This is a genomic window from Actinacidiphila rubida, assembly GCF_900110255.1.
Taxonomy (GTDB): domain Bacteria; phylum Actinomycetota; class Actinomycetes; order Streptomycetales; family Streptomycetaceae; genus Actinacidiphila; species Actinacidiphila rubida.
Window position 1 is genome coordinate 1 of record NZ_FODD01000015.1, and the last position, 56727, is coordinate 56727.

A 56727-nucleotide genomic window follows, 5' to 3' on the forward strand; every position below is an offset into this window, starting at 1 on the left:
CAGCCAGTCCATCGGTGCGGACCTGACCTACGCCTGGCCGACCAACGAGATCGCCGTCATGGGCGCGGAGGGCGCGGCGAACGTGATCTTCCGCCGTCAGATCGCCGAGGCCGACGACCCCGAGGCCATGCGCGCCAGCATGGTCAAGGAGTACAAGGCCGAACTGATGCACCCGTACTACGCGGCCGAACGCGGCCTGGTCGACGACGTCATCGACCCCGCCGAGACCCGCGAGGTGCTCATCAGCTCACTGGCGATGCTGCGGACCAAGCACGCCGACCTGCCGTCCCGCAAGCACGGCAACCCGCCCCAGTAACTCTCCCTGGAGACCACCTTGACCACATCCGCCGAGAGCATCGTGCGCGTCGAGCGGGGTCACGCCGACCCCGAGGAACTCGCCGCACTGACCGCGATCCTGCTCGCCCGCGCCGCCGCGGGGGAGCCCGAGCCGGCCACGCCGGCCCGGTCCACCGCGGGCTGGCGCCGCCTGGAGCGCAGCCGGGGCTTCCGCGCCCCGCACTCCTGGCAGGGCTGAGCCCGAACGCCACGAAGGCCCCGCACCGTCCGGTGCGGGGCCTTCGCGCTGCCGCTGTGTTCCGCTGTGTTCCGGGGCGGCCCGCCATCGGCGGGCCGCCCCGGAACACCGTCTAGCGCAACCGGGCCATCAGCGCGTGCTCGACGAGGGTGATGAGCGCGCTCTTCGCCTCCGCACGGTGCCGGGCGTCGGTGACGATGATCGGCGCCTCGGGGCCGATCTGCAGGGCCTCGCGGACCTCCTCGGGGGCGTACGGCTGGTGGCCGTCGAAGCCGTTGAGGGCGATCACGAACGGCAGGCCGCTGTTCTCGAAGTAGTCCACGGCGGGGAAGCAGTCCGCCAGCCGGCGGGTGTCGACCAGCACGATCGCGCCGATCGCGCCGCGCACCAGGTCGTCCCACATGAACCAGAACCGGTCCTGGCCGGGTGTGCCGAACAGGTAGAGGATCAGGTCCTCGTCCAGCGTGATACGGCCGAAGTCCATGGCCACCGTGGTGGTGGTCTTGTCCTTGACGTGGCTGAGGTCGTCGATCCCCGCCGAGGCGGCGGTCATCACGGCTTCCGTGCGCAGCGGATTGATCTCCGACACGGCACCGACGAACGTGGTCTTGCCCACGCCGAATCCGCCCGCCACCACGATCTTCGCGGAGGTGGTGGCGCGGGTCGGACCGCTAGAGCTTCCGAAGTCCACTGAGCACCCTTTCAAGCAATGTCACGTCTGGCTGGCCGCCGGCCGCCGCGTCGCCACCCGGCTGGTGGATGGCGACGAGACCCGCCTCGGCGAGGTCGGCCACGAGGATCCGCACCACACCGAGCGGGATGGTCAGCAGCGCGGAGATCTCCGCGATCGACTTGACCTCCCGGCACAGCAGGCAGATCCGCTGGTGCTCGGGCAGCTGCCCGCGCAGCCGATCGGGCTCGGCGGTGGTGCTGACCAGCGCTTCGATGGCCAGCTGGTAGCGCGGCCGGGTCCGGCCGCCGGTCATGGCGTACGGGCGCACCAGGCCCGAGGGGGTACGTGAGCGGCCGCCCGCACCGGAGCCGCCCTGCGCCCCCGCCTGCCCGCCGCGCGCGGTCTGCGGCGGCGGTGCCTGCGGTGGCGCGAACGGCTGGACGCGCGGCTGGCGGTACCCCGGCTCCGGACTGGGCGCCGAGGGGAAGTTGTACGGGTTCAGAGGCGGCTGATGCTGACCGCCGTACGGATCTCCGCCGGGGGACGTGCTCACGAGTCCTCCTCCTGGTTCGCTGCGGCGCCGGCCGGACCCGCTGAAGCGTCCGGGCCGGCGCCTTCGCCCGTGCGTTAGTTGAGCAGGCTGCCCTGCAGTTCGGCCCGCAGATCGGGCGTGAGTACGGAGCCCGCTCGGTCGACGAGCAGGGCCATTTCGTAGCCGACGAGGCCGATGTCGCACTCGGGGTGGGCGAGTACGGCCAGGGAGGAGCCGTCGGAGACGGACATGATGAAGAGGAAGCCGCGTTCCATCTCCACGACGGTCTGGTTGACGGTGCCGCCCTCGAAGATGCGGGATGCTCCGGACGTGAGGGAGGTCAGGCCGGAGGCGACGGCTGCGAGCTGGTCTGCGCGGTCGCGGGGGAATCCGTCGGACATCGCGAGCAGCAGGCCGTCGGCGGAGACCACCACCGTGTGGGACACCCCGGGGGTGTTGTCCACGAAGTTGGTGATCAACCAGTTCAGGTTCTGTGCCGCCTGGCTCATCGGACTCAACTAGCGCTCCTGGTTCTGGGGGCCGCCGAATCGGCTGTCGGTGGCCTGTCCGTTCGTGTCAGTTCCAGCAGTGCGCCCTTGCTGGACGCCACGTCGCAGATTACTCAACCTGCCGCGGACATCCTCCGGTGCGCGGGAGACCTGTGGGCCACCCTGCGGGGTCTGCGTCGCGGTGCCCGGGACCAGGTTGGCCTGGGGGACCCGCCGTGGCAGGCCGGAGGGGGTGACTCCGCCTGCCTTGGGCTCACGGGACTGCTCGGCCCGCTGCCAGTGCTCGTCGTTGGTGGACCGCCAGCCGTCGTCGCCCTGGGAGGGGTCCGCCGGCTGATCGGTGGGCTGGTGCTGAGGCTCCGGGGTCTCCTGAGCGGCCTGTGACTGTGGTGAGTTGGACGGCCGGCGGTCGCGGCGCGGCAGGCCGGCGTCCGTCAGCGAAGGCGAGACTACGCTCTCCTCCGGCTGCTCGGGGAGCGGCGGGGCGGATTCCGTTACCTGGGCTTCGGCTCCGGGCCAGTCGTCGTGGGCGGACCCGTAATCGGAGAACTCCGCCTGGTGAGGGGCCTGTTCGTAACCCTGCGGGTCGTAGCCGCCGTTCGAACCGTCGTTCCGATAGGACGGGGTCCCCTCGTACGGCTGCTCGAAGAAACCGTTCTGCTCCCGGCCGTCGACCGGGTAGCCCGGCGCGGCGTAGCCCTCCTGCGCCGCGTACGCACCCTGCTCGGCGTAGCCGTTCTGCTCCGGGTAGCCGTTCTGGCCGGCGTACCCGGGCTGCTGGTCGTAGCCCGCCTGCTGGTCGTACGCGGCCGGCTGCTCGTAGCCCTGCTGCTGCGGGAAGGACCCGTCGAACCCGGCCCCCCCGACACCGCCGGCACCGTACGCGTCGTCCGTCAGGCCGCCCTCGGCGCCCGGCTGCGGCTCGTCGCGGCGGTCCGCGGCGGCCGCCTCCAGCTGCGCCCGGCGCTCCTCGCGGAGCAGCGAGCGGCCCACCGGGTCCAGCGAACCGTCCTGGGAGGCGCCGCCCTGCTCGTAACGGGAGTCGTCGAAGCCCAGCTCGGCGGCGGAGCGGTGGTCGAGGCGGCCGAACTCCTGCTGGGCCGCCTGCTCGTGCTCCGGCACGATCCGCGAGACCGTGAAGTCCTGGTCGTCGCCCGTGTACTCCTCGCCGCCGCCGCCGTGCGTGATCGGCTCGGGCAGCATCACGAGCGAGGTGGTGCCGGCCTGCTCGCCGGACGGCCGCAACTGCACCCGGATGCCGTGCCGCTGGGACAGCCGGCCGACCACGAACAGACCCATCCGCTTGGCGATCTCGACGTCCACCGTCGGCGGGTTGGCGAGCTTGCGGTTGATGTCCGCGAAGTCCTCGGCGGTGAGGCCGATGCCGCGGTCGTGGATCTCGACCATGACCCGGCCGTCGGGCAGCCGCGTCGCGGTGACCCGCACCTTGGTCTGCGGCGAGGAGAACGTCGTGGCGTTCTCCAGCAGCTCGGCGAGCAGGTGCACCAGGTCGGTGACCGCGCTGCCGTGGATGTCGGTCTCCGGGATGCCGACCAGCTCGATGCGGGCGTACGCCTCCACCTCGGAGGCGGCCGCGCGCAGCACGTCCACCAGCGGCACCGGCTGGTTCCACTGGCGGCCGGGCTCCTCGCCGGCCAGGACCAGCAGGTTCTCGCCGTTGCGGCGCATACGCGTCGCGAGGTGGTCCATCTTGAAGAGGTTCTCCAGCTGGTCCGGGTCGCCCTCGTTGTTCTCGAGGTCGGTGATCAGCGTCAACTGCCGCTGGATCAGGCCCTGGTTGCGCTGGGAGAGGTTGGTGAAGATCGCGTTGACGTTGCCCCGCAGCAGGGCCTGCTCGGCCGCCAGCCGGACCGCCTCGCGGTGCACCTGGTCGAAGGCGCGGGCGACCTCGCCGATCTCGTCCTGCGTGTTGATCGGGATCGGCGCGACCTGGGTGTCGACCCGGCCCGGGTCGGTCCGCGACAGCTGGTCGACCAGGCTGGGCAGCCGGGTCTCGGCGATGTCGAAGGCCGCCGAGCGCAGCCGCCGCATGCTGCGGGTCATCGTGCGGGCCATCATGGCGGCCACGATGAAGGCGAGGATCAGCGCGATCACCACGATCGCGGAGTTGATCAGGGCGTCCTGCTTGGCGTGCGAGGCGATGCCGGCGGCGTCGGTGGCGGCCTCGTCGGCCAGCGCGACCTCGACCGAGCGGTAGGCGTCGAACGAGAGCGTGGAGGCCGCCATGTAGGACTCGGGCGTGATGCCCTCGGCCTTCAGCGCCTTGGTGGTCAGCAGCGGGTTGGCGATGTCGGCGACCATCTTGGTGAGGTCCGGCGGGACCACGAACGGCACGTGGGCGTCGGCGGCCTTCTGCTGCGCGTCGGTGATCCCGGTCTGGCCCTTCTTCTCCGCCAGGTCCTGCGCGGCCTTCAGCCGGGCCTGGTCGGCCGCCGTGCCGCCGCCCTCGTACTCCTCGACCGCGATGCCCTGCAGGTACTGGTACGAGCCCAGGGCCGTCTTCTGCAGCGCCAGCTCCTGCGGCGAGGCGGGCTTGCCGACCAGGATGTGCATGCCGATCGACCGGGTCAGCGACTCGGCGGCCTTGGACAGCGACCCGGCGTACAGCGTGCGGCCGTAGGCGGCGCCGTTGCTGGTGCCGAAGCCCAGCTCGTTGGCCAGCTCCATCAGCGGGTGCTGGATCCTGACGTACCACTCCTCGGTCTGCACGCCCGAGAGCTGCCGTGTGAAGGCGGCCTTGCGCAGCGAGGCGAGCTGCGGCTCGACCGTGCGGAAGTTGGTCATCCGGCGCTTGAGGTCGGCCTCGTCCGGGATGTGCAGGGCGGCCGCGTCGAAGGCCCGGGCGGCGGCGTCGGTGGCCGCGTAGGCCGCGCTGACCGACGCGTCGTTGCGCTTGCCGGCGAGCAGCGGAACCACCGAGACGTCCCGCTCGTCCTCGATCGCGTTGCTGTAGGTCGCCGCGGCCCGCACCAGGTTGGCGGTCCGCACGGCGTCGTCGGCCTGCTGCCAGGTGTCGACCGAGCTCTTCACCCGGAAACCGCCGAAGACGAGGGCGACGAGCACGGGGATGAGGAGGATCGCGTTGAGGCGGGTGGCCACCCGCCAGTTGCGCATGCTGAACCGGCCGCCCGGATCGGGCAGTGCGGGAGCCTCGGCGGCGGCCGGCGACGAAGGAGAGCTCCCCGGTCGCTCCGGCGGCGTGAAGTTCCCCCGCGGGCCCTGTGGGGTACCCGCTTCTACTCGCCTGGTGTTCCTCACTGGACCAACAACCTCTCGGCGACGGCGCAACGACGACGGCCGTTCCTACTCTCGGGTTCTGCGAATTCCAGCACGTCATCGGGGTACGCGCCAAACGTCCGGCAGGGAGAATCCGGCGGCGGAACGGCGGGGATAAAACCGGCATAAGCCCATGGCGGGGGCAATCCGCGTGACCGACGTCGACGTGGTGACACTGATCGAGTGCGGGCTGTGTTCACCGCGTGCCGAAACTCACCCGAAACGTTATGAAGACGGGGACCCGCGTGTCGCACGACACCGCGGGCCCCCGTTGTCCTGACGTTGCGCTGAGCCGGTCTCAGTTGTTCATCCGTCAACCAGCTTCTGTCACAGCCTACTTCAGCCGGGCCAGCAGCGCGTGCTCGACGAGGGTGATGAGCGCGCTCTTCGCCTCCGCCCGGTGCCGGGCGTCGGTGACGATGATCGGCGCCTCGGGGCCGATCTGCAGGGCCTCGCGCACCTCCTCCGGCCGGTACGGCTGGTGGCCGTCGAAGCCGTTGAGGGCGATCACGAACGGCAGGCCGCTGTTCTCGAAGTAGTCCACGGCCGGGAAGCAGTCCGCCAGCCGGCGGGTGTCCACCAGCACCACGGCGCCGATCGCGCCGCGCACCAGGTCGTCCCACATGAACCAGAACCGGTCCTGGCCGGGCGTGCCGAACAGGTAGAGGATCAGGTCGTCGTCGAGCGTGATGCGGCCGAAGTCCATGGCCACCGTGGTGGTGGTCTTGTCCTTGACGTGGCTGAGGTCGTCGATCCCCGCCGAGGCGGCGGTCATCACGGCCTCGGTCCGCAGCGGGTTGATCTCCGACACGGCACCGACGAACGTGGTCTTGCCCACACCGAAGCCGCCCGCGACCACGATCTTCGCCGAGGTCGTGGACCGCATCTGCGGCGCACCGTACGCCTGCTGCGGTTGCGGCCTAGAGCTTCCGAAGTCCACTGAGCACCCTCTCAAGCAGTGTCACGTCAGGCTGGCCGCCTGCCTCGCCGCTGCCTGGCTGGTGGATCGCCACCATGCCGGCCTCGGCCAGGTCGGCCACGAGGATCCGGGCCACGCCGAGCGGAATGGCCAGCAGGGCGGAGATCTCCGCCACCGACTTGATCTCTCGCGTCAGGTGGCAGATCCGCTGGTGTTCCGGGAGGAGTCCCGCGTACTGGGCCGGGTCCGCAGTCGTGCTGACCAGGGCCTCGATGGCGAGCTGGTAGCGGGGCCGGGTACGTCCACCGGTCATGGCGTAGGGCCGCACCAGCGGCTGGTCGCCTTCCACCCCGTACGGCGCGTGGTGGGACGCGCCGTACGGGCCCGGCGAGGCGGGTGGCGGGGTCATGAGGGTCCTCCGTGTCCGGGCAGTGCTATCGCTGGTGCGGAATTACGGGAACGTGCGGGTGACTCGGGCAGGTGCCGGGTCGGTCAGTGCATGAGGCTGCCCTGGAGCTCCGCGCGGAGGTCCGGGGTGAGTACGGCGCCTGCCCGGTCGACGAGCAGGGCCATTTCGTAGCCGACGAGGCCGATGTCGCACTCGGGGTGGGCGAGTACGGCGAGGCAGGAGCCGTCGGAGACGGACATGATGAAGAGGAAGCCGCGTTCCATCTCCACGACGGTCTGGTTGACGGTGCCGCCCTCGAAGATGCGGGATGCTCCGGACGTGAGGGAGGTCAGGCCGGAGGCGACGGCTGCGAGCTGGTCTGCGCGGTCGCGGGGGAATCCGTCGGACATCGCGAGCAGCAGGCCGTCGGCGGAGACCACCACCGTGTGGGACACCCCGGGGGTGTTGTCCACGAAGTTGGTGATCAACCAGTTCAGGTTCTGTGCCGCCTGGCTCATCGCACTCAACTAGCGCTCCTGGTGGTTCGTGCCGAAGCCACGGCCGTCGGTGCCGCCGCCGGCCTGCCGGCCTTGCTGGATACCCCTGCGGAGGTTGGTCAGACGTCCGCGCACGTCGTCGGGGGAACGCGAGATCTGCGGTCCGTCCGTCGCCGTCTGCTGTTGCTGCGCCCCGCCGGCCACCAGGTTCGCCCTGGGGACGCGGCGCGGCAGTCCGGACGGCGTGACCCCGCCGGCCGAGGGTTCCCTGATCTGCTCCGCCCGCTGGCGCAGTGCGTCGTTGGGTGAGCTGCGCCAGTTCGGCGTCTCCCGCGGCAGCGGCTGTGCCACCGGCGCGTTCGGCGCCTGCACGGACGGCTGCGGGCCCGTCGTACGGCCCGGGGTGCCGGGCGCGGGACGGTCGTTGTGCACCGGGCGCTGCGGAGGCGCGGTGCGGCCGACCGGGCGCGACGGCGGGGCCTGCTGGCCACGCGCGCCCGGAGCGCCCGGGGTTCCGGGCTCGACGTGGATCTGCTGCATCCGCTCGGCCTGGCCGGTGCGGAACCAGTCCGACTCGATCGAGGAGAAGATCGGCGTCGGCTCGTCCCCGCGGGTCGGGGCCGGCGGCAGCGCCATCGGCTCGGCGGCCGGCGGCAGTTGCTGCTCCTGGCGCGACGCGGGCGCGTGGCGCTGCGGCGCCGGCTGCTGCATCGGGGCCTGGGGCTGTACGGGGGCCTGCGGCTGGGGCGGCGCCGGGTACGCGCCGGTGCCCTGGCCGCCGAGGTCGGGCAGGCGGTGCGAGCCGGTGCCGTACTGGTCCTGGTTCCCGAGGTCGGGAAGCCGCTGGGTGCCGTTGGCGTACGGGTCCTGGGGGCTCTCCTGGCCGTTCGGGGTCCAGCCCGGGGTGCCCTGCGGGCCGCGGTGGCCGCGGTGCGGCAGACCACCGGGACGGCCGCCCTGCTGCGCCGGGAACTGCCCGGTCTCCTCGGCCCTGATCGCCGGGATCTGCGCGGTGTCGCCGGGACCGCCCTGACCGTACGGGCCGGGCTGGCCGTTGTGGCCGCCCTGCCCCGGGCCCTGCTGTACCGGGAACTGCCCGGTGCCGTACGGGTCCTGGGGGCCGTTGCCGTGCATGCCCTGGCCGCCCTGCGCCCAGCCGCCGCCCTGCGGGCCCTGCGGGCCCTGCGGTCCACGCGGGCCGCCGCCCTGCGGCGGGTACTGGCCGTGCTGGCCGGTCGGCGCGAAGTCGTCGTCACGGACCGGCGGGAACTGCGCGGTGTCGCCGGGACCGCCCTGCGGGCCCTGCGGGACCGGGTACTGGCCGGTGTCGCCCGGGCCGCCCTGGCCCTGGCGCGGCGACGGGCCCGGCCGGCCGCCGAAGACGTCGGAGCGGAAGCCGCCGGGGCCGGTGCTCTGCGGCTGCGGGGGCGGGAAGCCGCCGCCCTGCGGGCCGCCGGGACGGCCGCCCATGCCGTTCGCCGCGGGCTGTCCGGGGTGGCCGGGCTGTCCGGGCTGTCCAGGGTGGTTCGGCTGCTGGTGGCCGCCCTGCGGGCCCTGCTGGGCGCCGAACAGGTCGCCGGGGCCGCCGGGACGGCCGTGGGCCGGGAAGTCGGTGCGCTGGCCGTGGCCGGTCTCGTCGAAGGCGTCGAACGCCCCCGCGTCGACCTCCTCGTGGCCGCGCGGGGTGTCCTGGCCGCGGTCGTCGGGGAAGCCGCCCTGCGCGTTGTCCTGCGCCGCCCAGCGCGGTCCGCCGCCCTGCTGTCCGTTGCCGGGACCGGCCGGGGCACCGGGACCGCCGGCGCCCGCGCCGATGGCCGGACGCTGCGCGCCGCGGCCCACCTGCTCGCGCTGCGGAGCCTGGCCCACCCGCGGGGTGTTGCCGAAGGCACCGGCGAGGCCGGTGGCGGCCTGGCCCGCCGGAGCGGCGGCCGGACGGGCGCCCGGGGCGCCCTTCTGGTTGGCGCCGCCCTGCGTGACGTCGACCGGGAGCATGACCAGCGCGGTGGTGCCGCCGGAGTCCGACGGGCGGAGCTGGATGCGGATGCCGTGTCGCAGGGACAGGCGGCCGACCACGAACAGGCCCATGCGGCGGGAGACGGAGACGTCCACCGTCGGCGGGGCCGCCAGGCGCTCGTTGATGTCGGCCAGGTCCTCGGGGGACAGGCCGATGCCGGTGTCGTGGATCTCGATCAGCACGCGGCCGTCGGGCAGCGAGTGACCGGTGACCCGCACCTTCGTCTGCGGCGAGGAGAACGAGGTGGCGTTCTCCAGCAGCTCGGCGAGGAGGTGGACGAGGTCGTTGACGATGCGGCCGGTGACCTCGGCCGTGGGCACGGAGGTCAGCTCGATCCGCTCGTACTGCTCCACCTCGGACGCGGCGGCGCGGAGCACGTCGACCAGCGGGACCGGGCGGGTCCACCGGCGGCCCGGCTCCTCACCGGCGAGGACCAGCAGGTTCTCGCCGTTGCGGCGCATGCGGGTCGCGAGGTGGTCGAGCTTGAACAGCGAGGACAGCTGGTCCGGGTCGGCCTCGCGGGACTCCAGTTCGGAGATCAGCGACAGCTGGCGCTGGATGAGGCCCTGGCTGCGGCGCGAGAGGTTGGTGAACATCGCGTTGACGTTGCCTCGCAGCAGCGCCTGCTCGGAGGCCAGCCGGACCGCCTCGCTGTGGACCTCGTCGAACGCGCGGGCCACCTGGCCGATCTCGTCGCGGCTGTTGATGCCGATCGACTCGACCGAGGTGTCGACGTCCTGCGGGTCGGACTCGGACAGCTGCTTGACCAGCTCGGGCAGCCGCTTCTGGGCGACGTCCTGGGCGGTCTGCTGCAGCCGGCGCAGCGAGCGCACCATCGAGCGGGCGACGACGAAGGCGCCGACGACGGCCACGCCGAGGACGAGCAGGATGATCGCGCCGGAGATCAGCGCGGACTGCTTGGCCTCGTTCTGCAGCTGGAGCGCCTTCTGCTGCATCTCGTTCAGCAGCGAGCGCTCGATCTGGTTCATGGCCTGGATCTTGGTCTTGGCCGCGTCGTCCCAGTCCGGGTACGACATCCGGACCTTCTCGATACCGGCCTGCGAGCGGAAGATCCGGTCCAGCACCGCGTTGTGCTCGGTGATGGTGTCGTTGCCGCCGTAGATCGGGGCGAGCAGCTCCTGGCTCTGCTGGTCGCCGTAGATCCCCTGGAAGCGGTCGAGCTCGGTGTTCTCGTCCGAGTGCGACCAGTAGACGGTCTGGTAGTCGTTCGAGCTGAGCGTGCCGCCCGTGGCGAACGCGGCGCTGATGACCGCGCGCTGGATCGACTCGTACTCCTTGGCCGACGAGAACGCGGCCAGGGCGCGGGTCGCCTGGATCATCTCGTGGTTGTTGGTCGCCTGCGCCATGTCCTGCGACAGCGACAGCAGCGAGGTGATCAGGCCGTCGTACTGGGAGACGGTCTGGGCGATGCCCGACTTCTCGGTGTACGCCTGGGTGCGGATCTGCTTGAGGTCGCTGAGCTGCGTGCCGATCGACACCAGGTTGGCCCGGACACCGCGGTAGACGGAGTCGGTGGCCTGGACGTCGTCGGTCGCGTTCTTGTAGAGCGACAGCTCCCGGTCGGTCGTCTCACGGGAGGCGGCGATCGCGTCGTTGTTGGTCTGGCCCGACGCCAGCGGGCCGGCCGAGCTGTCCCGCTCCTCCTGGAGCGCGGCGGCCAGGTCGGTCGCGTGCTCGGTGATGTCGGTCAGCGTCTTCATGCGCTCGAGCTGGTTGATGTTGTCCAGCGAGCTCTTGATGCTCAGACCGCCGAGCGCGCCGGCGGTGACCACCGGCAGGGCGAGCAGGGAGACGAGTCTGGTGCTGATGCGCCAGTTGCGCATGGCTATTCGGGGGCCGGGCTTCCCGTCCAGGCCGGTGATCCGGCCCGCCGCCTCCATGCCGCTGGGCGTGCTCGTACGTCCGGGGGCCGCAGCGGTCCCCGGCGTGGCGGTTCCGGAGTCGGCCGCAGCTTGCGTGGAACCGCTCGCGGTCCCACCGGGCTGCTGCTCCGGGTCACCCGCAGCGCCGCTGTCCCTCTTGAAACGTCCCTGCACTAGCGTCGCAACCTCTGGACCAGGCGTCCCCCGCAGTCACGCGGAAGGGACGGTGTCGAGTCATGGGGGCCGTCAGGCCGCCCCGGGTCACGAGATGGCCTGCTCGCCCTTCACCGCCGCTCGTTACCCCTACGCGCCCCCTGCGCGCCGGCTCGTCGTGATGCGGCGGTCCGGGGAATTCCAGCACAGTGCTGGATCTCCCAACAAGGCCCGTAGCCGACCTGTTGGAATGCGTCACTCGACGCATCGGGCCATGCACGCTGTGTCGATCATCGATTCGGTGATACCGGCTGATTCCGGACACCGCCCCTGGTGCTGGGCTGGGCCTTCCCGGTGCGCGGCTCCTGCCGGACGTGGGGGCAACCTCCCGTGGTGCCCGGAATCCCCGGTTTGCCCCTGGCGGGAATTTGCCGGAAATGGCCGATCCGTGACTCACTTCGTGAGCAAAATCACAACCCGTCAGGCGACTGGCCCCGTTCGCGCGGGGGAATGCGCGGCCTAGCCTGGTGCTTTACAGAAACGGCGGTCTGTCAACCGGTCCGCCGCCCGGTCCGCCCGGTCCTTCCGGTCCGGCGGACCTGCCGCACCCAGTCTGCCCACCCGCAGCCTGTCCACCGCACGCGCCGCGCACGGCGCCCGACACCCGAGGTCCCGACGGCCAGATGAAGACCACGATGATGTTCCGCCAGATCGCCAACCCCCGGCGCACCACCCTCGCGCACCTCAAGGACGTGAGCGAGCTGGGCACGGTCACGGAGCGGGCGGAGATCACGGCCGGCCTCGGTGACGTTGCGGGCGAGCTGCCGGCCAGCACCGCCAACCCCCGCCGTACCGTACTCACCGAGCTGCCCAAGGCTCCTGTGGCCCCCTGAACCCACCTGTGACCTGCGGCGATGCGCGGGTCGGCGGTGCTGCGGCAGCCAGCTAGGCTGAACCCATGCGCATCGCCAGGTTCTCCATCGACGGCAACGTCGCCTTCGGGGCGGTGGAGGGCGAGCCCTCCACGCCCGGCAGTACCGAGGGGCTCGTCGTCGACGTCATCAAGGGCGTGCCCTTCGCGGACTTCGAACTGTCCGGTACGAAGGTGCCGCTGGACAAGGTGCGGCTGCTGCCGCCGGTCCTGCCCAGCAAGGTCGTCGCCATCGGCCGCAACTACGCGGCCCACGCGGCGGAACTCGGCCACGAGGTGCCGACCGCGCCCTGGGCCTTCTTCAAGCCCTCGACCTCGGTGATCGGCCCGGGCGACCCGATCGTCTACCCGCCGTTCTCCCAGGAGGTCCACCACGAGGCCGAACTGGCCGTGGTCATCGGCCGGTTGTGCCGCGAGGTGCCGCGCGAGCGGGTCAAGGACGTGATCCTGGGCTTCACCTGCGCCAACGACGTCACCGCGCGCGACACCCAGCAGACCGAGAAGCAGTGGGCCAGGGCCAAGGGCTTCGACTCCTCCTGCCCGCTGGGCCCCTGGATCGAGACCGGTCTGGACCTGGCCGCCGCGTCCGACCTCGCCGTCACCGCGACCGTCAACGGCGAGCTGCGGCAGGCCGGCCGCACCAACCAGATGATCAACTCCATCGAGGACCTGATCGTCAACATCACCGAGGCCATGACGCTGCTGCCCGGTGACGTGCTGCTCACCGGCACCCCGGCCGGCGTCGGCCCGCTCCACCCCGGTGACGAGGTCGCCGTCACCATCGAAGGCATCGGCACTCTCACCAACAAGGTGATCTCGCGTGGCTAGCGCTCCCCTGAACCCCGGCACCTCCGGCGTCCGCGTCCGGTTCTGCCCCTCGCCGACCGGCAACCCCCACGTGGGCCTGGTCCGCACCGCCCTCTTCAACTGGGCCTTCGCCCGGCACCACCAGGGCACCCTGGTGTTCCGCATCGAGGACACCGACGCGGCCCGCGACTCCGAGGAGTCCTACCTCCAGCTGCTGGACTCGCTGCGCTGGCTCGGCCTGGACTGGGACGAGGGCCCCGAGGTCGGCGGCCCGCACGCGCCCTACCGCCAGTCCGAGCGGATGGACATCTACGCCGACGTGGCCCGCCGCCTGAAGGAGGCCGGCCACGCCTACGACTGCTACTGCACCAACGAGGAGCTGGAGGAGCGCCGGGCCGAGGCCCGCGCGGCCGGCCGCCCCTCGGGCTACGACGGCCGGTGCCGCGCGCTGACCGCCGAGCAGGTGGCCGCCTACCAGGCCGAGGGCCGCCCCTCGATCGTGCGCTTCCGGATGCCCGACCGGACCATCACCTTCACCGACCTGGTCCGCGGCGAGCTGACCTTCACCCCGGAGAACGTGCCGGACTTCGGCATCGTCCGGGCCAGCGGCGCGCCGCTGTACACGCTCGTCAACCCGGTCGACGACGCGCTGATGGGCATCACCCACGTGCTGCGCGGCGAGGACCTGCTGTCCTCCACCCCGCGGCAGATCGCCCTCTACGAGGCGCTGACGGAACTCGGTGTGGCCCAGGCCGTCCCGGAGTTCGGGCACCTGCCGTACGTGATGGGCGAGGGCAACAAGAAGCTGTCCAAGCGCGACCCGGAGTCCTCGCTCAACCTGTACCGCGAGCGCGGCTTCCTGCCCGAGGGCCTGCTCAACTACCTCTCGCTGCTGGGCTGGTCGTACTCGGCCGACCAGGACGTGTTCACCGTCGCGGAGATGGTCGAGCGGTTCGACATCGACGGCGTCAACGCCAACCCGGCCCGCTTCGACCTGAAGAAGGCCGAGGCGATCAACGCCGACCACATCCGGCGGCTGGACCCCAAGGCGTTCGCCGACGCCTGCGAGCCGTGGCTGCGCGCGCCCTACGCGCCGTGGGCGCCCGAGGCGTTCGACGAGGCCGCCTGGCAGGCCATCGCCCCGTACGCGCAGACCCGGCTCACCGTCCTCTCCGACATCACCGACAACGTCGACTTCCTGTTCCTGGCCGAGCCGGTGCACGACGAGGCCTCGTGGGCCAAGGCGATGAAGGAGGGCTCCGCGGACCTGCTGCGCACCGCGCGCGCCCGCCTGGAGGCGGCCGACTGGACGGCGCCCGAGGCGCTCAAGGACGCGGTGCTGGCCGCCGGCGAGGCCCACGGCCTCAAGCTCGGCAAGGCGCAGGCGCCGGTCCGCGTCGCCGTCACCGGACGCACCGTCGGCCTGCCGCTGTTCGAGTCCCTCCAGGTCCTCGGCCGCGACCGCGTCCTGGCCCGGATCGACGCGGCCCTGGCCCGCCTGGCGGATTAGAGCCTGCCCGAACGTGTCCCGCAGGGCCTAGCCTGGGCCGCATGGCGATCCGGGCGGTGCTCTGGGACATCGACGACACGCTGTTCGACTACGGAACTGCCGACCGCATCGGCATGCGGAACCATCTGGACCACGAGGGCCTGCCCGACGGCTGCACCAGCGTCGAGCAGGCTCTCGGGCTGTGGGAGGAGCTGACCGAGCGGCACTGGGCCCGCTTCGCGGCGGGCGCGTGCGACTTCCAGGGCCAGCGCAGGGACCGCGTCAGGGACTTCCTGCGCGCCGCGCTGAGCGACGAGGAGGCCGACGCCTGGTTCGGGCGCCACGTGGTCCACTACGAGGCCGCCTGGTCCCTGTTCCCGGACGCCGTGCCGGCGCTGGACGCGCTGGCGGGGGAGTACCGGCACGCGGTGCTCTCCAACTCCGCGTTCGTCCACCAGGACCGCAAGCTGCGGACGCTGGGCGTGCGCGACCGGTTCGAGGTGCTGCTGTGCGCGGCGGAACTCGGTGTCTCCAAGCCCGAGGCGGCCGCCTTCCACGCCGCCTGCGCGTCCCTGGGACTGCCGCCGGAGGAGGTCGCCTACGTCGGCAACGAGCCGGACATCGACGCCCGCGGGGCCGCGGACGCGGGGCTGTTCGGCATCTGGCTGGACCGCCGCGGCAGCGGCGGGCGGCCCGACCTGACGCGCATCGCGGAGCTGTCGGAACTGCCCGCGGTCCTGCGTGGGGATACTCGTTTTGGAGCGGTGCCCCGCGTCGGGTAATGTTCTTCCTGCGCCGCCGGAGAGGGCAAAGCCCGGGCCGGAGCGCACACCGAACAAAGCCCCCCACGGGGGGTTGAGTTTTGGTGGGGTATGGTGTAATTGGCAGCACGACTGATTCTGGTTCAGTTAGTCTAGGTTCGAGTCCTGGTACCCCAGCAGCACTTCTCAGTGCACGCCCCCGTTGTGTAGCGGCCTAGCACGCTGCCCTCTCAAGGCAGTAGCGCCGGTTCGAATCCGGTCGGGGGTACTGATCCTTTCATTCCGTCCCCGTCGGGTCGCACCCGGCCTGGACGACGCGAGGATCGCCAAGGGCCCCCGTTGTGTAGCGGCCTAGCACGCCGCCCTCTCAAGGCGGTAGCGCCGGTTCGAATCCGGTCGGGGGTACAGAAGCCGAAGCCCGTCGCTCATCGAGCGGCGGGCTTTGCCGTCCTCACTCCAGACCGAACCGGCGGGCGGACTCCTCCTCCTGGGCGAGTCGCCGCAGACTCAGCAGGACCGGTTCGAAGAGCACCGCGCCGGCGACCGCGGCCTCGACCTTCTCGCCCGGTGTCGGCCACTCCTCCAGCCGGTCCAGATCGAGCACGGCGAGGCGGCCGAGCTCCTGCGCGTAGGGCAGCAGGGTGTCCGCGTCCACCGGATAGCCCAGGTGCTTCAGCCGGACCATGGTGGCCGTCAGGACCCGGTGGTTGGGGGAGAGGGTGCCCAGCTCGCGGGCGGTGCTCCAGCCGAGGCGCTCCAGCAGCCGGTCCACCTCGGCGCGGACCACGGCCGTCTCCGGGTCGCTCTCGTCGGGCTCGGGCTCGTGCGGCATCTCCCACAGGGCGGCGCCCAGCCGGATGGTCTGGCCGAGCGACTCGTCGTCGACGTGGGCGAGCACCTGGCGGGCGGTGGCGACCGGGACCCGGCCGATCTGGATCAGGGCCCTGATCAGCCGCAGGCGGCGCAGGTGCGCGTCGTCGTAGTCGGCCTGCGTGGCGCTCACGCGGTGTCCCGGCGCGAGCAGGCCCTCGCGCAGGTAGTACTTGATCGTGGCCGTGGAGACCCCGCTGCGCTCGCTCAGTTCTGCCAGCCGCATACCGCTTGCACCACCCTTTGGAGAGTGGCACTATCCAAGCACGACGCAATGGATAGCGACGCTATCCAAGATGGGGGGAACCGTGAGGGGTACCAAGCCCGCGCGCGAGCGCACGACCGCCGGCGCCGAAGGTGACGTGGTGGTCTTCCTGATCGGGATGCGGGTCAACCGCCTGACGGCACCGCACCGGTGGCTGCCGGTCTTCACCGCGATGCCGCGGATGCTGCGCGAACTGTCCCGTGACAAGGGCTCGGGACTGCTGGCCCACGTGCTGCTCACCGGCTCGCCGCGCACCTACTACGTCGTGCAGTACTGGGAGTCCGAGGAGAAGCTCTACGCCTACGCGTCCGACAGCGGCAAGCTGCACCGCCCGGCCTGGGCGGCGTTCAACCGGCATGCGAGGAAGGGCGGTTCGGCTGTCGGGATCTGGCACGAGACCTATGTCGTGCCCGCCGGGTCCTACGAGTCGATCTACTTCGGCATGCCGCCGTTCGGACTCGCCGAGGCGCACGGCGCGGTGCCGCTCGGGGCGCACGGGGACACCGGGCGCGAGCGGTTCGCCCGCGGAGTGCCGCGGCCGGCGCGCGACGCGGCGGAAGGGGCCCCGGCGGCGGGGGAGAAGGAGCAGGCTCCTGCGGAAGGGCCGTCGCGGAGCGCGGAGTAGCGCCGCACGCGGGCGGCGCCCGCCCGACCGGACAGGGGCCGGCCCGGAGCGCACCGGGCCGGCCGCGGCCTCAGCCGTTGCGGCGCAGCGCCTCGCTCAGCCGGCCGGCCGCGTCGATCACGGCCTGCGCGTGCATCCGGCCCGGGTGCCGGGTCAGCCGCTCGATCGGTCCGGATACCGAGACGGCCGCCACCACGCGGTTGGACGGGCCGCGGACCGGCGCCGACACCGAGGCCACGCCCGGCTCGCGCTCGCCGATCGACTGGGACCAGCCGCGGCGCCGCACGCCGGACAGCGCGGTCGCGGTGAACCGCGCCCCCTGCAGCCCGCGGTGCAGCCGCTCCGGCTCCTCCCAGGCCATCAGCACCTGGGCGGCCGAGCCGGCCTTCATCGGCAGCGTGGACCCCACCGGCACGGTGTCCCGCAGTCCGGACAGCCGCTCCGCGGCGGCCACGCAGATGCGCATGTCGCCCTGGCGCCGGTAGAGCTGCGCGCTCTCCCCGGTGATGTCCCGCAGGTGGGTCAGCACCGGTCCCGCGGTGGCCAGCAGCCGGTCCTCGCCGGCCGCCGCGGCCAGCTCCGCCAGGCGCGGGCCCAGGATGAAGCGCCCCTGCATGTCGCGGGCGACCATGCGATGGTGTTCGAGGGCCACCGCCAGGCGGTGTGCAGTGGGGCGGGCGAGACCCGTGGCGCCCACGAGCCCGGCCAGGGTGGCCGGGCCGGACTCCAGCGCGCTGAGCACCAGAGCCGCCTTGTCGAGAACGCCGACGCCGCTAGTGTTGTCCATGCAACGATACTCGCGTCTCAGAGTATGAAACGCAAGTTCAATTTTCCCGAGAACGCGTCAGGCTGGGTCTTCAGCGCAGCACCATGCGCCGCACACACACCGAGCAGCCCGCGAGGGCGCGGGCCGGAGGGACAGCGATGGGTAGGACACTCGCGGAGAAAGTCTGGGACGACCATGTCGTCCGCCGCGCCGAAGGCGAGCCCGATCTGCTCTTCATCGATCTTCACCTGCTCCATGAGGTGACCAGCCCCCAGGCGTTCGACGGGCTGCGGATGAACGGGCGGGTGGTCCGCCGCACCGACCTCACCATCGCCACCGAGGACCACAACACCCCGACCCTCGACATCGACAAGCCCATCGCCGACCCGGTCTCGCGCACCCAGCTGGAGACCCTGCGCAAGAACTGCGCGGAGTTCGGGGTCCGGCTGCACCCGCTGGGCGACATCGAGCAGGGCGTCGTCCACGTCGTGGGACCGCAGCTGGGACTGACCCAGCCCGGCACCACCGTGGTCTGCGGCGACTCGCACACCTCCACCCACGGCGCGTTCGGCGCGCTGGCGTTCGGCATCGGCACCTCGCAGGTCGAGCACGTGCTGGCCACCCAGACGCTGCCGATGGCCCCGTTCCGGACCATGGCGGTCACCGTCGACGGCGAACTGCCCGACGGCGTCACGGCCAAGGACCTGATCCTCGCCGTCATCGCCCGCATCGGCACCGGTGGCGGCCAGGGCTACGTCATCGAGTACCGCGGCACCGCCATCGAGAAGCTGTCGATGGAAGCGCGGATGACCGTGTGCAACATGTCGATCGAGGCGGGCGCGCGGGCCGGCATGATCGCCCCCGACCGCACCACGTTCGACTACCTGGAGGGCCGCGTCCACGCGCCCACGGGCGAGGACTGGGACGCCGCCGTCGCGTACTGGAAGACGCTGCGCACCGACGAGGACGCCGTGTTCGACCACGAGGTGCGCATCGACGCCGCGGAGCTGGCGCCGTTCGTCACCTGGGGCACCAACCCCGGCCAGGGAGCGCCGCTGAGCGCGTCCGTGCCGGACCCCGCCTCCTTCGCGGACCCCAGTGACCGGCTGGCCGCGGAGAAGGCGCTGGAGTACATGGGCCTGAGCGCCGGGCAGCCGCTGCGCGAGGTCGCGGTGGACACGGTGTTCGTCGGCTCCTGCACCAACGGCCGGATCGAGGACCTGCGTGCCGCCGCGTCCGTCGTCGAGGGCCGCAAGGTCGCCGACGGCGTCCGGATGCTGGTCGTGCCCGGCTCGGTACGCGTCGCGCTGCAGGCCGTGGAGGAGGGCCTGGACCAGGTGTTCACCGCGGCCGGCGCCGAATGGCGGCACGCGGGTTGCTCGATGTGCCTGGGTATGAACCCGGACCAACTCGCCCCCGGCGAGCGCTCCGCGTCGACCTCGAACCGCAACTTCGAAGGACGGCAGGGCAAGGGCGGCCGCACCCACCTGGTGTCGCCCCAGGTGGCCGCCGCAACCGCCGTGGCCGGCCGGCTCGCGTCGCCCGCCGACCTGTCCGACGTCCCTGCTCCCGCGGAGGTCTGAGCACCATGGAAGCCTTCACCACGCACACCGGCCGGGCCGTCCCGCTGCGCCGCGGCAACGTCGACACCGACCAGATCATCCCCGCGCACTGGCTGAAGAAGGTCACCCGCAACGGGTTCGAGGACGGGCTGTTCGAGGCCTGGCGCAAGGACCCGTCGTTCGTCCTCAACGCCCCGGAGTACAAGGGCGCCACGGTCCTGGTCGCCGGGCCCGACTTCGGCACCGGCTCGTCCCGCGAGCACGCCGTGTGGGCGCTGCAGAACTACGGCTTCAAGGCCGTGATCTCGTCCCGGTACGCCGACATCTTCCGCGGCAACTCGCTGAAGAACGGGCTCCTGACGGTGGTCCTGCCGCAGGAGACCGTCGAGGCGCTGTGGAAGCTCGTCGAGGCCGATCCCACGACCGAGGTCACCGTCGACCTGGTGGCCCGCGAGGTCCGCGCCGAAGGCGTCACGGCGCCCTTCGAACTCGACGACAACGCCCGCTGGCGGCTGCTGGAAGGGCTGGACGACATCAGCCTGACCCTCGGCAACGAGGCGGACATCGCCGCCTACGAGGCCCGCCGGCCGTCCTACAAGCCCAGCACCGTGCAGGTCTGACCGCCCTCCGCGGTCACTCTCCGAAGCGCCCCTCGCCGTCCGTGCCTCCGTGCACGGTCCCGGCGGGGGGCGCTTCGGCGTTCCGCGGACGCCCCAACCAGAGGACCGGCCAACCGGCAACCAGAGGAGCAAGGGAGCACCCGGTTGGCCCTGTCGCTCCCGACAACTCGCCGCGGATGGCACAATCGACGCATGGGACGTGACGGCCAACTCCACCTCTACGGGGTGGTGGCCGCGCGTCTGAAGCAGGCGCACACACGCGTTGCGAATCCCGAAGTCCCTGATGAGACCAGGCGGGAGTTGAGTCGGCGGTTGCTCGCGGTGACCGCCGTGGCGAAGCACGATCTCGCCGACGCGGCACGGCGTCTGGACGCGTTGACGGCTGAGTTGGACGAGCTCGGAATCCCTGATCGCTGATCGTCGAGAGCCCCGAGTTCGTTGCGGCACAAGGGTGATTCGCCCGTTTCGTATTTGATTTGCGGTATATATCCGCCTAGCGTGCGAAATCAGCCCGCACTCATTCGCCGGGCAAGTTTCCGAAGGGGAAGACGTGAACAAGGCGCAGCTCGTAGAAGCGATTGCGGACAAGGTCGGCGGCCGCCAGGCCGCCGGCGACGCGGTTGACGCGGTTCTCGACGCGATCGTCCGCGCGGTGGTCGGCGGCGACCGGGTCTCGGTCACCGGGTTCGGCTCGTTCGAGAAGGTCGATCGTCCCGCCCGCTACGCCCGCAACCCCCAGACCGGGGAGCGGGTCAGGGTCAAGAAGACCTCCGTGCCGCGGTTCCGCGCGGGCCAGGGCTTCAAGGACCTGGTCAGCGGCGCGAAGAAGCTTCCGCGCGGCGGCGAGGTCTCCGTCAAGAAGGCCCCCAAGGGCAGCCTGAGCGGCGGCCCCTCGACCACCGCCCGGACCACCACCAAGAAGGCCGCGGCGAAGAAGGCCACCGCCAAGACCGCCGCCGCGAAGAAGACCACCGCCAAGAAGACCACGGCGAAGAAGACCACCGCCGCGAAGAAGACCACGGCGAAGAAGACCACGGCGAAGAAGGCGACGGCGAAGAAGGCCGCCGCCAAGAAGGCCCCGGCCAAGAAGGCCACCGCCAAGAAGGCCCCGGCCAAGCGCGCCACCCGCAAGCGCGCCGCCGCCAGGTGATAGCCGGACACCGAACCACCGGCACCCCGTGCACGGGCCGGGCCCCCAGATCTGGGAGCCCGGCCCGTTGTTCTGCCGCCGCACCTCGCGCCGCCGCGCGGTCCGCCGCCGCTCCTCCCGCCGTCCTGCCGCCCGGGGAGGGCGCGTCCCGGACAGGCCCTAGGCTTGGGGCATGCAGGCGACCGCGTACACCTTCGATCCCGCGACCAGGGCCGGCAGCGTGCTGCTGGACGACGGGACGCCGCTGCCGTTCGACGCCGAGGCGTTCGACGCGGGCGGGTTGCTGCTGCTGCGCGTCGGACAGCGGGTGCGCATCCGCACCGAAGGCGCCGGCGAGACCCGCCGGGTCGTCTTCGTGACGTTGCAGACCTACCCCGACACCTACTCGGGCCCCGGCGCCTGACCGGCCGCCGCGTACGCGGCGCAGGTCGCCGCCGTCCGCGGCCCGACGCCCAGCGCGAGCGCCGCCCGCAGGTCGTCAGGGGTGTCCACGTCCCGCCGCACCGACGGCACGCCGGACAGCGTGATCTCACAGGCCCCCGACGCCAGATGACGGGCCCGCGAGGCACCGCCGAAACCCGGCGCCAGCTCGGTGCCCGGCCCGGCCGCCAGCAACGTCGTGCCGACACCCGCGGCGTCGGCCAGGAACGCCCGCTCCGGCGCCTCCGCGGCCGCCGCCAGCACCAGGGACAGCTCGGCGGGCCGCAACGCCGGCAGATCGCCGTTCAGCGCCGCGACGCCCGCCGCACCGCGCTCCCGCACCCGCTGCGCCCCGTACCGCAGCGCCGCGTTCAGACCGGCCGCCGGGACGTCCGCGACCACGAACGCCCCGAGCTCCGCGAGCCGCGCGCCGGCCGTCGTGTCGTCGGTGACCACCGTGACGTCCGCCACCAGCGGGCAGGCCAGCGCCGCCGCCACCGTGTCCAGGGCGAACGCCAGGGCCAGCGCGGGCCGGGCCGCGCCCGCCGCGTCGGCGAGCCTGCTCTTGGCCAGGGCCAGCGGCTTCAACGGCACCACCAGCGACCAGCCGCCGCCCCGCGCCGCCGCCGCGTCCACCCGCTGATCACGTGGTTCACGCTGTTCCGCTCGAATCCGCTGCACGCCCTGCACGCGACTATTGTCACCGTGCTGTGCCCGAACGGTGCCAGAGGTGCCCCCCACCCCGCCGACTCCTGGCGTTAGTCTCTGGTAGCCGCGATGCTGAGCGGCAGACCGGGCGCCGCACGCAGGGAGCGCCGGCGCAGACGAAGAGGAGTCCGGGTGTCCCGCCGCAGAATCGGTTTCTGGTACCGCCTGGCGGCCATGGTCGCGAAGCCGCCGCTCATCGTCCTGTTCAAGCGGGACTGGCGGGGAATCGAGAACATTCCGGCCGAGGGCGGATTCCTCACCGCGGTGAACCACAACTCGTACCTCGACCCGCTGGTGTACGCGCATTTCCAGTACAACACCGGCCGGGTCCCGCGCTTCCTCGCCAAGGCGTCGCTGTTCAGCCCGGCCGTCGTCGGCGCCTTCATGCGCGGCACCGGGCAGATCCCGGTGTTCCGCGCCACCGCGGACGCCGCCGCCGCGTACCGCGCGGCCGTCGAGGCGGTCAACAAGGGCGAGTGCGTGGCCTTCTACCCGGAGGGCACCCTCACCCGCGACCCCGAACTGTGGCCGATGGTCTCCAAGACCGGCATCGCGCGCGTGGCCCTGCTCACCAAGGCGCCCGTCATCCCGATCGCGCAGTGGGGCGCCAACGACGTGCTGCCGCCGTACGCGAAGAAGCCGGACCTGCTGCCGCGCAAGACCCACCGGGTGCTGGCCGGACCGGCGGTCGACCTCAGCGCGTACTACGGCAAGGAGCCGACCTCCGAGGTGCTGCGCGAGGTCACCGAGAAGATCATGGAAGCCGTCAAGGACCTGCTCGCCGAACTGCGCGGCGAACCCGCCCCGGCCGGTTTGTACGACACGCGCCTGGGCAGGCACGCCACGGCGTCGGAAACCGGAGCGGGCAGGCGGCCCGCCGCCGGCGCCAAGAGCGACGCGGACCCGGTCGCCGAAACCGGCGTGGAGACGGGCGCGGAGAGCGGCGCCGGTGCCGAGACCGGCGCGGACCTGCCCGGTCAGGCCGGCACCGAGACCCCGGCGGGCGAGACGCGGGAGGGCGCATGACGGCACGCTGCGCGGTCTACGGCACCGGCTCCTGGGGCACCGCCTTCGCGATGGTGCTCGCCGACGCCGGGTGCGAGGTGGCGCTGTGGGGCCGGCGCCAGGAGGTCGTCGACGCCGTCAACACCACGCGCACCAACCCCGACTACTTCCCCGGCCTCGAACTGCCCCCGGCCGTCACGGCGACGACCGACCCCGCGCAGGCCGCGGCCGGCGCGGAGTTCGTGATCCTCGCCGTCCCCTCGCAGTCGCTGCGCGCCAACCTCGCCGACTGGGCGCCGCTGCTGCGCTCCGACGCGGTGCTCGTCAGCCTCATGAAGGGCGTCGAACTCGGCACGGCCAAGCGCATGAGCGAGGTCATCGAGGACGTCACCAAGGCGGGCCCGGATCGCATCGCGGTGCTGTCCGGCCCCAACCTCGCCCCGGAGATCGCCGGCCGCCAGCCGGCCGCCGCCGTCGTCGCCTGCCAGGACGAGGACGTCGCCCGCCGCCTCCAGGCCGCCTGCCACACCGCCTACTTCCGCCCCTACACCAACACCGACGTGGTCGGGACGGAACTCGGCGGCGCGGTGAAGAACGTCATCGCGCTCGCCGTCGGCATCGCCGGCGGCATGGGACTCGGCGACAACACCAAGGCGTCGCTGATCACCCGCGGCCTGGCCGAGACCACCCGGCTCGGGATGGCGATGGGCGCCGACGCGCACACCTTCGCGGGCCTGGCCGGCATGGGCGACCTGGTCGCCACCTGCTCCTCGCCGCTGTCCCGCAACAACACCTTCGGGCACAACCTCGGCCGCGGCATGAGCCTGGCCGAGACGATCGCCGTCACCAGCCAGACCGCCGAGGGCGTCAAGTCCTGCGAGTCGGTGGCCGATCTGGCGCGCAGGCACGGCGTCGACATGCCGATCACCGAGACCGTGGTCGACATCGTCCACAACGGGAAACCCCCCGTCGTGGCCGTCAAGGAGTTGATGTCACGTTCCGCGAAGGCGGAACGGTAAGGTCACCGTGACATGAGCAACCTGCCTTCTCCCCAGAGCCCCGGGCACAGCCCTGAGCAGCGTCCCGACCAGCACGAGGACCAGAGCCAGGACCGCGCCCAGGACACCCCGGGCCTCGCCCGCAAGCCCCGCGTCGCCGTGGTGTTCGGCGGCCGCAGCTCCGAGCACGGCGTCTCCGTCGTGACCGCGGCGAGCGTGCTGCGCGCCATCGACCGCGACAAGTACGACGTGCTGCCGATCGGCATCACCACCGAGGGCCGGTGGGCGCTGACCGCCGACGCCCCCGACCGGATGGCGATCGCCGAGCGCCGCATGCCCACCGTCGAGCAGGTCGCCGACCACGAGGGCGCGGTGGCCCTGCCGGTCGACCCGGCGAACCGCGAGGTCGTCTACACCGAGGTTGGCGCGGTGCCCAAGGCACTGGGCGAGGTCGACGTCGTCTTCCCCATGCTGCACGGCCCCTACGGCGAGGACGGCACGCTCCAGGGCCTGCTGGAGCTCTCCGGTGTCCCGTACGTCGGCGCGGGCGTGCTCGCCTCCGCCGTCGGCATGGACAAGGAGTACATGAAGCGGATCTTCACCTCGTTCGGTCTCGCCGTCGGCCCGTACACGGTGATCAGGCCGCGCGAGTGGGAGCAGGACCCGGCCGCCGCCCGCGACCGCGTGCTGGCCTTCGCCGCGCAGCACGGCTGGCCGCTGTTCGTGAAGCCCGCCCGGGGCGGCTCGTCCTTCGGCATCACCAAGGCCGAGGGCCCCGCCGGACTCGACGAGGCGATCGCCGAGGCCCGGCGGCACGACCCGAAGGTCATCGTCGAGGCGATGCTGCACGGCCGCGAGATCGAGTGCGGAGTGCTGGAGTTCGAGGACGGCCCGCGCGCCTCGGTGCCCGCCGAGATCCCGCCGACCACCAGCCACGACTTCTACGACTTCGAGGCCAAGTACATCGACTCGGCCGACGGCCTGGTGCCGGCGCCGCTCACGCCCGAGGAGACCGCGCGGGTGCAGGCGCTCGCCGTCGCCGCCTTCGAGGCCGCGTCGTGCGAGGGACTGGTCCGCGCCGACTTCTTCCTGCTCGACACCGGCGAGTTCGTGATCAACGAGATCAACACCATGCCGGGCTTCACGCCCATCTCGATGTACCCGCGGATGTGGCAGGAGTCCGGGATCGGCTACCCCGAACTCGTCGACCGGCTCATCCAGGCGGCGCTGCGCCGCCCGACCGGCCTGCGCTGACCCCCGGCGGGCTCAGACCCCTTCGGGAATGGTCCGCTTGACGGCGCCGGCGAGATCGGTCAGCGGACCGAGATCGCCGGCGTACCGCTTCGGCAGCGTCACCTCGACGTACGCCTTGCGCAGCGTCGTGGTGAGCCGGAAGGTGCCGCCGTTCTGCGGCTCGATCAGCCAGCCGACGCCGTCCACCTCGACGGCGTCGGCACTCGCGTCGTTGTCGGCCGCCGGCCGCGGCACCCCGCAGCGCAGCACGATCGACGGATCGCCCCACCCGGCGGTCAGGTCGGAGTCCGGCTTGAGATCATGCCGGGGGAGCCCGTTGACCTTCTGCGGCAGCCGCGCGTGCAGCGCGGCGCAGTAGCCGGCCACCTGGGCGCCAGGAACCGGCACGGCGACCGTCTCGTCCGTATCGGAGGTGGCCGCGTATACCGCCGCCGCTGACAGGCACGCGACGGCGGACACGGCGATCAGCGCAGCCCGGCGACGAATCCTCACCGGGCGAGCATAGTGGGGGACTAGATATGCACGACCGGGCAGGTCAGGGTTCGGGTGATGCCGTCCACCTGCTGCACTCTGGCCACCACCATGCGGCCGAGGTCGTCGACCGTGTCGGCCTGGGCGCGCACGATGACGTCATAGGGACCGGTGACGTCCTCGGCCTGAATGACTCCGTCGATCTTGGAGATCACCTCCGCTACTGCCGAGGCCTTGCCGACCTCGGTCTGGATCAGGATGTACGCCTGTACCACGGAACCTCCAGGGCGGCTTCGAGGATCATGTGGGAAGGGGGACGCCACGGTATCGCGTTGCCGCGCGCAGCGGGGAGACCCGCGCGGTACCTGCCCCCTGGTATTGACGGGAAACACCGACGGCGAAAGCCGCGGCCGGAGCAGACACCGAAGGGGACGACGCTATGAAGGGGACTGTGGGCGAGCTGGGGGAGTTCGGGCTCATCAGGGAACTGACCTCCCGCCTCACCTCGACCCCGGCCGTGAAGATCGGCCCCGGTGACGACGCCGCCGTGGTCGCCGCGCCGGACCGGCGCGTCGTGGCCACCACCGACATCCTGCTGGAGAACCGGCACTTCAGGCGCGACTGGTCCACCGCCTACGACGTCGGCCGCAAGTCGGCCGCCCAGAACCTCGCCGACGTCGCGGCGATGGGCGCGGTGCCCACCGCGGTCCTGGTCGCGCTCGTGGTGCCCGCCGACCTGCCCGCCACATGGCCGCTCGAGCTGATGGACGGCATCCGCGACGAGTGCCAGGTGGCCGGTGCCGCGGTCGTCGGCGGCGACGTGGTGCGCGGTGACACCATCACCGTCGCCATCACCGCGCTGGGTGACCTGCGCAGCCGGGCCGCCGTCACCCGTTCGGGAGCGCGCCCCGGCAACCTCGTCGCCGTCACCGGCTGGCTGGGCTGGTCGGCCGCCGGGTTCGCGGTGCTCTCCCGCGGCTTCCGCTCGCCGCGGGCCTTCGTCGAGGCGCACCGCAGGCCGGAGCCGCCGTACCACGCGGGCCCCGCGGCAGCCGAGCTCGGCGCCACCGCGATGACCGACGTCAGCGACGGGCTGGTCGCCGACCTCGGCCACATCGCCGCGGCCAGCGGCGCCGACATCGACCTGCGGTCCGCCGACATCGACGTGCCCGCCCAGATGTCCGACATCGGCCAGGCCGTCGGCGTCGACCCGCTGCACTGGGTGCTCACCGGCGGCGAGGACCACGCGATAGTCGCCACCTTCCCCCGCGACGTGAAGCTCCCCGCCCGCTGGCGGATCATCGGCGAGGTCCGCACCCCCGCGGGCCGCATCCCTCAGGTCACCGTGGACGGCGCGCCATGGGACAAGGCCGGCGGCTGGGACCACTTCGGCGACGACGCGTGAACCCGTGCGTGGGCCCGGCCCCGGTCGTGGCCCCGGCCCGCGTCCTGACCGTGGCCGGCTCCGACTCCGGGGGCGGCGCCGGCATCCAGGCCGACCTCAAGACGATGCTCGCGCTGGGCGTGCACGGGATGAGCGTCCTCACCGCCGTCACCGCGCAGAACTCGCTGGGCGTCAGCGGCGCCTGGGAAATCCCGGAGGAGGCGGTGCGCGCCCAGTTCCGGGCCGTCGTGGACGACATCGGGGTGCAGGCGGTGAAGACCGGCATGCTCTCCTCGGCGCGGCTGGCCGCCGTCGTCGCCGACCTGCTGGCAGGTACGGCCGCACCCGTCGTCGTCGACCCGGTCGGCGTCTCCAAGCACGGCGACCCGCTGCTCGCCGCCGAGGCCGTCGCCGTGGTCCGCGAGCGCCTGCTGCCCGTGGCGACCGTGGCGACGCCCAACCTCGACGAGGTGGAACTGCTCACCGGCGTGACCGTCGTGGACGAGGACGGCATGCGGGCCGCCGCCGCGGCGGTGCTCGCGCACGGGCCCGCGTGGGCGCTGATCAAGGGCGGCCATCTCGGCGCCGGCTCCGACGCCGTCGACCTGCTGACCGACGGCTCGCGGGAGCACTGGTACCGGGCGCCGCGGCACCCCAACGGGCACACCCACGGCACCGGCTGCACCCTGGCCAGCGCGGTCGCGTCCTATCTGGCGCTCGGCCACGACGTGCCGGACGCGGTGGGACGCGCCAAGGCCTACGTCACCGGGGCGATCGCCGCCGGCTTCCCGCTGGGCGCGGGCATCGGCCCGGTCGACCACGGGTGGCGCCTCCGCGGCGGGGCCTCCGCCTGAGCGGCGTGCCGCGCCGGCCCCGCCGCGGCACGCTGAAAAGCCGGCCCACCCAGAGGTGGACCGGCTTTCGGTAGCCGCAAGGCTGCGCCGCTACGACGTACGCGTGCGTACGCGCTCGACTAGCGCGAGACCTTGCCGGCCTTGATGCACGAGGTGCAGACATTGAGCCGCTTCGGCGTCTTCCCGACGACCGCACGCACGCGCTGGATGTTGGGGTTCCAACGACGCGGGGTACGGCGGTGCGAGTGGGAGATGCTGTTGCCGAAGCCCGGCCCCTTGCCGCAGACGTCGCAGTTGGCAGCCACGGGTCACTCCAAAGACTTCAGATGCATTTACGATGAAATGCCCGAGAGAGCCCCGGGCAACCGGAGCAGCATACAACCTCTGCTCCCGTACAACGAAACTACCATGGTCCGGGACCTGCCCCGGACCGCCCGCCCTGCGCGAGTGACCGGGCTCACGACTACCCTCACGGGCAGCCGCCCCCGTTCGCCGTGTCCCAGGAGGACCTGTTGCCGCCCTCGCTCGACGCTTCCGCGGTGCGCGCATGGTGCCGGCTCTCCCTGCGGGCGCTCGGCCGGGCCCGCGAGGAGATCGACGCGATCAACGTCTACCCGGTGGCCGACGGCGACACCGGGACCAACCTCTACCTCACCGTGGAGTCCGCCGCGCAGGCCGTGGACGCGGCCTTCGACGGCCACGCGGCCACCACCGACGCGGACGGCACCCGCCCCACCCTCGGCGAGGCGTTCCTCGCGATGTCCCACGGCGCGCTCATCGGCGCCCGCGGCAACTCCGGCACGATCCTCGCGCAGCTGCTGCGCGGCATGAACGCGGCGATCGCACCGCCCGGCAGCGAGGCGCTCGCCGCCGTCCACGACGACCACGCGGCGGCCGCCATGGTGCGGCTGGCGCTGCGCGCGGCCGCGGACTCCGGCTACGAGGCGGTGTCCCGCCCGGTCGAGGGCACCATGCTGACGGTCGCCACGCGCGCGGCGGACGCGGCGCGCGACGCCGCGGGCGGCCTCGCCGAGGTCGTCCGCGCCGCCCACGGCGGGGCGCTGGCCGCGCTCGCCGACACCCCCGGGCAGCTCGGCGTGCTGGAGCGGGCGGGCGTGGTCGACGCGGGCGGCCTCGGCCTGGTCGCCGTCCTCGGGGCGCTGTGCGAGGCGGTCACCGGCGAGGCGCCCCTCACCCCGCCGCCGGGCGCCGCCGCCGGAGCCGGCACGTCCTTCCGCCACGGCGGCCCACCCGTGTCCGGACCCGGCGCCGCGGCCGTCGCGGAGGCGGCCACGGCCGCCGCCGAGGACGCCTGCGCGCACGCCGGACCCGGGCACGGCCCGGACGGCGCCGGTCCCGGTCCCGGTCCCGGCGGTCCCGGTTTCGAGGTGATCTTCCTGCTGGAGGCCGCGGGCGACGAACCCGTGGGCCGGCTCCGCACCCGGCTCGACGCGCTCGGCGACTCGCTCGTGGTCGTCGGCGGCGACGGGCTGTGGCACGTCCACGTGCACGTCGACGACGTCGGCGCCGCCATCGAGGCCGCGATCGAGGCGGGCCGCCCCTACCGCATCCGCGTCACGCACTTCGGCGGGCCGCTGCGCGAACCGGGCCGCGAACGGCTGGCCCGGGCGGTCGTCGCGGTCGTCCAGGGCGACGGCCTGGCCGGCCTCTACGCCGAGGCCGGCGCCACCGTCGTGGCCGTGCGGCCCGGTGAGCAGCCCGCCAGCGGCGAGATCGCGGCGGCCGTCCGCCGGGCGCACGCCCGCGAGGTCGTGCTGCTGCCCAACGACACCGAGCTGCGCCATGCCGCGGCGGCCGCGGCGGAGCAGGCCAGGACCGACGGGGTGCGGGTGGCGCTGATCCCCACCCGCTCGGCGGTCCAGGGCCTGGCCGCGCTCGCGGTCCACGAGCCGACCCGCCGCTTCGACGAGGACGTGGTGGCGATGACGGCCGCGGCCGGCGCCACGCGCTACGCCGAGCTGGCGGTCGCCGAGCACCGCTCGTGGACCATGGCCGGCGTCTGCCAGGCCGGCGACGTGCTCGGCCTGATCGACGGGGACGTCGCCGTGATCGGCGCGGACCTCGCGGCCACGGCGGAGGTCGTCCTCGACCGCATGCTCGCGGCCGGCGGGGAGCTCGTCACGCTCGTCCTCGGCACCCACGCGCCGGCCGGGCTGGCCGAACGCATAGAGGCGCATGTCCGCGACGGGCACCTGGCGGTGGACACCGTGACGTATGCCGGTGGGCACCACGGGGTGCCGCTCCTCATCGGCGTCGAGTAGGCGTTCTGCCCTGCCGGGCGGGGTGCGGGTTGCCCTGCCGGGCGGGGTGCGGGCTGCCCCTGGGGGTGCGCCGCCGTCGGACGGTTCGCTGTGGTGGCTCGCGCAGTTCCCCGCGCCCCTGCGGGGCTTGCGCGGTTCCTCGCGCCCCGGCGGGGCGTGGTGTCGTGCCTCTGGGGGGAATGTCGGTGGGGTGGGGGAAGATGAGGGGGATGAGCGCGAACCCACTTGACGACCGGCTCCGCGATCTCGTCGGGGATCGCACGGCGAAGGTGCTCGGCGAGCACCTCGACCTGCACACCACGGGCGACCTGCTGCACCACTACCCGCGGCGGTACGCCGAGCGGGGCGAGCTGACGCGCCTGGCCGACCTGCCCGTCGACGAGTACGTCACCGTCGTCGCGCAGATCGCCAAGGCGGACAAGCGCACGTACGGCGGCGGCAAGGGCGTCCGGCTGGAAGTGGTCGTGACCGACGGCAGCGGCTCGCTGACCCTCGTCTTCTTCAGCAAGGCCGCCCACGCCCACGCGCACCGGCTGATCCCGGGCCGCCGCGGGATGTTCTCCGGCAAGGTGTCCGTCTTCAACCGGGTCCGCCAACTCGCGCACCCCGACTACCAGTTGCTGGACGCCGACGACGGCGATGCCGAGGAGGCGGCGGACGCGTTCGCCAACCGGCTGATCCCGCTCTACCCGGCGTGCAAGCAGATCACGTCCTGGCGCATCGCCCAGGCCGTCGACACCGCGCTGAACTCCCTTGCCGCCACGGGCTGGACGGGCGTCGGGGAGCCGCTGCCGGACCAGTTGCGCGCCGACCGCGGCCTGGCCCCGCTCCCCGAGGCGCTGGAGAAGATCCACCGGCCGCGGTCCAAGCAGGACATCGCCGAGGCGCGGCACCGGCTCAAGTGGGACGAGGCGTTCGTGCTCCAGGTCGCCCTGGCCCGCCGCCGCGCCGCCGACGCCGCCCTGCCCGCGGTGCCCCGCTGCCCGGCCGCGGACGGCCTGCTGACCGCGTTCGACGCCAAGCTGCCGTTCACCCTCACCGACGGCCAGCAGGCCGTCTCCGCCGAGATCTTCGCCGACCTGGCCGCCGAGCACCCCATGCACCGCCTGCTGCAGGGCGAGGTCGGCTCCGGCAAGACGATGGTGGCGCTCCGGGCGATGCTCGGCGTCGTCGACGCGGGCGGCCAGGCCGCCATGCTCGCGCCCACCGAGGTGCTCGCCCAGCAGCACCACCGCTCCATCACGGAGATGATGGGCGAGCTCGCCGAGGGCGGCATGCTCGGCGGCTCCGACGTCGGCACCAAGGTGGTGCTGCTCACCGGCTCGATGGGCGCCGCCGCCCGCCGCGCGGCCCTGCTCGACCTGGTGACGGGCGAGGCCGGCATCGTCGTCGGCACCCACGCGCTGATCGAGGACAAGGTGCAGTTCGACGACCTGGGACTGGTCGTCGTCGACGAGCAGCACCGCTTCGGCGTCGAGCAGCGCGACGCCCTGCGCGGCAAGGGCAAGCAGCCCCCGCACCTGCTGGTGATGACCGCGACGCCGATCCCGCGCACGGTCGCCATGACCGTCTTCGGCGACCTCGACACGTCCGTGCTCGACCAGCTGCCCGCCGGACGCTCGCCGATCGCCAGCCACGTGGTGCCCGCCGCCGAGAAGCCGCACTTCCTGGAGCGCGCCTGGGAGCGGGTCCGCGAGGAGGTCGAGGGCGGGCACCAGGCGTACGTGGTGTGCCCGCGGATCGGCGACGCCGAGGACACGGCGGAGGCCGCCGGCGGCAGCCGCAAGAAGAGCGCCGCGGCCGAGCAGGCTCCGCCGGACGACGAGCGGCGGCCGCCGCTGGCGGTCCTCGACGTCGCCGCGCAGCTCGCCTCCGGCCCGCTGCGCGGCCTGCGCGTCGAGGTCCTGCACGGCAGGATGGCGCCGGACGCCAAGGACGAGGTGATGCGCGCCTTCGCGGCCGGTGAGGTGCACGTGCTCGTGGCCACCACCGTCATCGAGGTCGGCGTCAACGTGCCCAACGCCACCGCGATGGTGATCATGGACGCCGACCGGTTCGGCGTGTCCCAGCTGCACCAGCTGCGCGGCCGGGTCGGCCGCGGCTCCGCGCCGGGCCTGTGCCTGCTGGTCTCCGAGGCACCCGAGGCGAGCCCGGCGCGCTCCCGGCTGGACGCCGTCGCCGGCACCCTCGACGGCTTCGCGCTCTCCGAGATCGACCTCCAGCAGCGCCGCGAGGGCGACGTGCTCGGCCAGGCCCAGTCCGGCGCCCGCTCGTCGTTGCGCGTGCTGGCCGTCATGGACGACCGGGACGTCATCGAGGCCGCCCGGCAGGAGGCCACCGACCTGGTCGCCGCCGACCCGGAGCTGACCGCGCACGCCGACCTGCGCAGCGCCCTGCAGAGCCTGCTGGACGCCGACCGCGAGGAGTTCCTGGACAAGGGCTGACGGGCCACAGGGAGCCGGTCGGAGCCCGGCGGTGGCAGGCGGTAGTGTCGGAGCCGTGAGCAGTTCATGACCCGCGTGATCGCCGGCGCCGCCGGAGGGCGGCGGCTGGCCGTACCCCCGGGCACCGGGACCCGGCCGACCTCGGACCGGGCCAGGGAGGGGCTGTTCTCCACGCTGGAGTCGCTGCGCGGCACCCTCGACGGCGCCCGCGTCGCCGACCTGTACGCCGGATCCGGCGCGGTCGGCCTGGAGGCCCTGTCCCGCGGCGCCGCCCACGTGCTGCTCGTGGAGGCCGACGCCCGCGCGGTGGCCGTCGTCCGGGAGAACGCCGCCGCCATCGGGCTGCGCGGCGCCGAGGTGCGGGCCGGCCGGGCCGAGAAGACCGCCGCGGGCCCGCCCCCCGCGGAGCCGTACGACGTGCTGTTCCTCGACCCGCCCTACGACGTGCCCGACGACGAGCTGCGCGAGATCCTGCTCACACTCCGGGCCAACCTCTGGCTCAGCGAGGACGTGCTGGTCACCGTGGAGCGCAGGACCCGGGGCGGCGAGTTCGCCTGGCCCTCCGGATTCGAGGGCCTGCGGTCCCGCCGGTACGGCGAGGCGACTCTTTGGTACGGTCGCGCCGCCCAAGTTACCGCCGGGTCATGAGCCGGCCCGACCGGATGAGCCCCCCATGACCCGCACCCCCCACGCCCGTACGCAGAGCGAGGAGACCGTCTTGCGCCGCGCCGTCTGTCCGGGGTCGTTCGACCCCATCACGAACGGACACCTCGACATCATCGCCCGCGCCGCCCGCCTCTACGACACGGTGCACGTCGCGGTGATGATCAACCAGTCCAAGCGGGGCCTGTTCCCGATCGAGGAGCGCATCGCGCTGATCGAGGAGGTCACCGCGGACCTCGGCAACGTCGAGGTGGAGTCGTTCCACGGCCTGCTCGTCGACTTCTGCAAGCAGCGCGACATCCCGGCCATCGTCAAGGGCCTGCGCGCGGTCAGCGACTTCGACTACGAGCTGCAGATGGCCCAGATGAACATCGGCCTGTCGGGCGTGGAGACCCTCTTCGTCCCCACCAACCCCGAGTACAGCTTCCTGTCGTCCAGCCTCGTCAAGGAAGTCGCCCAATGGGGCGGAGACATCTCGCACTTGGTGCCGGGGCCGGTTCTCCAGGCGCTCAACGCAAAGCTGAAGCAGCGCTAGGCTCTTTGTCGTGGACGTCCAGAAGAAGCTCGATGAGATCACGGCGACCGTGGCCAACGCCCGGTCCATGCCGATGTCGGCCTCCTGCGTGGTGAACCGGGCCGAGCTGCTGGCCATGCTCGACGAGGTGGCCGCCGCGCTGCCCGCCTCCCTCGCCCAGGCCCAGGAACTGCTCGGCGGCCGTGAGCAGATGGTCGAGGAGGCCCGCGTCGAGGCGCAGCGGATCATCGAGACCGCACACGCCGAACGCGGCTCGATGGTCTCCGACACCCAGATCGCCCGGCAGTCCCAGGACGAGGCCGACCGGATCCTCGCCGAGGCCCGCCGCGAGGCCGACGAGATCCGCGCCGAGGCCGACGACTACGTCGACAGCAAGCTCGCCAACTTCGAGGTCGTGCTGACCAAGACCATCGGGTCGGTCGACCGCGGCCGCGAGAAGCTGCTCGGCCGCCCCGCGTACGACCCGGGGTACGACGCCGAGGGCGGCTACATCGAGGACGACCCGGACGCCCCCGAGCGCAGCAGCGACCCGGAGACCCTGCGCCGGCTCGCCGACGAGTACGTCGACACCAAGCTCGGCGCCTTCGAGGCGGTGCTCTCCAAGACCCTGGACGCGGTCGGCCGCGGCCGGCTCAAGCTCACCGGCCACAACCCGATCGACGACCTCGCCGCGCAGCTGGCGGCCGCCGACGCGAGCGAGGGCGGCCCCGAGGTCCACCGGCAGTCCGACGCGGAGTACCTGGCCGGCCTGGCCGCCCCCGCGGCCCCCGAGCAGGCCGACCTGTCGCGGTACGGCTACGACCCGCAGGCCCAGCCGGCGGCGGCCCAGCAGGGCGAGCCCGACTACGGCTACCAGCAGCAGGGCCAGCAGGACCAGCAAGGCCATCAGGAATACGCGTACCAGCAGCAGGAGTACGCCCCGCAGGCCGGCACCGGATACGACCCGTACGCCGGAGCCCAGCAGGGCTACCCGCAGGAGCAGGGCTACGACTACGGGCAGGGCGGCTACGAGCAGCACCAGGACCCGCAGCAGTACCCGCAGCAGATCCCGTACCAGCAGCAGGGGCAGCACCAGCCCCAGCACCCCGGGCAGCAGCACCAGGGCCACCCCTACGGGCAGCAGCCCGCGGCGCTGGACGAGACGAGCTTCTTCGACACCGGGATGATCGACCTGAACCGGCTCAGGGAGCTGGAACAGGGCAGGTGAGACGGCCGGGTTTGGGCGGGAGCGGGCTGTCCAGTATCCTGTCGATTCCAGCCGTGTGAATCACCGGCGTTTCGGCCTGCCCGCTCACAAGCGGCGCGGGAAGGCCGTCCCCGCACCACCGACGCGCTGACATCGTGATGAGCGCCCGTTCGAAAGAGGAAGCCCTGAACACCCGCCTCGACCACCGCAACCCCCTCGTGTTCGACACGCACGAGCTGGGCCGGCGTCCTGGTGCGATGAAGAAGGTCTCCCGCACCGTGCCGGCACCCGCCGACCTCGGTCTCGACGGCGTCATCGGTGTGCCCCAGGGCGCCGACGTGGAGCTGGACCTCCGCCTGGAGTCGGTGATGGAGGGCGTGCTGGTCACCGGCACCGTCCACGCACCGGTGGCGGGGGAGTGCGTAAGGTGTCTGGAGCCGGTCGAGCGCGAGCTCGACGCCGAGTTCCAGGAGATGTTCTCCTACCCCGACGCCGACACCCGGACCGCCCGCAGGGACGAAGCCGGTGACGACGCCGAGGACGAGGACACGCTTCAACTCGAGGACGACCAGTTCGACCTCGAGCCCGTGCTGCGGGACGCGGTAGTGCTCGCACTGCCGATGCAGCCGGTGTGCCAGGACGACTGCCAGGGCCTGTGCTCCGAATGCGGAGCCCGGCTCACGGACGACCCGGACCACCACCATGAGGTCACCGACATCCGTTGGGCGGCCCTGCAGGAATTCCAGCAGAACGGTGCCGGCGACGGCACCGACGAGAACCAGGAGAAGTAGCCGTGGCTGTTCCCAAGCGGAAGATGTCGCGCAGCAACACGCGCCACCGCCGTTCGCAGTGGAAGGCTGCGCCCGTGAGCCTGGTGGCGTGCGAGCGCTGCCACGAGCCGAAGCTCCAGCACATCGCGTGCCCGAGCTGCGGCACCTACAACCGCCGTCAGGTCCTCGAGGTCTGATCGGCAGGTGACAGGCTCCATGTCCTCCACGTCATCGCAGCGCGACGCCTCGGCATCGCAGAAGACCGCGACGGACAAGGCCTCGTCCCACACGCTTCTGGAAGGGCGGCTCGGGTACCACCTCGAGCCCGCCCTTCTGGTGCGTGCGCTGACCCACCGCTCGTACGCGTACGAGAACGGCGGGCTGCCCACCAACGAGCGGCTGGAGTTCCTCGGAGACTCCGTGCTCGGCCTGGTGGTCACCGACACCCTTTACCGCACCCACCCCGACCTGCCCGAAGGCCAGCTGGCCAAGCTGCGGGCCGCGGTGGTCAACTCGCGGGCCCTTGCAGGGGTCAGCCGCGGGCTCGACCTGGGCGCGTTCATCCGGCTCGGCCGGGGTGAAGAGGGCACCGGTGGCAGGGACAAGGCATCGATCCTCGCGGACACCCTGGAGGCGGTGATCGGGGCGGTCTATCTGGACCAGGGCCTCGACGCGGCCTCCGAACTCGTCCACCGCCTCTTCGATCCGCTGATCGAGGAGTCGTCCAACCTGGGCGCGGGACTGGACTGGAAGACCTCCCTCCAGGAACTGACCGCCACGGAAGGCCTCGGCGTGCCCGAGTACGCCGTGAGCGAGTCCGGCCCCGACCACGAGAAGACCTTCACGGCTGCCGCCCGCGTCGGTGGTGTCGAGTACGGCACCGGCACCGGCCGCAGCAAGAAGGAAGCCGAGCAGCAGGCGGCGGAGGCCGCCTGGCGCTCCATCCGCAAGACCTCGGCCTCGGCCTGACGGCCGCGCGGGTCCCCCGGGCAACGTCCTGGAGGACCCGCGCCTTCTGGGGGCGCCGTGCGCCCGCGCTCGGGTGCGTCCCCCGTCGTCGCTGAGTCGCCGAGTCGCTGAAGGAGATGGCCGTGCCGGAGTTGCCCGAGGTGGAGGTCGTACGCCGCGGGCTGGCCCGCTGGGTCTCCGGGCGGACCGTCGCCGGGACGCAGGTGCTGCACCCGCGCGCGGTGCGCCGCCACCTGGCCGGCCCCGAGGACTTCACCGGCCGCCTCAAGGGCGCGGTGCTGGGCGAGGCCCACCGCAGGGGCAAGTACCTGTGGGTGCCGCTGGAGGAGGGCACCGCGCTCGTCGCGCACCTCGGGATGAGCGGCCAGTTCCTGGTCCGCCCGCAGGACGAGCCGTACGAGAAGCACCTGCGGATCCGGCTCACCTTCGCCGACGACCAGGGCACCGACCTGCGCTTCGTCGACCAGCGCACCTTCGGCGGCCTGTCGCTGCACGACACCGTCCCGGACGACCAGGACGACCTGCCCGTCCCGCTGGCGCACATCGCCCGCGACCCGATCGACCCGGCCTTCGACGACGACGCGTTCCACGCGGCGCTGCGCCGCAAGCGCACCACCATCAAGCGCGCCCTGCTCGACCAGTCACTGATCAGCGGCGTCGGCAACATCTACGCCGACGAGGCGCTGTGGCGCACCAAGCTGCACTACGAGCGGCCCACCGCGACGCTGACGCGGCCGCGCACCGCCGAACTCCTCACCCACGTACGCGAGGTGATGGGGGACGCGCTGGCGGCCGGCGGCACGAGCTTCGACAGCCTCTACGTCAACGTCAACGGCGAGTCCGGCTACTTCGACCGGTCCCTGGACGCCTACGGCCGCGAGGGCAAGCCCTGCCGCCGCTGCGGCACCCCCATCCGGCGCCGCGCCTGGATGAACCGCTCCAGCTACTTCTGCCCCCACTGCCAGCGCCCCCCGCGCCCCTCCTAGCGCGGGTCCTCCCCGCGGTTCCGGGACCCGGTCGGTGCCGGTCGCGGAGCAGGGGAGCACCTGCGCGCGCTGCTCACCGCCGAGGGGTGGCGGAGCCCGGGTTCACGGGACGTCGAGGCCCGCGGCGTGCAGCTTCTGCTCGATCAGTGCGGTGAGGCGGGTCCAGCCGGGCCGCTCGTCCTCGCCGTGGTGGGTGAGGAGGTCGTGGCGCGTGGCGCCGTCCTGGCGGGTCCGGAGTCCGCCCAGGGTGGGCAGCAGGGAGGGGTCGGCGATGAAGTGGGCGGCGACCTCCTCCGCGAGTTCCTCGATCCTGGGGTCGTCCGGGGCCCACTTCCCGGCGCTCCAGGTGAGCTTGATGACGGCGACGTGGCCGGGGTCCTCCAGGCCGTGCTCGATCTGGGCGAGGTACTCCTCGAAGCCCTCCGGCATCAGGGCCCGGACCAGGACGAGGGCCTCGTGGGCGGTCCTCACGTCGTCCGCGTCGAAGCCGAGCCCGGGCATCCGGTCGAGCAGGGCGCAGGCCCGCGGCGGCAGCAGGACCCGGTCGCCGGTGGCGAGTTGGCGCAGGGTCTCGCGCCGGGCGACCAGTTCGTCGATCTTCGCGGTGAGGTTGTCCTCGACGTCGACGAGGGCGGTGGCGAAGTCCTCGGGGCCGGCGTCGAGGATGGTGCCGATCCCGGCGAGCGGCACGCCCGCCCCGGCCAGGGTCCGCACCTGGACCAGCCGCAGCAGTTCGGTGCTGCCGTAGCGGCGGTAGCCGGAATGGTCGCGTGCGGGCTCATCGACCAGGCCGTTCTTGTGGTAGTGCCGGATGGTCTTCACCGTGACACCGGCGAAGACCGCGGCCTGGCTGATCGTCACTCCGTCTGTCATGGCGTCAGTCGACCAGAGGCTGCCCGAGGGCGGCAACCTCGCGGACGGCGGCGGCGATGGCCCGGAAGTCCTTGCGGACGATGGTGGTGTGCTTGCTCGGGACGGTGGCGCTGACCTGGACCTGGGGATTGCGGGCGAGGATCGGGTCCAGGGTGGCGCGCATCGCGGTGAGGCCTTCGGCGGTGCCGCCGAGACTGGCACCGGTGGCGACGAGGAAGCGCATCGGGAAGGTGACGAGGTCGAAGGCGGGGGCGCTGTCGGCGACGATCTCGTTGAGTTCGATGTTGATCTCGGCGTGCTCGGCGGCGGACATCCGGGCGGCCATGCCGAGCGGGCGGACCAGCGGCATCAGCGGGCCGAACCGCTTGAACAGCGTGCGGATCTGCTCCTTGCCGGCCTCGGGCCCGCCTTCCACGGTGGCGAGGTAGTCCCAGGGGTAGCCGCCGTCGACCATGACAGCGCCGGCCAGGCGGTCGGGGTTGCGGGTGGACCAGTGCAGGGCGAGGGCCGCGCCGTAGGACCAGCCGACGATGATCGGGTCGCGGGCGCCGGTGGCGGCGAGGACGGCGTCGATGTCGCGCAGGCAGGCCTCGAAGGTGTAGTCGGCGGACTTCCGGGACTTGCCGCGGGCGCGTTCGTCGAAGGTGATGTGCCGGTAGCCGTCGCCGAGTTCGGCGATCACGTTCCGCCAGTCCTTCTGGGTGCAGTACGAGCCGTTGAGGTAGAGCACGGGGCGGCCGTTCCCCCCGGTGTCGGTGACCGCCAGGGCGGTGTCCTCCACCGGCACCATGCTGGTCCGGGCGGCGTGGCTACTGGTCCGTCGGGCGTTCGCGTTCGTCTTCATGCCTTGAGCGTGAGGGTTGACCTTGGGTCAAGGTCAACCCCCTTCTCGTCGTGCTGTTCTCCCATGAGGGAACGCCATGGAGGGACCGGCCACGGCGCACGAAGGCGGCCGCGGTGCCGGGTGGCGCACTCACCCGGGAGGACGCCAGGACGCTGCCGCCCGCAGCCGGGAGTTCTTCGGCTGCGGGCGGCCACCAGGCCCTGGAGCACGGCGGCGAACCCGGAAGGTGCCCGCCCGTCCCGCTTCACGACGGCGTCGCGGGGCACGGCTGTCTCAGAAGCCGAAGTCCTGGGTCCACCAGGGGCCGCCGGGGCCGAAGTGGATGCCGACGCCGAGCGTGGTGTAGTCGCAGTCGAGGATGTTGGCGCGGTGGCCGGGGCTGTTCATCCAGGCGGTCATGACGGCTTCCGCGTCGGACTGGCCGCGGGCGATGTTCTCGCCGCCCAGGTTGGTGATGCCGAGCGCCTTGGCGCGGTCCCAGGGGGTGTGGCCGTCGGGGTCGGTGTGGTCGAAGAAGCCGCGGGCGGCCATGTCGTCGCTGAAGTTCTGCGCCAGCTTGTCCAGCGAGGAGCTGGCGGTCAGCGCCTTGCAGCCGGCGGTGGCGCGCTGCTGGTTCACCAGGGTGAGGATCTGGGCGCGGGCGCCGGCGACCGCGTCGAGCGTCGCGGGGGAGTTCGCCGACGGCGTGGCGTGCACGTCGGGCTTCGTGGTGACCGCGCGGGTGGGCGCGGCGGTGGTCCGGGTGGGAGAGGGCGCCGCCGAACGGGTGGCGGTGCGGCCGGGGCTCGCCGAGGGGCTCGCGGTCGGCGTGTGCGCCGTGCCCGCCGAGGGGGAGCCGGCCGTCGTGGTCGTCGCGCCGGACGTGGGCGTGCCGCTGCCGCCGAGTGGGGAGGGCACGTCGCTGCCGGACCCGGTCGGCGACGCCCCGTCGGCCTGGGTGCCGCTCGCGCCGCTGTCGCCGTAGGGCAGGTGGCCGGTCACTCCGGACAGCAGCCCGGAGGAGACGGCGACCGCACCGGCCGCCATTGCCGCGGACGAGGCCAGCAGCCCCGTGCGCACCGGGTGGTGCTTGCGGCGCCCGCGGTGGCTGCGCGGCGCCTGCTGCGGTGCCGCGCTCTGCGCATGACGGCTGTGACGCCCCATCTGCCGCGCTCCTCACTGCCTGAGTTCGCCTGCGTTCACCGTTCACCCGAACGAGTGAAGTCCTGCTGCGGGGCGACTGTAGCGAATGCGGCGGGGGCGCGCGTCCGTGCGTCCGTTTCCGGGGGGATAGCGTGCGTACATGAACGAGAATGTCCGGCTCACCGCCTGGGTCCGCGGCCGCGTGCAGGGCGTCGGCTTCCGCTGGTGGACCCGGGCCACCGCGCTGGAGACCGGTGGGGTGGCCGGTTATGTGAGCAACCTGGCCGACGGGAGGGTGCAGGTCGTGGCCGAGGGCGACCGGCCCAGCTACGATCGGCTGCTCGACTGGCTGCGGCACGGCGACACGCCCGGCCGCGTCGACGGTGTGACCGAAATATGGGGCGACCCGCGAGGCGGTTACGAAGGTTTCCAGATCCGCTGAGCACAGACTGTTGCCATATGGCGGACGCCGTGTCAGGCTGCCCCCATCGAGAATGATCTCGATGCTGTTCCGGGCAGCCCACGGTGCGTCGGCACCGTGTTTTCTGAGGCGGACCCGACGGCTGGGCTGTGATCGTGTTGACCGGTCCCTTATTTGGTGAGACGCTGGAAGCCCCGCGCAGCGTGGCTCCACAGATCCTGTGCAGCGGGTCACGGTAGGCAACACCGTGCGCGGGAGCGTATACCCCTCACCCACGACCCACACCGCTTCGGTCGGTCACTCAGCGTGGAGGACCATCCATCATGGCAAAGGCGCTTCTCGGTTACGTCGGCGGCCCCGACCCGCGACTCCTCGCCGAGATGCGAAGGCTTCAGCAGCGCGTTCAGGACCTGGAATCCGAGCTTGTCCGGATGCAGGCCGAGAATGACGCGCTGACTGTCGCGTCGCGCGAAGAGTCGCTGCTCAGCAGCATCGACGTGACTCACGCGGAGCCCGCGCTGGCCTGACCCGACGCGATCCGCCGGGCAGGAACCCACTCCGCCGTGTGAGAACTGCACCATCAGCACTCGCGGTGCACGATGTGCAGTCCATGTCTGCAAGGGACGCTCCGGCGTCCCTTCGTCATTCCCCACCCTCGTCCGAAGTGCCTCCCCGTGCTTCCCCGTACCGCGTTCCGGCTCACATCCGGCGCGCTCTTCACGTCTGATGTGCCCTGCACATTCATGGGTGAAACCGCGGACGGCGAGTAGAGTCGACCGGTGCATCTCAAAAGCCTCACCCTGCGCGGTTTCAAGTCGTTCGCCTCGTCGACGACACTGCGCTTCGAGCCGGGAATCACGTGCGTGGTCGGCCCCAACGGGTCGGGCAAGTCGAACGTGGTCGACGCGCTGTCCTGGGTGATGGGCGAGCAGGGTGCCAAGTCGCTGCGCGGCGGAAAGATGGAGGACGTCATCTTCGCCGGCACCACCGGCCGTCCGCCGCTGGGCCGCGCCGAGGTGTCGCTGACCATCGACAACTCCGACGGCGTCCTGCCGATCGAGTACGCCGAGGTCACCATCACGCGGATCATGTTCCGCAACGGCGGCAGCGAGTACCAGATCAACGGCGACACCTGCCGTCTGCTGGACATCCAGGAGCTGCTGTCCGACTCCGGTATCGGCCGCGAGATGCACGTCATCGTCGGCCAGGGCCAGCTCGACTCGGTGCTGCACGCCGACCCGATGGGCCGCCGCGCGTTCATCGAGGAGGCCGCGGGCGTCCTCAAGCACCGCAAGCGCAAGGAGAAGGCGCTGCGGAAGCTGGACGCGATGCAGGCCAACCTCGCCCGCGTCAACGACCTCACCGGCGAACTGCGCCGCCAGCTCAAGCCGCTGGGCCGCCAGGCACAGGTCGCCCGCCGCGCCGCCGTGATCCAGGCCGACCTGCGTGACGCCCGGCTCCGGCTGCTCGCCGACGACCTGGTGACGCTGCGTGAGGCACTGCGGGCCGAAGTCGCCGACGAGGCCGCGCTCAAGGAGCGCCGTGACGCCGTCGAGTCCGAACTCGCCGACGCGCTCCGGCGCGAGGCGCGGCTCGAGGAGCAGGTGCGGGCCCTGACCCCGCGGCTGAACCAGGCGCAGTCCACCTGGTACGAGCTCTCCCAGCTCGCCGAACGGGTCCGCGGCACCATCGGCCTGGCCGAGCAGCGGCACCGGCACGCCACCGGGCAGCCCGCCGAGGAGCGGCGCGGCCGCGACCCGGAGGACATGGAACGCGAGGCCGCGCGCATCCGCGAGCAGGAGGCCGAGCTCAACGAGGCCCTCGACGCGGCCCAGCGCGCGCTCGACGACACCGTCTCCCACCGTGCCGACCTGGAACGCCGGCTGGCCGAGGAGGAGAACCGGCTGCGGGCCGCGGCCCGCGCCATCGCCGACCGCCGCGAGGGCCTGGCCCGGCTCAACGGCCAGGTCAACGCCGCCCGTTCCAAGGCCGCCGCGGCCGAGGCGGAGATCGGCCGGCTGGCCGCCGCCCGGGACGAGGCCCGCGACCGCGCGGAGTCCGCGCAGGCCGAGCACGAGGAACTGCGCGCACAGGTCGAGGACCTGGACGCGGACGATTCCGAGATGGAGGCGCTCTTCGAGGCGGCCCGCGCGGAACAGACCGCCGCCGAGGAGGAGTTCAGCGCCGCCCGGGACGCGGCCACCGCCGCCGAGCGGCGGCGCGCCGCGGTCGCCGCGCGCCGGGACGCCCTGGCCCCGTCGCTGCGCCGCAAGGACGGCAGCGGCGCGCTGCTGTCCGGCGGGGGCGGCGACGGCGACGGCGACGGCCGGCTCTCCGGCGTCCTTGGCTCCGCCGCCACCCTGCTGCGGGTGACCGCCGGCTACGAGATCCCCATAGCGGCCGCGCTCGGCGCGGCCGCCGACGCCGTCGCGGTCAGCGGGCCGGCGGCCGCCGCCGAGGCGCTGCGGCTGCTGCGCAAGGAGGACGCGGGCCGGGCCGCGCTGCTGCTGGCGAACGCGCCCGCTCCCGTCGGCGACCCGGGCCCGGAGCAGCGCGGCGCGCTGCCCGCCGGTGCGCGGTGGGCCGCCGAACTCGTCGCGGCGGACGGCGATCTGCGGCCCGCGGTGCGGCGGCTGCTGGCGGATGTGGTCGTCGTCGGCGCGCTGGAGGAGGCCGAGGCGCTGGTCTCCGCCCGCCCGGAGCTGACCGCCGTCACCGCCGAGGGCGACCTGCTGGCCGCGCACACCGCGCAGGGCGGGTCCGCCAAGGCGCCCAGCCTGCTGGAGGTGCAGGCCCAGGTCGACGAGGCCGAGGCCGAGCTGCGGAGCCTCGCGGAGCAGTGCGAGGAACTCGCGGACCGGCAGCAGGAGGCGAAGGACCGCCGGTCGGCCGCCGCCCGGACCGTCGACGAACTGGCGCAGCGCCGCCGTGCCGCCGACAAGGAGAAGTCCTCCGTCGCCCAGCAGCTCGGCCGCTACGCGGGCCAGGCGCGGGCCGCCGCCGGTGAGGCCGAGCGGGCCGCCGCGGCCGTGGTGCGGTCGCAGGAGGCGCTGGCCGCGGCGCGCGAGGAGCTGGAGGAGCTGTCGTACCGGCTGAGCGAGGCCCAGGAGGAGCCGGGCGAGGAGGAACCGGACACCTTCGCCCGCGACCGGCTCGCCGCCGACGGCGCGAACGCCCGGCAGACCGAGATGGAGGCCCGGCTGCAGGTCCGCACCCACGAGGAGCGGGTCAAGGGCCTGGCCGGGCGGGCCGACGGCCTGGACCGGGCGGCGCGCGCGGAACGCGAGACGCGTGCCAGGGCCGAGCGGCGCAGGGCCCGCCTGGCGTACGAGGCATCGGTGGCCGCGGCGGTGCTGACCGGCGCCCGCGGCCTGCTGGACTTCGTCCAGGTGTCGGTCGCCCGGGCCGAGGCCGAGCGGGCCGAGGCGGAGGCCGCGCGGGCCGAGCGCGAGGCCGAACTCGGCCGCGAGCGGCGGCGCGGACGCGAGTTGAAGGGAGAGCTGGACCAGCTGACCGGCGACGTCCACAAGGGCGAGGTGCTGGGCGCGGAGAAGCGGCTGCGGATCGAGCAGCTGGAGGCCAAGGCGCTGGAGGAGCACGGCATGGAGCCCGCGGGGCTCGTCGCCGAGTACGGCCCCGACCAGCTCGTGCCCCCGTCCCTTCCCGCCGAGGGCGAGACGCTGCCGGAGGATCCCGAGGACCCGCGCAACCAGCCGCGGCCGTTCGTCCGCGGCGAGCAGGAGAAGCGGCTGAAGGCGGCCGAGAAGGCGTACGCGCAGCTGGGCAAGGTCAACCCGCTCGCCCTGGAGGAGTTCGCCGCCCTCGAGGAGCGGCACAAGTTCCTCACCGAGCAGCTGGAGGACCTGCGCAAGACCCGGGCCGACCTGCTGCAGGTCGTCAAGGACGTCGACGAGCGGGTGGAGCAGGTGTTCACCGCCGCCTTCCACGACACCGCCCGGGAGTTCGAGGGCGTCTTCTCCCGGCTGTTCCCCGGCGGGGAGGGCCGGCTGCTGCTCACCGACCCGGACAACATGCTCACCACGGGCGTGGAGGTTGAGGCGCGGCCGCCCGGGAAGAAGGTCAAGCGGCTGTCGCTGCTGTCCGGTGGCGAGCGTTCGCTGACGGCGGTCGCGATGCTGGTGTCGATCTTCAAGGCCCGGCCGAGTCCGTTCTACGTGATGGACGAGGTCGAGGCGGCGCTGGACGACACCAACCTGCAGCGCCTGATCCGGATCATGGAGGAACTCCAGGAGAGCTCGCAGCTGATCGTCATCACGCACCAGAAGCGCACGATGGAGGTCGCCGATGCTCTGTACGGCGTATCCATGCAGGGCGACGGGGTGTCGAAGGTGATCAGCCAGCGGCTGCGCAACGGCAAGCAGCGGAGCGCCTGACGCCCCGCTCGGCCCTGCGTCGCAGGGTCCTGTCTTCAAACAGTGAAGACAATCACCATGGAACTCTCCGATCTGCCCGGTTCCTGCCTGCGTATGCCAGGCTTCAGCGGATTTTAGTTTCGAAAGTTGAAGGCATAGTCTTCCGGCTGTTGGCAAAACGTTCGAGTGGTGGCTGCCTGAGAGCGGCCGAACGCTTGGACCCCCAGACCCTCATGTGAGGGCTCAACGCCGAGCCTGAGGAGACGAACCTTGACGAGCACCGCACGCGAGACCGGATCGGCCGGCCGTACCGCCGCGACCGAGCACCTCGGCCATGTCATCTTCATCACCGCCGCCGCGGCGATGGGCGGTTTCCTGTTCGGCTACGACAGCTCCGTCATCAACGGCGCCGTCGAGGCCATCCGGGACCGCTACAGCATCGGCTCCGCCGCGCTCGCGCAGGTCGTGGCCATCGCGCTGATCGGCTGTGCCGTCGGTGCCGCCACCGCCGGCCGGATCGCCGACCGCATCGGCCGCATCCGCTGCATGCAGATCGCCGCGGTGCTCTTCACCATCAGCGCCATCGGCTCGGCCCTGCCGTTCGCCCTGTGGGAGCTGGCCCTCTGGCGGATCGTCGGCGGCTTCGCCATCGGCATGGCCTCCGTCATCGGCCCCGCCTACATCGCCGAGGTCGCGCCGCCCGCCTACCGCGGCCGGCTCGCCTCGTTCCAGCAGGCGGCGATCGTGCTCGGCATCGCCATCTCGCAGCTCGTCAACTGGGGCATCCTCAACGCCGCGCACGGCGACCAGCGCGGCCGGCTCCTCGGCGTCGAGGCCTGGCAGGTCATGCTCGGCGTCATGGTCGTCCCGGCCGTCATCTACGGCCTGCTGTCGTTCGCCATCCCCGAGTCCCCGCGGTTCCTGCTGACCGTCGGCCGCAGGGACGACGCCAAGGCCGTGCTGGCCGACGTCGAGGGCAGGAGCGCCGACCTGGACGCCCGCGTCGCCGAGATCGAGCACGCGATGCGCCGCGAGCACAAGGCCAGCTTCAGCGACCTGCTCGGCGGACGCTTCTACTTCCTGCCGATCGTCTGGATCGGCATCGGCCTGAGCGCCTTCCAGCAGCTCGTCGGCATCAACGTGGCCTTCTACTACTCGTCCACGCTGTGGCAGTCCGTCGGCATCAACCCGAGCAGCTCATTCTTCTACTCCTTCACCACGTCGATCGTGAACATCGTCGGCACGGTCATCGCGATGATCTTCGTCGACCGGATCGGCCGCAAGCCGCTCGCCCTGATCGGCTCGGTCGGCATGGCGGTCGCCCTGGCCCTGGAGGCGTGGGCGTTCTCCTCCCGCCACGGCGACACCCTGCCCAACACCCAGGGCACCGTCGCGCTGATCGCCGCCCACCTCTTCGTGCTGTTCTTCGCCCTGTCGTGGGGCGTCGTGGTGTGGGTGTTCCTCGGCGAGATGTTCCCCAACAAGATCCGCGCCGCGGCCCTGGGCGTCGCCGCCTCCGCGCAGTGGATCGCGAACTGGGCGATCACCGCCAGCTTCCCGAGCCTCGCGGACTGGAACCTGTCGGCCACGTACGTCATCTACTGCTGCTTCGCGCTGCTCTCCATCCCCTTCGTCGTGAAGTTCGTGAAGGAGACGAAGGGCAAGTCCCTGGAGGAGATGGGCTAGGACGGGCCCTGGCCCGGAGCCGGTTGCCGGCCGGCGCACCGCCCGGGCCGCCGCCTGGGCCGTGCCGGACGGAAAACCAGCGATACTGGTCGCGTTATGGAAATCGTCATCCTTGCCGTCGTCATCGCCCTGGTCGTGATCCTCGGGGCCGGCGGGCTGGTGGTCGGCAGCCGCCGCAAGAAGAAGCAGCAGCTGCCGACCGCGCCGCCGAGCACCCCGACGATCACCACGCCTCCCGCCGAACCCCATGTCGGGGACGAGGCCGAGGCCCCGCGGGAGGAAACCCGCCGGACCATCGAAGAGGTCCCGCTGCCCGGGTCCGGCGCGACCGCCGCCCCCGAGGCGCTGGAAGAGCTGGACGTCCTCCCGCCGCCGCCGATCGAGCAGCCCGAGCCGACCGCCGGCCGCCTCATCCGGCTGCGCTCCCGGCTCTCCCGCTCGCAGAGCTCGCTCGGCAAGGGACTGCTCACGCTGCTGTCCCGGGAGCGGCTCGACGAGGACACGTGGGAGGAGATCGAGGACACCCTCATCACCGCCGACGTCGGCGTCGCGCCCACCCAGGAGCTCGTCGAGCGGCTGCGCACCCGGGTCCGGGTGCTCGGCACCCGCACGCCCGAGGAGCTGCGCACGCTGCTGCGCGAGGAACTGGTCGCACTCATCGACCCGTCGCTCGACCGCACGCTGCGCACCGAGAGCCACGAGGAGACCCCGGCCGTCGTGCTCGTCGTGGGCGTCAACGGCACCGGCAAGACCACCACGACCGGCAAGCTCGCCCGGGTCCTGGTCGCCGACGGCCGCAGCGTCGTGCTCGGCGCCGCCGACACCTTCCGTGCCGCGGCCGCCGACCAGCTGCAGACCTGGGGCGAGCGCGTCGGCGCCCGCACCGTGCGCGGACCCGAGGGCGGCGACCCCGCCTCCGTCGCGTTCGACGCGGTCAAGGAGGGCATCGCCGAGGGCGCGGACACCGTGCTCGTCGACACCGCCGGCCGGCTGCACACCAAGACCGGCCTCATGGACGAGCTGGGCAAGGTCAAGCGGGTCGTGGAGAAGCACGGCCCGGTCGACGAGGTGCTGCTCGTCCTCGACGCGACCACCGGCCAGAACGGCCTGGTGCAGGCCCGCGTCTTCGCCGAGGTGGTCGACATCACCGGCATCGTGCTGACCAAGCTCGACGGCACCGCCAAGGGCGGCATCGTCGTCGCGGTCCAGCGCGAACTGGGCGTCCCCGTCAAGCTCATCGGTCTCGGCGAGGGCGCGGACGACCTCGCGCCGTTCGAGCCGGAGGCGTTCGTCGACGCCCTGATCGGCGACTGACCCGAGCACGCCGCGCACCGCACGGCAGACATGCGTAAGGGGCGCCCACCCCGAGTGGGCGCCCCTTACGCATGGGCCGGCGGATGACGGATCAGACCGAGGCGCGGACCCTGGCGCGGTGACTCACGTAGGCCAGCGTGCCCAGCAGCAGCCGCGCCTCGGGAGGCTGCGGCTGCCCGCCGCGGCCGCCGGCCCCCGGCTCACGCAGCCAGCGGACCGGCCCCAGACCGCCGTGGTCCGACGGGGGAGCGGTGACATGCTCGCCGGCGCCCAGGCAGCGCAGGTCCAGGCGCGCGTCGTCCCACCCCATCCGGTAGAGCAGTGCCGGCAGCTCGGCCGCGGCGCCCGGCGCGACGAAGAACTGCGCGCGGCCGGTCGGCGTCAGCAGCACCGGCCCCACCCGCAGCCCCATCCGCTCCAGCCGGGCCAGCGCCCGCCGCCCCGGGTCCTCGGCCACGTCGATCACGTCGAACGAGCGCCCCGCCGGCAGCAGCACCGCCGCGCCCGGGACCTGCGCCCACGCGTCGGCCGCCTCCCGTTCCGAGGCCCCCGCCGGCACCTCCGGGGCGAACGTCAGCGGGTGCGCGCCCGGCCGCGAGCAGTCCGCGTCCCCGCAGGAGCAGGTGATCCCCCCGCGGGTCGCCCGGGCCCCGGGCACCACCGCCCAGCCGAACAGGGCGGCGTACTGGGCGACGGTGGTGCACGCCGAGGCGTGCGTACGGCGACGCGCGCCGGCCCGTGCTCCGGACAGGACCGCGAGCCGGACCGCGTCGCGCATCCCGGTCCGGTGGGCGCGCATCTCCCGCGCGCTGCCGATCGTGAACACCATGACTCCTCCAACGCATCGCCGCCGCCGATGGTTACGCTCCCGCACGGCCCTTCCGACCTCGTGCGACCGTCATGTGTCAAGTGAATCGCCTGTGACTGGAGGTGAGTTCATTCGATGGGGTGGCGAATGGTGGCGTTTCCTCCGGCGTTCTCGCGAGGCGGGTGATCGTGGGGTTACTTTCGGTTCGTGAGTCCACGGCGGTCGTCCGCGCGCCCCCCGGGGTATGCCGCAGGCACCCGCGCACTGCACAGCCGGGCCGCACAATCCCGCGGCACGGATCCGGAGATACGGGCGACAGGACTCAACCAACCCTGGTATCCAAGGGGTTGAGAAAAGTGGATGGGGGCTTGACCGTGGGCGCCACAACGGAGAAGCAGCCCAACGCGCAGCTGAACTCGTGGTTCGTGCGCAGCGGCTGGTCCAAGGGCGAACTGGCACGCCAGGTCAACCGGCGGGCGCGCCAGCTCGGTGCGCACCATGTCAGCACCGACACCTCGCGGGTCCGCCGCTGGCTCGACGGCGAGCAGCCGCGCGAGCCGATCCCGCGCATCCTGTCCGAGCTGTTCTCCGAGCGCTTCGGCTGCGTGGTGCCCGTCGAGGACCTCGGCCTGCGCTCCGCGCACACCCCGCCCGCCGGCGGGGACATCGACCTGCCGTGGGCCGGCCCGCAGACCGTCCAGCTGATCAACGAGTTCTCCCGCAGCGACCTGATGCTCGGCCGCCGCGGCTTCCTCGGCACCTCGCTCGCGCTGTCCGCGGGCCCCGCCCTGCTCGAACCGCTCCAGCGCTGGCTGGTGCCCACCACGCCCGGGGCGCACCCCGCAACGGTGCCGCCCCCGCGCGACGGCGGACGTCCCTCGCGGCTGTCCGAGCAGGAGCTGGAGCTGCTGGAGGCCACCACGGTGATGTTCCGCGAGTGGGACAGCCAGTGCGGCGGCGGGCTGCGCCGCAAGGCCGTGGTCGGCCAGCTGCACGAGGTCACCGACCTGCTCCAGGAACCGCATTCCGAGGCCGTCGCCCAGCGCCTCTACCGGATCACCGCCGACCTGGCGTCGCTCGCCGGGTGGATGAGCTACGACGTCGGACTCCAGCCCACCGCGCAGAAGTACCTGGTCCTGGCCCTGCACGCGGCCAAGGAGGCCGGTGACCGGCCGCTGGGCGCGTTCATCCTGTCCTCGATGAGCCGGCAGATGATCCACCTCGACCGCCCGGACGACGCGCTGGAACTGATCCACCTCGCCCAGTACGGCGCCCGCGACTCGGCGTCGGCGACCACCCAGGCCATGCTGCACGCCCTGGAGGCCCGCGCCTACGCCAACATGGGCCAGGTCAACAAGTGCCACCGCGCGGTGCGGATGGCCGAGGACACCTACGCCGACTCCTGCGCCGCGGACGACCCGGCGTGGATCACGTTCTTCAACGAGGCCGAACTGCACGCCGAGAACGCGCACTCCTACCGCGACCTCGCGTACGTCGCCGGCCGCAGCCCCACGTATGCCTCGCTGGCGCACCCCGAGATGGTCAGGGCCGTGGACGGCTTCGCCGGTGACTCCGTGCACCAGCGCGCCTACGCGCTGAACCTGGTCGGCATGGGTACCGTGCACCTGCTGATGAAGGAACCGGAGCAGGCGGCGCACTTCACCGACCACGCGATCACCGTCGCCAAGCGGGTGCGCTCCGAGCGGGTCAACACCCGGATCCGCAAGACCACCCACACCGCGCTGCGCGACTTCGGTGACGTCCCCGAGGTCGTCCGGCTCGCCGACCGGCTCTCGGTGGAACTCCCCGAGGTCGCCGAGTCCGCCTGAGCGGTCCCTTCGCAGGTCACCGGCGGGCCACCGCACGGATTCCGGTACGGACCCCCGTACGGGCTCCGCGCGGGGATCGCCGCACGGCCCCGGCGGGTCCTCCGGCCGGTTCCCCGAACGGATTGCCACGCATTCCCCACCCGTATACATCCTTCCCGTCTCCACGGGACGGTTCACCCTGCCGTAACACGCGCGACTTCTTCGTCACGGCGGTGAAACACCGTTCGGCATCGGAGGAAACCCGGCTCGGCCACTCTCGTGGCGAAAACCGGCCCACACCCTGCACCGCCCGCACGGGCCGTCCGGATGACGAGGAGACGCCGATGGCACCAGCCATCATGACGCTGGCCGCGGATGCGCCCAAGCTCGACAGTGGAAGTACGGCGTTCATGCTGATCAGCGCCGCCCTGGTGATGGTGATGACCCCTGGTCTCGCCTTCTTCTACGGCGGCATGGTGCGGGTCAAGAGCGCCCTGAACATGCTGATGATGAGCTTCATCAGTCTCGGCATCATCACCGTTCTGTGGACCCTCTACGGATTCAGTTTCGCCTTCGGATCCGGCAACGGATTCATGGGCGGTACGCACTGGTTCGGTATGCGCCACATAGGGATCGGTGAACTCTGGCCGGGATACGGAATTCCCGTCTACGTATTCGCCGTCTTCCAGCTCATGTTCGCGATCATCACCCCCGCCCTCATCAGCGGCGCTCTCGCGGACCGGGTGAAGTTCACCGCCTGGTCGCTGTTCATCACCCTGTGGGCGACGGTGGTGTACTTCCCGGTCGCGCACTGGGTGTGGGCGTCCGACGGCTGGCTGTTCAAGAAGGGCGTCATCGACTTCGCCGGCGGTACCGCGGTGCACATCAACGCCGGTGCGGCGGCACTCGGCGTGATCCTCGTCATCGGCAAGCGCAAGGGCTTCAAGCGCGACCCGATGCGCCCGCACAACCTGCCGCTGGTCATGCTCGGCTGCGGCCTGCTGTGGTTCGGCTGGTTCGGGTTCAACGCCGGCTCCTGGCTGGGCTCCGACGGCGTCGCCGCCGTCGCCTTCACCAACACCCAGGTGGCCACCGCCGCCGCCATGCTCGGCTGGCTGATCTACGAGCGCCTGCGCCACGGCTCCTTCACCACCCTCGGCGCGGCCTCCGGCGCGGTCTCCGGCCTCGTCGCCGTCACCCCCGCCTGCGGCTCGATCTCCCCGCTCGGCGCCATCCTGCTCGGCCTGGTCACCGGTGTGATCTGCGCCGCCGCGGTGGGCCTGAAGTACCGGTTCAACTACGACGACTCCCTCGACGTCGTCGGCGTCCACATGGTCGGCGGCATCGTCGGCTCGCTGTCCATCGGCTTCCTGGCCACCGGCGGCGTCGGCCAGACCGCCAAGGGCGTGTTCTACGGCGGCGGCTGGCACCAGCTGGGCCTGCAGTTCATCGGCGTCGGCGCGGTCCTGGGCTACTCCCTGGTGTGCGCGGTCGTGCTGGCCAAGCTCATCGACCTCGTCATGGGCTTCCGGGTCACCGAGGACGAGGAGATCACCGGCGTGGACCAGGTCCTGCACGCCGAGACCGCATACGACTTCGCCGGGGTGGGCGGGGCGCGCAGCGCCGCCGACCCGGCCGCAACCTCCAGCGAGGCGGGTGCCTCCCCGGTCAAGAAGGTGGACGCGTGAAGCTCATCACCGCCGTCGTGAAGCCGCACCGGCTCGACGAGATCAAGGAAGCCCTGCAGGCGTTCGGCGTGCACGGCCTCACCGTCACCGAGGCCAGCGGCTACGGCCGCCAGCGCGGCCACACCGAGGTCTACCGGGGCGCGGAGTACACCGTCGACCTCGTGCCCAAGATCCGGATAGAGGTCCTGGTCGAGGACGCCGACGCCGAGCAGCTCATCGACGTGGTCGTCAAGGCCGCGCGGACCGGCAAGATCGGCGACGGCAAGGTGTGGAGCCTGCCGGTCGACACCGCCGTGCGGGTCCGCACCGGAGAGCGCGGCCCGGACGCACTCTGACCGCCGGCCGACCCGACGTACCGTCGGTTCCGGACACCCACCCCACAGTGCTGGAGACCCCGTGACCGACAGCGTCGACGCGCAGGACGGCAACTACGCGGCGGCCCGGCTCCGCCTCCTGACCCAGGAGGCGGAGTCCGGGCCGCCGCGCCGTGCCGCGCTGGCCGCCCTCACCGACCGGTGGCTGGGCGCGCTGGCCGACGACGCCGCCGCGGCCACCGGGGCGACCGGCTGGGCGCTGATGGCCGTCGGCGGCTACGGGCGCGGCGAGCTGTCCCCGCGCAGCGACCTGGACCTGGTGCTGCTGCACGAGGGCGGCTCCGAGGTGGCCGCCCTCGCGGACCGCATCTGGTACCCGGTGTGGGACCAGGGCCTCGCCCTCGACCACTCGGTGCGCACCGCCGCCGAGGCCGTCAAGACCGCCGGCGACGACCTCAAGGTCCAGCTCGGCCTGCTCGACGCCCGGCACATCGCCGGCGACGCCGCCCTGACCTCCGCGCTGCGCAGCAGCGTCCTGGCCGACTGGCGCAACCAGGCCCCGGCCCGGCTGCCGGCCCTGCACGAGATGTGCCAGGAGCGCGCGGAACGCCAGGGCGAGCTGTCCTACCTCCTCGAACCCGACCTCAAGGAGGCCCGCGGCGGCCTGCGGGACGCCACCGCCCTGCGCGCGGTCGCCGCCTCCTGGCTCGCCGACGCCCCCCGCGAGGGCCTGGAGCAGGCCCGCACCCGGCTGCTCGACACCCGCGATGCCCTGCACCTGGTGACCGGCCGCGCCACCGACCGGCTGGCCCTCCAGGAGCAGGACCAGGTCGCCGCCGCCCTCGGCGTGCTCGACGCCGACGCGCTGCTGCGGCAGGTCTACGAGGCGGCCCGCCGCATCGCCTACGCCTCCGACGTCACCTGGCGCGAGGTCGCCCGCGTACTGCGCGCCCGCCAGTCCCGGCCCCGCCGCCGGCTGCTGGGCCGCGGCCGCACACCCGCGCCCCAGGCGTCGCCCGAGCGGGTGCCGCTCGCCGAGGGCGTGGTGGAGCAGGAGGGCGAGGCCGTGCTCGCGCTGACCGCCAAACCCGACCGCGACCCGGTGCTGCCGCTGCGGGCCGCCGCCGCGGCCGCCCAGGCCGGGCTGCCGCTGTCGCTGCACGCCGTGCGGCGGCTGGCCGCGGCCGCCGGGCCGCTGCCCGTGCCGTGGCCCGCGGAGGCCCGCGAGCGGCTGCTGTCCCTGCTGGGCTCCGGAGAGGCCACCGTGCCGGTGTGGGAGGCGCTGGAGGCCGAGGGACTGGTCACCCGGCTGCTGCCGGACTGGGAGCGGGTGCGCTGCCGCCCGCAGCGCAACGCCGTGCACCGCTTCACCGTCGACCGGCACCTGGTGGAGACGGCGGTGCAGGCCGCCGGGCTCACCCGCCGGGTCGGCCGCCCCGACCTGCTGCTGGTCGCCGCGCTGCTGCACGACATCGGCAAGGGCTGGCCCGGCGACCACAGCGAGGCCGGCGAGGTCATCGTCCGCGACCTGGCCGCCCGGATCGGCTTCCGCCGCGCCGACGTCGACACCCTGGCCCTGCTCGTCCGCCACCACCTGCTGCTCATCGACACCGCCACCCGACGCGACCTGGACGACCCGGAGACCATCCGCACCGTCGCCGACGCCGTGCGCGACACCTCCACCCTGGAACTGCTGGCCGCCCTGACCGAGGCCGACGCGCTGGCCACCGGGCCCGCCGCCTGGAGCACCTGGCGGGCCTCGCTGCTGGCCGACCTCGTCGAGCGGGTGGCGGGCGCCCTGGACACCGGCGAGCTGCCCGAGCCCGGCGACCGCGACCCCACGGCCGAGGAGGAGCGGCTCGCCGTCGAGGCCGGCCGCACCGGCGGCCCGGTGCTCGCCCTGCACGCCCGTGCCGAGCCCGACGCCGAGGGCGCGGAGGACGCCGAGGCGCTGGGCGTGGAACTGCTGCTCGCGGTGCCCGACCGGCCCGGCCTGCTCGCTCACGCGGCCGGGGTGCTGGCCCTGCACCGGCTCACCGTCCGCACCGCCGACCTGCGCTCCTTCGACCCGATCGGCGCGGGCCCGGTGGCCCTGCTGGGCTGGCAGGTGTCCGCGGAGTACGGCGCCCTGCCCGAGACCGCGCGGCTGCGCACCGACCTGGCCAGGGCCTTCGACGGCGCCCTGGACATCGAGGCCCGGCTGGCCGAGCGCGAGGCCGCCTACCCGCGGCGCCGCGGCATCACCGCGCCGCCGCCGCGGGTGACGGTCGCCCCCGGCCACACCTCGCAGACCGCGACGGTGCTGGAGGTCAGGGCGCACGACGCCCCCGGCCTGCTGCACCGCATCGGCCTGGCGCTGTCCGCGGCCGGCGTGACGGTGCGCTCGGCCCGCGTCTCCACGCTCGGCGCCGACGCGGTGGACGCCTTCTACGTCGTCGGCAAGGACGGCCAGGCGCTGCCCGCGGGGCGGGCCGCGGAGGTGGCGCGACAGGTCGAGGCGGCGCTCAGGTGAACCCCGGGTGCCGACCGGGGTGCCGACCGGGGTGCAGACCGCACCTGGACCGGCCCAGTACCCTGGGAGCCGATACTTCCCACTCCCGACGCGAGGATCCGCGACCGACGTGTTCGACACCCTCTCCGACCGCCTTGCAGCCACCTTCAAGAACCTCCGGGGCAAGGGCCGTCTCTCCGAGGCGGACATCGACGCCACCGCGCGCGACATCCGTATCGCGCTGCTCGAAGCCGACGTCGCGCTGCCCGCGGTCCGCGCGTTCATCAAGCAGGTCAAGGAACGCGCGCTCGGCGCCGAGGTGTCGCAGGCGCTGAACCCGGCGCAGCAGGTCATCAAGATCGTCAACGAGGAGCTGATCACCATCCTCGGCGGGGAGACCCGCCGGCTGCGGTTCGCCAAGCAGCCGCCCACCGTGATCATGCTCGCCGGCCTCCAGGGCGCCGGTAAGACCACCCTCGCGGGCAAGCTGGGCCTGTGGCTGCAGAAGCAGGGCCACACCCCGCTGCTCGTCGCCTGCGACCTCCAGCGCCCCAACGCCGTGAACCAGCTGAGCGTCGTCGCCGAGCGCGCCGGCGTCGCGGTCTTCGCGCCGGAGCCGGGCAACGGCGTGGGCGACCCGGTGAAGGTCGCCCAGGACTCCCTCGCGTACGCGAAGCAGCAGCAGTACGACATCGTCGTGGTCGACACCGCGGGCCGCCTGGGCATCGACCAGGAGATGATGCAGCAGGCCGCGGACATCCGTGACGCGGTCCACCCCGACGAGATCCTCTTCGTCGTCGACGCGATGAT

54 protein-coding genes and 3 tRNA genes (1 of these 57 only partly in view) are annotated in these 56727 nt (G+C 72.6%); 39 read left to right on the top strand and 18 right to left on the bottom strand.

Going from position 1 to position 56727, the window contains the following annotated elements; all coding sequences use genetic code 11:
- Positions 1-316, top strand: a 316-nt coding sequence (locus BMW99_RS16170) for a carboxyl transferase domain-containing protein (RefSeq protein WP_322900203.1), incomplete at its 5' end; no start/stop codon positions are given.
- A gap of 18 nt (positions 317-334) precedes the next feature.
- Positions 335-535: an acyl-CoA carboxylase epsilon subunit gene (locus tag BMW99_RS16175; protein ID WP_069464926.1), complete on the top strand. Its 201-nt coding sequence runs from the start codon at positions 335-337 to the stop codon at positions 533-535.
- A gap of 112 nt (positions 536-647) precedes the next feature.
- On the opposite strand, the gene BMW99_RS16180 is transcribed toward BMW99_RS16175, so the two are convergent.
- The 8 genes from BMW99_RS16180 to BMW99_RS16215 all read right to left on the bottom strand — a co-directional run bounded on the left by BMW99_RS16180 (position 648) and on the right by BMW99_RS16215 (position 11265).
- Entirely contained in the window at positions 648-1226 is a 579-nt protein-coding gene (locus BMW99_RS16180) for a GTP-binding protein (RefSeq protein WP_069464927.1), read from the bottom strand.
- On the bottom strand, positions 1207-1761 hold the full coding sequence (locus BMW99_RS16185; protein ID WP_069464928.1) for a DUF742 domain-containing protein: 555 nt from the start codon (positions 1759-1761) through the stop codon (positions 1207-1209). The genes BMW99_RS16180 and BMW99_RS16185 overlap by 20 nt, the downstream gene beginning before the upstream one ends.
- A 74-nt stretch (positions 1762-1835) precedes the next feature.
- Positions 1836-2249 (bottom strand): roadblock/LC7 domain-containing protein, encoded by a 414-nt coding sequence (locus BMW99_RS16190; protein WP_308012268.1) that lies wholly within the window; start codon positions 2247-2249, stop codon positions 1836-1838.
- 9 nt (positions 2250-2258) lie between these two features.
- Positions 2259-5384, bottom strand: a complete 3126-nt coding sequence (locus tag BMW99_RS16195; protein WP_245791489.1) for a sensor histidine kinase — start codon at positions 5382-5384, stop codon at positions 2259-2261.
- Between the two features lie 496 nt (positions 5385-5880).
- Positions 5881-6432 carry a GTP-binding protein gene (locus BMW99_RS16200; protein ID WP_069464931.1) on the bottom strand — a complete coding sequence of 184 codons (552 nt, stop codon included), beginning with the start codon at positions 6430-6432 and terminating at the stop codon, positions 5881-5883.
- Positions 6433-6466: 34 nt separating this feature from the next.
- Positions 6467-6874, bottom strand: coding sequence for a DUF742 domain-containing protein (locus tag BMW99_RS16205; protein WP_037913670.1), 408 nt, complete (start codon positions 6872-6874; stop codon positions 6467-6469).
- A gap of 83 nt (positions 6875-6957) precedes the next feature.
- Entirely contained in the window at positions 6958-7371 is a 414-nt protein-coding gene (locus BMW99_RS16210) for a roadblock/LC7 domain-containing protein (RefSeq protein ID WP_075017028.1), read from the bottom strand.
- Between the two features lie 9 nt (positions 7372-7380).
- On the bottom strand, positions 7381-11265 hold the full coding sequence (locus BMW99_RS16215) for a sensor histidine kinase (RefSeq protein WP_245791490.1): 3885 nt from the start codon (positions 11263-11265) through the stop codon (positions 7381-7383).
- Between the two features lie 818 nt (positions 11266-12083).
- Here BMW99_RS16215 and BMW99_RS16220 point away from each other — a divergent pair.
- The 7 genes from BMW99_RS16220 to BMW99_RS16250 all read left to right on the top strand — a co-directional run bounded on the left by BMW99_RS16220 (position 12084) and on the right by BMW99_RS16250 (position 15793).
- On the top strand, positions 12084-12293 hold the full coding sequence (locus BMW99_RS16220; protein ID WP_069464217.1) for a hypothetical protein: 210 nt from the start codon (positions 12084-12086) through the stop codon (positions 12291-12293).
- Between the two features lie 65 nt (positions 12294-12358).
- On the top strand, positions 12359-13159 hold the full coding sequence (locus BMW99_RS16225; RefSeq protein ID WP_069464216.1) for a fumarylacetoacetate hydrolase family protein: 801 nt from the start codon (positions 12359-12361) through the stop codon (positions 13157-13159).
- Positions 13152-14648, top strand: coding sequence for a glutamate--tRNA ligase (gltX, locus tag BMW99_RS16230; RefSeq protein WP_069464215.1), 1497 nt, complete (start codon positions 13152-13154; stop codon positions 14646-14648). The genes BMW99_RS16225 and gltX overlap by 8 nt, the downstream gene beginning before the upstream one ends.
- A gap of 41 nt (positions 14649-14689) precedes the next feature.
- Positions 14690-15409, top strand: a complete 720-nt coding sequence (locus BMW99_RS16235) for an HAD family hydrolase (protein ID WP_069464214.1) — start codon at positions 14690-14692, stop codon at positions 15407-15409.
- Between the two features lie 84 nt (positions 15410-15493).
- A tRNA-Gln gene (locus tag BMW99_RS16240) sits at positions 15494-15565 on the top strand.
- An 18-nt stretch (positions 15566-15583) separates the two neighbouring features.
- Positions 15584-15656: transfer RNA gene (locus tag BMW99_RS16245), tRNA-Glu, on the top strand.
- A 64-nt stretch (positions 15657-15720) separates the two neighbouring features.
- Positions 15721-15793: transfer RNA gene (locus BMW99_RS16250), tRNA-Glu, on the top strand.
- 46 nt (positions 15794-15839) lie between these two features.
- On the opposite strand, the gene BMW99_RS16255 is transcribed toward BMW99_RS16250, so the two are convergent.
- Positions 15840-16484 carry a MerR family transcriptional regulator gene (locus BMW99_RS16255; RefSeq protein ID WP_069464213.1) on the bottom strand — a complete coding sequence of 215 codons (645 nt, stop codon included), beginning with the start codon at positions 16482-16484 and terminating at the stop codon, positions 15840-15842.
- Between the two features lie 70 nt (positions 16485-16554).
- Here BMW99_RS16255 and BMW99_RS16260 point away from each other — a divergent pair, with 70 nt between their 5' ends.
- Positions 16555-17148 (top strand): DUF4188 domain-containing protein, encoded by a 594-nt coding sequence (locus tag BMW99_RS16260; RefSeq protein ID WP_079138525.1) that lies wholly within the window; start codon positions 16555-16557, stop codon positions 17146-17148.
- Positions 17149-17218: 70 nt separating this feature from the next.
- Here BMW99_RS16260 and ndgR read toward each other — a convergent pair whose 3' ends face one another.
- Positions 17219-17935, bottom strand: a complete 717-nt coding sequence (gene ndgR / locus BMW99_RS16265) for an IclR family transcriptional regulator NdgR (protein ID WP_069464211.1) — start codon at positions 17933-17935, stop codon at positions 17219-17221.
- 137 nt (positions 17936-18072) lie between these two features.
- On the opposite strand from ndgR, the gene leuC reads away from it, so the two are divergent.
- From leuC to BMW99_RS16290, 5 genes are all read left to right on the top strand, one after another.
- Positions 18073-19497, top strand: coding sequence for a 3-isopropylmalate dehydratase large subunit (gene leuC / locus BMW99_RS16270; protein WP_069464210.1), 1425 nt, complete (start codon positions 18073-18075; stop codon positions 19495-19497).
- Between the two features lie 5 nt (positions 19498-19502).
- Positions 19503-20096, top strand: coding sequence for a 3-isopropylmalate dehydratase small subunit (gene leuD / locus BMW99_RS16275; RefSeq protein WP_069464209.1), 594 nt, complete (start codon positions 19503-19505; stop codon positions 20094-20096).
- A gap of 192 nt (positions 20097-20288) precedes the next feature.
- On the top strand, positions 20289-20513 hold the full coding sequence (locus BMW99_RS16280) for an SCO5555 family protein (RefSeq protein WP_069464208.1): 225 nt from the start codon (positions 20289-20291) through the stop codon (positions 20511-20513).
- 133 nt (positions 20514-20646) lie between these two features.
- Positions 20647-21246, top strand: a complete 600-nt coding sequence (locus BMW99_RS16285) for an HU family DNA-binding protein (protein WP_069464207.1) — start codon at positions 20647-20649, stop codon at positions 21244-21246.
- 172 nt (positions 21247-21418) lie between these two features.
- On the top strand, positions 21419-21649 hold the full coding sequence (locus BMW99_RS16290) for a hypothetical protein (RefSeq protein ID WP_069464206.1): 231 nt from the start codon (positions 21419-21421) through the stop codon (positions 21647-21649).
- Here BMW99_RS16290 and cofC read toward each other — a convergent pair.
- On the bottom strand, positions 21628-22302 hold the full coding sequence (gene cofC, locus BMW99_RS16295; protein WP_069464205.1) for a 2-phospho-L-lactate guanylyltransferase: 675 nt from the start codon (positions 22300-22302) through the stop codon (positions 21628-21630). The two genes, BMW99_RS16290 and cofC, sit on opposite strands and share 22 nt — an antisense overlap.
- Positions 22303-22506: 204 nt before the next feature.
- Between cofC and BMW99_RS16300 the strand changes: the two genes are divergently transcribed.
- Genes BMW99_RS16300 through BMW99_RS16310 form a run of 3 tightly spaced genes read left to right on the top strand, consistent with a single transcriptional unit; the run spans position 22507 to position 25631 of the window.
- Positions 22507-23400, top strand: coding sequence for a lysophospholipid acyltransferase family protein (locus BMW99_RS16300; RefSeq protein WP_079138524.1), 894 nt, complete (start codon positions 22507-22509; stop codon positions 23398-23400).
- Positions 23397-24398, top strand: coding sequence for an NAD(P)H-dependent glycerol-3-phosphate dehydrogenase (locus tag BMW99_RS16305; protein ID WP_069464204.1), 1002 nt, complete (start codon positions 23397-23399; stop codon positions 24396-24398). The genes BMW99_RS16300 and BMW99_RS16305 overlap by 4 nt, the downstream gene beginning before the upstream one ends.
- A 12-nt stretch (positions 24399-24410) precedes the next feature.
- Positions 24411-25631, top strand: coding sequence for a D-alanine--D-alanine ligase family protein (locus BMW99_RS16310; RefSeq protein WP_075017030.1), 1221 nt, complete (start codon positions 24411-24413; stop codon positions 25629-25631).
- Between the two features lie 12 nt (positions 25632-25643).
- Here the strand turns inward: BMW99_RS16310 and BMW99_RS16315 are convergent, their stop codons facing one another.
- Together BMW99_RS16315 and BMW99_RS16320 are read right to left on the bottom strand one after the other, a co-directional pair.
- Complete coding sequence (locus tag BMW99_RS16315) at positions 25644-26123, bottom strand: DUF3515 domain-containing protein (RefSeq protein WP_069464203.1); 480 nt, start codon at positions 26121-26123, stop codon at positions 25644-25646.
- A 20-nt stretch (positions 26124-26143) separates the two neighbouring features.
- Complete coding sequence (locus BMW99_RS16320) at positions 26144-26377, bottom strand: Lrp/AsnC family transcriptional regulator (protein ID WP_069464202.1); 234 nt, start codon at positions 26375-26377, stop codon at positions 26144-26146.
- Positions 26378-26541: 164 nt separating this feature from the next.
- Here BMW99_RS16320 and BMW99_RS16325 point away from each other — a divergent pair, with 164 nt between their 5' ends.
- Positions 26542-27507, top strand: a complete 966-nt coding sequence (locus BMW99_RS16325; protein WP_075017031.1) for a thiamine-phosphate kinase — start codon at positions 26542-26544, stop codon at positions 27505-27507.
- Positions 27504-28340, top strand: a complete 837-nt coding sequence (thiD, locus tag BMW99_RS16330; protein WP_245791491.1) for a bifunctional hydroxymethylpyrimidine kinase/phosphomethylpyrimidine kinase — start codon at positions 27504-27506, stop codon at positions 28338-28340. The genes BMW99_RS16325 and thiD overlap by 4 nt, the downstream gene beginning before the upstream one ends.
- A 119-nt stretch (positions 28341-28459) precedes the next feature.
- Here the strand turns inward: thiD and rpmB are convergent, their stop codons facing one another.
- Positions 28460-28645, bottom strand: coding sequence for a 50S ribosomal protein L28 (rpmB, locus tag BMW99_RS16335; RefSeq protein WP_033173090.1), 186 nt, complete (start codon positions 28643-28645; stop codon positions 28460-28462).
- A gap of 207 nt (positions 28646-28852) precedes the next feature.
- Here rpmB and BMW99_RS16340 point away from each other — a divergent pair, with 207 nt between their 5' ends.
- The 9 genes from BMW99_RS16340 to mutM all read left to right on the top strand — a co-directional run bounded on the left by BMW99_RS16340 (position 28853) and on the right by mutM (position 38175).
- Positions 28853-30622, top strand: a complete 1770-nt coding sequence (locus BMW99_RS16340) for a DAK2 domain-containing protein (RefSeq protein WP_075017065.1) — start codon at positions 28853-28855, stop codon at positions 30620-30622.
- Positions 30623-30831: 209 nt separating this feature from the next.
- Positions 30832-33066 carry an ATP-dependent DNA helicase RecG gene (gene recG / locus BMW99_RS16345; protein WP_075017032.1) on the top strand — a complete coding sequence of 745 codons (2235 nt, stop codon included), beginning with the start codon at positions 30832-30834 and terminating at the stop codon, positions 33064-33066.
- A 66-nt stretch (positions 33067-33132) separates the two neighbouring features.
- Positions 33133-33714 carry a 16S rRNA (guanine(966)-N(2))-methyltransferase RsmD gene (rsmD, locus tag BMW99_RS16350; protein ID WP_069465185.1) on the top strand — a complete coding sequence of 194 codons (582 nt, stop codon included), beginning with the start codon at positions 33133-33135 and terminating at the stop codon, positions 33712-33714.
- 70 nt (positions 33715-33784) lie between these two features.
- Positions 33785-34264 carry a pantetheine-phosphate adenylyltransferase gene (gene coaD, locus BMW99_RS16355; protein ID WP_069465187.1) on the top strand — a complete coding sequence of 160 codons (480 nt, stop codon included), beginning with the start codon at positions 33785-33787 and terminating at the stop codon, positions 34262-34264.
- A gap of 10 nt (positions 34265-34274) precedes the next feature.
- On the top strand, positions 34275-35471 hold the full coding sequence (locus BMW99_RS16360; protein WP_069465184.1) for an ATP synthase F0 subunit B: 1197 nt from the start codon (positions 34275-34277) through the stop codon (positions 35469-35471).
- A 137-nt stretch (positions 35472-35608) separates the two neighbouring features.
- The gene (locus BMW99_RS16365) at positions 35609-36241 is read left to right on the top strand and encodes a YceD family protein (protein WP_069465183.1); all 633 of its coding nucleotides are present in this window, start codon (positions 35609-35611) and stop codon (positions 36239-36241) included.
- A gap of 2 nt (positions 36242-36243) precedes the next feature.
- Positions 36244-36417 carry a 50S ribosomal protein L32 gene (gene rpmF, locus BMW99_RS16370; RefSeq protein WP_069465182.1) on the top strand — a complete coding sequence of 58 codons (174 nt, stop codon included), beginning with the start codon at positions 36244-36246 and terminating at the stop codon, positions 36415-36417.
- 7 nt (positions 36418-36424) lie between these two features.
- Positions 36425-37189 carry a ribonuclease III gene (gene rnc, locus BMW99_RS16375; protein ID WP_407640298.1) on the top strand — a complete coding sequence of 255 codons (765 nt, stop codon included), beginning with the start codon at positions 36425-36427 and terminating at the stop codon, positions 37187-37189.
- 122 nt (positions 37190-37311) lie between these two features.
- Entirely contained in the window at positions 37312-38175 is an 864-nt protein-coding gene (gene mutM, locus BMW99_RS16380) for a bifunctional DNA-formamidopyrimidine glycosylase/DNA-(apurinic or apyrimidinic site) lyase (RefSeq protein WP_075017066.1), read from the top strand.
- 102 nt (positions 38176-38277) lie between these two features.
- On the opposite strand, the gene BMW99_RS16385 is transcribed toward mutM, so the two are convergent.
- From BMW99_RS16385 to BMW99_RS16395, 3 genes are all read right to left on the bottom strand, one after another.
- Complete coding sequence (locus BMW99_RS16385) at positions 38278-39048, bottom strand: MerR family transcriptional regulator (RefSeq protein WP_069464408.1); 771 nt, start codon at positions 39046-39048, stop codon at positions 38278-38280.
- 4 nt (positions 39049-39052) lie between these two features.
- Positions 39053-39892 (bottom strand): alpha/beta fold hydrolase, encoded by an 840-nt coding sequence (locus BMW99_RS16390; protein WP_069464409.1) that lies wholly within the window; start codon positions 39890-39892, stop codon positions 39053-39055.
- Positions 39893-40165: 273 nt separating this feature from the next.
- Positions 40166-41035, bottom strand: coding sequence for a CAP domain-containing protein (locus tag BMW99_RS16395; RefSeq protein ID WP_075017033.1), 870 nt, complete (start codon positions 41033-41035; stop codon positions 40166-40168).
- Between the two features lie 139 nt (positions 41036-41174).
- On the opposite strand from BMW99_RS16395, the gene BMW99_RS16400 reads away from it, so the two are divergent.
- The 5 genes from BMW99_RS16400 (at position 41175) to ftsY (ending at position 48808) form a co-directional block, all read left to right on the top strand.
- Positions 41175-41456: an acylphosphatase gene (locus tag BMW99_RS16400; protein WP_069467462.1), complete on the top strand. Its 282-nt coding sequence runs from the start codon at positions 41175-41177 to the stop codon at positions 41454-41456.
- Positions 41457-41758: 302 nt separating this feature from the next.
- On the top strand, positions 41759-41962 hold the full coding sequence (locus tag BMW99_RS16405; RefSeq protein WP_069467463.1) for a hypothetical protein: 204 nt from the start codon (positions 41759-41761) through the stop codon (positions 41960-41962).
- A gap of 252 nt (positions 41963-42214) precedes the next feature.
- Entirely contained in the window at positions 42215-45829 is a 3615-nt protein-coding gene (gene smc, locus BMW99_RS16410; protein ID WP_075017034.1) for a chromosome segregation protein SMC, read from the top strand.
- Between the two features lie 249 nt (positions 45830-46078).
- Entirely contained in the window at positions 46079-47494 is a 1416-nt protein-coding gene (locus BMW99_RS16415; RefSeq protein ID WP_069461948.1) for a sugar porter family MFS transporter, read from the top strand.
- A 96-nt stretch (positions 47495-47590) separates the two neighbouring features.
- Positions 47591-48808 carry a signal recognition particle-docking protein FtsY gene (ftsY, locus tag BMW99_RS16420; protein WP_069461947.1) on the top strand — a complete coding sequence of 406 codons (1218 nt, stop codon included), beginning with the start codon at positions 47591-47593 and terminating at the stop codon, positions 48806-48808.
- 91 nt (positions 48809-48899) lie between these two features.
- Here the strand turns inward: ftsY and BMW99_RS16425 are convergent, their stop codons facing one another.
- Positions 48900-49637: a bifunctional DNA primase/polymerase gene (locus BMW99_RS16425; protein WP_075017035.1), complete on the bottom strand. Its 738-nt coding sequence runs from the start codon at positions 49635-49637 to the stop codon at positions 48900-48902.
- Between the two features lie 335 nt (positions 49638-49972).
- Between BMW99_RS16425 and nsdA the strand changes: the two genes are divergently transcribed.
- The 5 genes from nsdA to ffh all read left to right on the top strand — a co-directional run.
- Positions 49973-51445 (top strand): transcriptional repressor NsdA, encoded by a 1473-nt coding sequence (nsdA, locus tag BMW99_RS16430; RefSeq protein ID WP_069463741.1) that lies wholly within the window; start codon positions 49973-49975, stop codon positions 51443-51445.
- 323 nt (positions 51446-51768) lie between these two features.
- A complete protein-coding gene (locus tag BMW99_RS16435) occupies positions 51769-53112 on the top strand; it encodes an ammonium transporter (protein ID WP_069463742.1) in 1344 nt (447 codons plus the stop codon).
- On the top strand, positions 53109-53447 hold the full coding sequence (locus BMW99_RS16440; RefSeq protein WP_069463743.1) for a P-II family nitrogen regulator: 339 nt from the start codon (positions 53109-53111) through the stop codon (positions 53445-53447). The genes BMW99_RS16435 and BMW99_RS16440 overlap by 4 nt, the downstream gene beginning before the upstream one ends.
- A 61-nt stretch (positions 53448-53508) precedes the next feature.
- On the top strand, positions 53509-55938 hold the full coding sequence (locus BMW99_RS16445) for a [protein-PII] uridylyltransferase (protein WP_075017036.1): 2430 nt from the start codon (positions 53509-53511) through the stop codon (positions 55936-55938).
- Between the two features lie 109 nt (positions 55939-56047).
- On the top strand, positions 56048-56727 hold the 5' end (the start) of the coding sequence (gene ffh / locus BMW99_RS16450) for a signal recognition particle protein (protein WP_069466367.1). The gene runs 865 nt beyond the window's last position; 680 of the gene's 1545 nt are visible here — the first part of the coding sequence; the start codon lies at positions 56048-56050; the stop codon falls past the right edge of the window.

Bases quoted from the DNA above. Each gene is read 5' to 3' on its own strand.
- BMW99_RS16190 (WP_308012268.1), bottom strand. From the start codon at position 2,249: ATGAGCCAGGCGGCACAGAACCTGAACTGGTTGATCACCAACTTCGTG.
- BMW99_RS16195 (WP_245791489.1), bottom strand. From the start codon at position 5,384: ATGCGCAACTGGCGGGTGGCCACCCGCCTCAACGCGATCCTCCTCATC.
- BMW99_RS16200 (WP_069464931.1), bottom strand. From the start codon at position 6,432: ATGCGGTCCACGACCTCGGCGAAGATCGTGGTCGCGGGCGGCTTCGGT.
- BMW99_RS16205 (WP_037913670.1), bottom strand. From the start codon at position 6,874: ATGACCCCGCCACCCGCCTCGCCGGGCCCGTACGGCGCGTCCCACCAC.
- BMW99_RS16210 (WP_075017028.1), bottom strand. From the start codon at position 7,371: ATGAGCCAGGCGGCACAGAACCTGAACTGGTTGATCACCAACTTCGTG.
- BMW99_RS16215 (WP_245791490.1), bottom strand. From the start codon at position 11,265: ATGGAGGCGGCGGGCCGGATCACCGGCCTGGACGGGAAGCCCGGCCCC.
- BMW99_RS16220 (WP_069464217.1), top strand. From the start codon at position 12,084: ATGAAGACCACGATGATGTTCCGCCAGATCGCCAACCCCCGGCGCACC.
- BMW99_RS16225 (WP_069464216.1), top strand. From the start codon at position 12,359: ATGCGCATCGCCAGGTTCTCCATCGACGGCAACGTCGCCTTCGGGGCG.
- BMW99_RS16235 (WP_069464214.1), top strand. From the start codon at position 14,690: ATGGCGATCCGGGCGGTGCTCTGGGACATCGACGACACGCTGTTCGAC.
- BMW99_RS16255 (WP_069464213.1), bottom strand. From the start codon at position 16,484: ATGCGGCTGGCAGAACTGAGCGAGCGCAGCGGGGTCTCCACGGCCACG.
- BMW99_RS16260 (WP_079138525.1), top strand. From the start codon at position 16,555: ATGGGGGGAACCGTGAGGGGTACCAAGCCCGCGCGCGAGCGCACGACC.
- ndgR (WP_069464211.1), bottom strand. From the start codon at position 17,935: ATGGACAACACTAGCGGCGTCGGCGTTCTCGACAAGGCGGCTCTGGTG.
- leuC (WP_069464210.1), top strand. From the start codon at position 18,073: ATGGGTAGGACACTCGCGGAGAAAGTCTGGGACGACCATGTCGTCCGC.
- leuD (WP_069464209.1), top strand. From the start codon at position 19,503: ATGGAAGCCTTCACCACGCACACCGGCCGGGCCGTCCCGCTGCGCCGC.
- BMW99_RS16280 (WP_069464208.1), top strand. From the start codon at position 20,289: ATGGGACGTGACGGCCAACTCCACCTCTACGGGGTGGTGGCCGCGCGT.
- BMW99_RS16290 (WP_069464206.1), top strand. From the start codon at position 21,419: ATGCAGGCGACCGCGTACACCTTCGATCCCGCGACCAGGGCCGGCAGC.
- BMW99_RS16305 (WP_069464204.1), top strand. From the start codon at position 23,397: ATGACGGCACGCTGCGCGGTCTACGGCACCGGCTCCTGGGGCACCGCC.
- BMW99_RS16310 (WP_075017030.1), top strand. From the start codon at position 24,411: ATGAGCAACCTGCCTTCTCCCCAGAGCCCCGGGCACAGCCCTGAGCAG.
- BMW99_RS16325 (WP_075017031.1), top strand. From the start codon at position 26,542: ATGAAGGGGACTGTGGGCGAGCTGGGGGAGTTCGGGCTCATCAGGGAA.
- recG (WP_075017032.1), top strand. From the start codon at position 30,832: ATGAGCGCGAACCCACTTGACGACCGGCTCCGCGATCTCGTCGGGGAT.
- rsmD (WP_069465185.1), top strand. From the start codon at position 33,133: ATGACCCGCGTGATCGCCGGCGCCGCCGGAGGGCGGCGGCTGGCCGTA.
- BMW99_RS16365 (WP_069465183.1), top strand. From the start codon at position 35,609: ATGAGCGCCCGTTCGAAAGAGGAAGCCCTGAACACCCGCCTCGACCAC.
- BMW99_RS16385 (WP_069464408.1), bottom strand. From the start codon at position 39,048: ATGACAGACGGAGTGACGATCAGCCAGGCCGCGGTCTTCGCCGGTGTC.
- BMW99_RS16390 (WP_069464409.1), bottom strand. From the start codon at position 39,892: ATGAAGACGAACGCGAACGCCCGACGGACCAGTAGCCACGCCGCCCGG.
- BMW99_RS16395 (WP_075017033.1), bottom strand. From the start codon at position 41,035: ATGGGGCGTCACAGCCGTCATGCGCAGAGCGCGGCACCGCAGCAGGCG.
- BMW99_RS16400 (WP_069467462.1), top strand. From the start codon at position 41,175: ATGAACGAGAATGTCCGGCTCACCGCCTGGGTCCGCGGCCGCGTGCAG.
- BMW99_RS16405 (WP_069467463.1), top strand. From the start codon at position 41,759: ATGGCAAAGGCGCTTCTCGGTTACGTCGGCGGCCCCGACCCGCGACTC.
- ftsY (WP_069461947.1), top strand. From the start codon at position 47,591: ATGGAAATCGTCATCCTTGCCGTCGTCATCGCCCTGGTCGTGATCCTC.
- BMW99_RS16425 (WP_075017035.1), bottom strand. From the start codon at position 49,637: ATGGTGTTCACGATCGGCAGCGCGCGGGAGATGCGCGCCCACCGGACC.
- BMW99_RS16435 (WP_069463742.1), top strand. From the start codon at position 51,769: ATGGCACCAGCCATCATGACGCTGGCCGCGGATGCGCCCAAGCTCGAC.